General features: G+C 57.0%; 50 protein-coding genes and 1 pseudogene (1 of these 51 cut by a window edge). 33 read left to right on the top strand and 18 right to left on the bottom strand.

The window, feature by feature from the left end; translation table 11 throughout:
- Positions 1–489 precede the first annotated feature (489 nt).
- Positions 490–678: pseudogene (locus tag GJA_RS04320) on the bottom strand (IS3 family transposase); the annotation flags it as partial.
- Positions 679–893: 215 nt separating this feature from the next.
- Here GJA_RS04320 and GJA_RS04325 point away from each other — a divergent pair.
- Together GJA_RS04325 and GJA_RS04330 are read left to right on the top strand one after the other, a co-directional pair.
- A complete protein-coding gene (locus tag GJA_RS04325) occupies positions 894–1295 on the top strand; it encodes a cupin domain-containing protein (RefSeq protein WP_038489139.1) in 402 nt (133 codons plus the stop codon).
- A 134-nt stretch (positions 1296–1429) separates the two neighbouring features.
- The gene (locus GJA_RS04330; protein ID WP_038489141.1) at positions 1430–2782 is read left to right on the top strand and encodes an epoxide hydrolase family protein; all 1353 of its coding nucleotides are present in this window, start codon (positions 1430–1432) and stop codon (positions 2780–2782) included.
- 65 nt (positions 2783–2847) lie between these two features.
- On the opposite strand, the gene GJA_RS27105 is transcribed toward GJA_RS04330, so the two are convergent.
- The 8 genes from GJA_RS27105 to GJA_RS04365 all read right to left on the bottom strand — a co-directional run bounded on the left by GJA_RS27105 (position 2848) and on the right by GJA_RS04365 (position 8867).
- Positions 2848–3465 carry a hypothetical protein gene (locus GJA_RS27105; protein WP_144241420.1) on the bottom strand — a complete coding sequence of 206 codons (618 nt, stop codon included), beginning with the start codon at positions 3463–3465 and terminating at the stop codon, positions 2848–2850.
- 141 nt (positions 3466–3606) lie between these two features.
- Positions 3607–3933 (bottom strand): hypothetical protein, encoded by a 327-nt coding sequence (locus GJA_RS04340; protein ID WP_038489145.1) that lies wholly within the window; start codon positions 3931–3933, stop codon positions 3607–3609.
- 162 nt (positions 3934–4095) lie between these two features.
- A complete protein-coding gene (locus GJA_RS27710; RefSeq protein ID WP_156484116.1) occupies positions 4096–4233 on the bottom strand; it encodes a hypothetical protein in 138 nt (45 codons plus the stop codon).
- Between the two features lie 55 nt (positions 4234–4288).
- Positions 4289–5830, bottom strand: coding sequence for a hybrid sensor histidine kinase/response regulator (locus tag GJA_RS04345; RefSeq protein ID WP_242404448.1), 1542 nt, complete (start codon positions 5828–5830; stop codon positions 4289–4291).
- A gap of 51 nt (positions 5831–5881) precedes the next feature.
- Positions 5882–6685: an alpha/beta fold hydrolase gene (locus tag GJA_RS04350; RefSeq protein WP_038489148.1), complete on the bottom strand. Its 804-nt coding sequence runs from the start codon at positions 6683–6685 to the stop codon at positions 5882–5884.
- 145 nt (positions 6686–6830) lie between these two features.
- On the bottom strand, positions 6831–7328 hold the full coding sequence (locus GJA_RS04355; RefSeq protein WP_038489150.1) for a Dps family protein: 498 nt from the start codon (positions 7326–7328) through the stop codon (positions 6831–6833).
- A gap of 102 nt (positions 7329–7430) precedes the next feature.
- A complete protein-coding gene (locus tag GJA_RS04360) occupies positions 7431–7979 on the bottom strand; it encodes a GNAT family N-acetyltransferase (protein WP_038498684.1) in 549 nt (182 codons plus the stop codon).
- A gap of 90 nt (positions 7980–8069) precedes the next feature.
- Positions 8070–8867 carry a Crp/Fnr family transcriptional regulator gene (locus tag GJA_RS04365; protein WP_081905247.1) on the bottom strand — a complete coding sequence of 266 codons (798 nt, stop codon included), beginning with the start codon at positions 8865–8867 and terminating at the stop codon, positions 8070–8072.
- Between the two features lie 569 nt (positions 8868–9436).
- Here GJA_RS04365 and GJA_RS04370 point away from each other — a divergent pair.
- Positions 9437–11155 (top strand): methyl-accepting chemotaxis protein, encoded by a 1719-nt coding sequence (locus GJA_RS04370; RefSeq protein WP_038489152.1) that lies wholly within the window; start codon positions 9437–9439, stop codon positions 11153–11155.
- A gap of 211 nt (positions 11156–11366) precedes the next feature.
- On the opposite strand, the gene GJA_RS26530 is transcribed toward GJA_RS04370, so the two are convergent.
- Positions 11367–11594: an oxidoreductase-like domain-containing protein gene (locus tag GJA_RS26530; RefSeq protein ID WP_081905248.1), complete on the bottom strand. Its 228-nt coding sequence runs from the start codon at positions 11592–11594 to the stop codon at positions 11367–11369.
- Positions 11595–12006: 412 nt separating this feature from the next.
- Here GJA_RS26530 and GJA_RS04375 point away from each other — a divergent pair, with 412 nt between their 5' ends.
- A complete protein-coding gene (locus tag GJA_RS04375; protein WP_038489155.1) occupies positions 12007–13539 on the top strand; it encodes a DEAD/DEAH box helicase in 1533 nt (510 codons plus the stop codon).
- 166 nt (positions 13540–13705) lie between these two features.
- Here the strand turns inward: GJA_RS04375 and GJA_RS04380 are convergent, their stop codons facing one another.
- Entirely contained in the window at positions 13706–14944 is a 1239-nt protein-coding gene (locus GJA_RS04380) for a GumC domain-containing protein (RefSeq protein ID WP_051780274.1), read from the bottom strand.
- A 966-nt stretch (positions 14945–15910) separates the two neighbouring features.
- Between GJA_RS04380 and rfbB the strand changes: the two genes are divergently transcribed.
- The 22 genes from rfbB (at position 15911) to GJA_RS04490 (ending at position 40414) form a co-directional block, all read left to right on the top strand.
- Positions 15911–16990: a dTDP-glucose 4,6-dehydratase gene (gene rfbB, locus GJA_RS04385; RefSeq protein WP_038489157.1), complete on the top strand. Its 1080-nt coding sequence runs from the start codon at positions 15911–15913 to the stop codon at positions 16988–16990.
- Positions 16990–17877 carry a glucose-1-phosphate thymidylyltransferase RfbA gene (rfbA, locus tag GJA_RS04390; RefSeq protein ID WP_038489159.1) on the top strand — a complete coding sequence of 296 codons (888 nt, stop codon included), beginning with the start codon at positions 16990–16992 and terminating at the stop codon, positions 17875–17877. Before rfbB ends, rfbA begins: the two co-directional genes overlap by 1 nt.
- A 5-nt stretch (positions 17878–17882) precedes the next feature.
- Positions 17883–18428 (top strand): dTDP-4-dehydrorhamnose 3,5-epimerase, encoded by a 546-nt coding sequence (rfbC, locus tag GJA_RS04395; protein WP_038489161.1) that lies wholly within the window; start codon positions 17883–17885, stop codon positions 18426–18428.
- A complete protein-coding gene (rfbD, locus tag GJA_RS04400; protein ID WP_038489162.1) occupies positions 18425–19297 on the top strand; it encodes a dTDP-4-dehydrorhamnose reductase in 873 nt (290 codons plus the stop codon). The genes rfbC and rfbD overlap by 4 nt, the downstream gene beginning before the upstream one ends.
- A 355-nt stretch (positions 19298–19652) precedes the next feature.
- A complete protein-coding gene (gene pseB, locus GJA_RS04405) occupies positions 19653–20663 on the top strand; it encodes a UDP-N-acetylglucosamine 4,6-dehydratase (inverting) (RefSeq protein WP_038489164.1) in 1011 nt (336 codons plus the stop codon).
- 3 nt (positions 20664–20666) lie between these two features.
- Positions 20667–21830: a UDP-4-amino-4,6-dideoxy-N-acetyl-beta-L-altrosamine transaminase gene (gene pseC, locus GJA_RS04410; protein ID WP_197539778.1), complete on the top strand. Its 1164-nt coding sequence runs from the start codon at positions 20667–20669 to the stop codon at positions 21828–21830.
- Positions 21827–22729, top strand: a complete 903-nt coding sequence (locus GJA_RS04415) for an aldo/keto reductase (protein WP_038489166.1) — start codon at positions 21827–21829, stop codon at positions 22727–22729. Before pseC ends, GJA_RS04415 begins: the two co-directional genes overlap by 4 nt.
- Positions 22726–23508, top strand: coding sequence for a cytidylyltransferase domain-containing protein (locus GJA_RS04420; protein ID WP_038489168.1), 783 nt, complete (start codon positions 22726–22728; stop codon positions 23506–23508). The genes GJA_RS04415 and GJA_RS04420 overlap by 4 nt, the downstream gene beginning before the upstream one ends.
- Before the next feature lies 1 nt (position 23509).
- Positions 23510–24799 (top strand): aminotransferase class III-fold pyridoxal phosphate-dependent enzyme, encoded by a 1290-nt coding sequence (locus GJA_RS04425; protein ID WP_038489170.1) that lies wholly within the window; start codon positions 23510–23512, stop codon positions 24797–24799.
- Entirely contained in the window at positions 24796–26334 is a 1539-nt protein-coding gene (pseG, locus tag GJA_RS04430; RefSeq protein ID WP_038489173.1) for a UDP-2,4-diacetamido-2,4,6-trideoxy-beta-L-altropyranose hydrolase, read from the top strand. The genes GJA_RS04425 and pseG overlap by 4 nt, the downstream gene beginning before the upstream one ends.
- A 2-nt stretch (positions 26335–26336) precedes the next feature.
- Positions 26337–27395 carry a pseudaminic acid synthase gene (pseI, locus tag GJA_RS04435; protein WP_038489175.1) on the top strand — a complete coding sequence of 353 codons (1059 nt, stop codon included), beginning with the start codon at positions 26337–26339 and terminating at the stop codon, positions 27393–27395.
- A 289-nt stretch (positions 27396–27684) separates the two neighbouring features.
- Positions 27685–29037 (top strand): hypothetical protein, encoded by a 1353-nt coding sequence (locus tag GJA_RS04440; protein ID WP_038489177.1) that lies wholly within the window; start codon positions 27685–27687, stop codon positions 29035–29037.
- Positions 29038–29070: 33 nt separating this feature from the next.
- The gene (locus GJA_RS04445) at positions 29071–30330 is read left to right on the top strand and encodes an oligosaccharide flippase family protein (protein WP_038489179.1); all 1260 of its coding nucleotides are present in this window, start codon (positions 29071–29073) and stop codon (positions 30328–30330) included.
- The gene (locus GJA_RS04450; RefSeq protein WP_038489181.1) at positions 30327–30848 is read left to right on the top strand and encodes an acyltransferase; all 522 of its coding nucleotides are present in this window, start codon (positions 30327–30329) and stop codon (positions 30846–30848) included. Before GJA_RS04445 ends, GJA_RS04450 begins: the two co-directional genes overlap by 4 nt.
- Positions 30849–30865: 17 nt before the next feature.
- Entirely contained in the window at positions 30866–32089 is a 1224-nt protein-coding gene (locus tag GJA_RS04455; RefSeq protein ID WP_144241421.1) for a hypothetical protein, read from the top strand.
- A gap of 19 nt (positions 32090–32108) precedes the next feature.
- Positions 32109–32831: an acyltransferase gene (locus GJA_RS04460; protein WP_206778341.1), complete on the top strand. Its 723-nt coding sequence runs from the start codon at positions 32109–32111 to the stop codon at positions 32829–32831.
- A gap of 142 nt (positions 32832–32973) precedes the next feature.
- Positions 32974–34074, top strand: a complete 1101-nt coding sequence (locus GJA_RS04465) for a glycosyltransferase family 4 protein (RefSeq protein WP_081905250.1) — start codon at positions 32974–32976, stop codon at positions 34072–34074.
- A 346-nt stretch (positions 34075–34420) separates the two neighbouring features.
- Complete coding sequence (locus GJA_RS04470) at positions 34421–35497, top strand: DUF1972 domain-containing protein (RefSeq protein ID WP_038489187.1); 1077 nt, start codon at positions 34421–34423, stop codon at positions 35495–35497.
- Positions 35497–36465: a UDP-glucose 4-epimerase family protein gene (locus GJA_RS04475; protein ID WP_038489190.1), complete on the top strand. Its 969-nt coding sequence runs from the start codon at positions 35497–35499 to the stop codon at positions 36463–36465. The genes GJA_RS04470 and GJA_RS04475 overlap by 1 nt, the downstream gene beginning before the upstream one ends.
- An 8-nt stretch (positions 36466–36473) precedes the next feature.
- On the top strand, positions 36474–37034 hold the full coding sequence (locus GJA_RS04480) for a sugar transferase (protein WP_038498699.1): 561 nt from the start codon (positions 36474–36476) through the stop codon (positions 37032–37034).
- A gap of 116 nt (positions 37035–37150) precedes the next feature.
- The gene (locus GJA_RS04485; protein WP_038489192.1) at positions 37151–39088 is read left to right on the top strand and encodes a polysaccharide biosynthesis protein; all 1938 of its coding nucleotides are present in this window, start codon (positions 37151–37153) and stop codon (positions 39086–39088) included.
- Positions 39089–39187: 99 nt separating this feature from the next.
- Positions 39188–40414, top strand: a complete 1227-nt coding sequence (locus GJA_RS04490) for a GumC domain-containing protein (protein WP_051780278.1) — start codon at positions 39188–39190, stop codon at positions 40412–40414.
- A gap of 137 nt (positions 40415–40551) precedes the next feature.
- Here GJA_RS04490 and GJA_RS04495 read toward each other — a convergent pair whose 3' ends face one another.
- The gene (locus tag GJA_RS04495; RefSeq protein ID WP_038489194.1) at positions 40552–41436 is read right to left on the bottom strand and encodes a sulfurtransferase; all 885 of its coding nucleotides are present in this window, start codon (positions 41434–41436) and stop codon (positions 40552–40554) included.
- Positions 41437–41628: 192 nt separating this feature from the next.
- Here GJA_RS04495 and dnaE point away from each other — a divergent pair, with 192 nt between their 5' ends.
- A complete protein-coding gene (dnaE, locus tag GJA_RS04500; RefSeq protein WP_038489196.1) occupies positions 41629–45177 on the top strand; it encodes a DNA polymerase III subunit alpha in 3549 nt (1182 codons plus the stop codon).
- 46 nt (positions 45178–45223) lie between these two features.
- Here the strand turns inward: dnaE and GJA_RS04505 are convergent, their stop codons facing one another.
- The 5 genes from GJA_RS04505 to GJA_RS04525 form a co-directional block, all read right to left on the bottom strand.
- Positions 45224–46318 (bottom strand): glycosyltransferase family 2 protein, encoded by a 1095-nt coding sequence (locus tag GJA_RS04505; RefSeq protein ID WP_038489198.1) that lies wholly within the window; start codon positions 46316–46318, stop codon positions 45224–45226.
- Positions 46319–46406: 88 nt separating this feature from the next.
- Positions 46407–46643, bottom strand: a complete 237-nt coding sequence (locus GJA_RS04510) for a DUF6139 family protein (RefSeq protein ID WP_038489201.1) — start codon at positions 46641–46643, stop codon at positions 46407–46409.
- A 193-nt stretch (positions 46644–46836) separates the two neighbouring features.
- Positions 46837–47832 carry a VirK/YbjX family protein gene (locus GJA_RS04515; protein ID WP_051780280.1) on the bottom strand — a complete coding sequence of 332 codons (996 nt, stop codon included), beginning with the start codon at positions 47830–47832 and terminating at the stop codon, positions 46837–46839.
- A 51-nt stretch (positions 47833–47883) separates the two neighbouring features.
- Positions 47884–48426, bottom strand: coding sequence for a universal stress protein (locus tag GJA_RS04520; RefSeq protein ID WP_038489204.1), 543 nt, complete (start codon positions 48424–48426; stop codon positions 47884–47886).
- 221 nt (positions 48427–48647) lie between these two features.
- Entirely contained in the window at positions 48648–49454 is an 807-nt protein-coding gene (locus tag GJA_RS04525; protein WP_167541083.1) for a MipA/OmpV family protein, read from the bottom strand.
- Between the two features lie 167 nt (positions 49455–49621).
- Here GJA_RS04525 and GJA_RS04530 point away from each other — a divergent pair, with 167 nt between their 5' ends.
- The 4 genes from GJA_RS04530 to GJA_RS04545 all read left to right on the top strand — a co-directional run bounded on the left by GJA_RS04530 (position 49622) and on the right by GJA_RS04545 (position 54023).
- Positions 49622–50302 carry a response regulator gene (locus GJA_RS04530; protein WP_038489209.1) on the top strand — a complete coding sequence of 227 codons (681 nt, stop codon included), beginning with the start codon at positions 49622–49624 and terminating at the stop codon, positions 50300–50302.
- Positions 50299–51720 carry a sensor histidine kinase gene (locus GJA_RS04535; protein ID WP_051780282.1) on the top strand — a complete coding sequence of 474 codons (1422 nt, stop codon included), beginning with the start codon at positions 50299–50301 and terminating at the stop codon, positions 51718–51720. The genes GJA_RS04530 and GJA_RS04535 overlap by 4 nt, the downstream gene beginning before the upstream one ends.
- Before the next feature lie 109 nt (positions 51721–51829).
- Positions 51830–53422: a sensor histidine kinase gene (locus GJA_RS04540; RefSeq protein WP_081905252.1), complete on the top strand. Its 1593-nt coding sequence runs from the start codon at positions 51830–51832 to the stop codon at positions 53420–53422.
- Positions 53412–54023: a response regulator transcription factor gene (locus GJA_RS04545; RefSeq protein WP_038489212.1), complete on the top strand. Its 612-nt coding sequence runs from the start codon at positions 53412–53414 to the stop codon at positions 54021–54023. The genes GJA_RS04540 and GJA_RS04545 overlap by 11 nt, the downstream gene beginning before the upstream one ends.
- A gap of 65 nt (positions 54024–54088) precedes the next feature.
- Here GJA_RS04545 and GJA_RS04550 read toward each other — a convergent pair whose 3' ends face one another.
- Positions 54089–55045: a glycosyltransferase family 2 protein gene (locus tag GJA_RS04550; protein ID WP_242404449.1), complete on the bottom strand. Its 957-nt coding sequence runs from the start codon at positions 55043–55045 to the stop codon at positions 54089–54091.
- Positions 55046–55240: 195 nt separating this feature from the next.
- Between GJA_RS04550 and msbA the strand changes: the two genes are divergently transcribed.
- Together msbA and waaF are read left to right on the top strand one after the other, a co-directional pair.
- Positions 55241–56968 (top strand): lipid A export permease/ATP-binding protein MsbA, encoded by a 1728-nt coding sequence (gene msbA / locus GJA_RS04555; RefSeq protein ID WP_038489215.1) that lies wholly within the window; start codon positions 55241–55243, stop codon positions 56966–56968.
- On the top strand, positions 56965–57671 hold the 5' portion of the coding sequence (gene waaF, locus GJA_RS04560; RefSeq protein ID WP_038489217.1) for a lipopolysaccharide heptosyltransferase II. 352 nt of this gene lie beyond the right edge of the window; the window shows 707 of its 1059 coding nt (coding positions 1–707); its start codon is at positions 56965–56967; its stop codon lies beyond the right edge, outside the window. The genes msbA and waaF overlap by 4 nt, the downstream gene beginning before the upstream one ends.

Consider the following 57671-nt stretch of genomic DNA (forward strand, 5'->3'; position numbering starts at 1 on the left):
AAGCCTGGTGAATTGGGGAGGTATTCAGCTGCACGCGGCTTGCGTGCAGCCGCTGGCGCACAGCAGAAAAATCTGCGGGTGGCGGGTAATCGCGGAGAGTGAGTTGGCGGTCAGCGCCGTTTTCGATAATAGGACGCATACAATAATTTAATAATTATGCTGATAATGACGCCTGCCGCTCCGAGTACTATTAGAAGGAAATCCTGCATGATTGATATCTCGTTAATTAAGTGTCACTATAATAACGAAATAAAAAATAATAAAAAAATGAAAAAAACAGAACGAATAAATCTGATTTAATGAATGGACGCGGGCGGAAGGATTATCTGCTTTTAGGGAGTGTTGTTCGTGTGAAGGGAATTTTCACGGCGCTGATGTATTGCGGGCCGTTATCGCAGCGGATGACTCGGGTTTTGCCACGCTATTCGATGGGCCGGTCAAGGGAAGGGATAACGCTTTTCGGAAGGCAATCAGCAATCGCCCCCGATACGAGCCCGTCACGGTTGCCGTCGTCGATCACATTGAACCAGCGGATGTTTCCGCCATCGAGCAACTGCTCATGCATGAAATCCATCGACCACGTGTCGTTGATCAAGTCTCGTTGATCTGCGCGGACACCGCCAGCGGCAGCGGTTTCTCCCGCACCAGACGATGGCGCGGCTTGATCCGCAGGTTTAAAAGCGCTGCGCCGCCACCTCCGCCATGCTGAGCAGCCATGACTGAAGAGAACCATGAAGCGGGCGCCGCATGCGTGGGCCATGCCAGTTTTGTATCGGTTTGTGTATGGATCACTTCCAGACAAGATTTGACATTTTACTCACACGGTTGCCCGGTATAACGCTCACTAGCGGAAAACCGCATCATTTAAAACAGACTACGAAGGAAAGATTGACATGAAAACGATGCGTCTCGCGGCCCTTGCCGCACTCGTCTTTGGCAGTGTGCTGGCGCACGCCGAAACGCAGAATGTGATGACTGGCCTGACACGCACCCAGTTGCTGCGCCATGACGTCAGTGTCGCCGGCCGCGAAGTGATACAAGTGCGCGTGGATTTCGAGCGCGGTACTTTTGCCGATTTCCATTCGCACCCGGGAGAGGAAATTGCCTTTGTTGTCGAGGGCACCATGGAATACCAGTTTCAAGGCCAGCCAGCAGTCATCCTGAACAAGGGCGATTCGCTATTCATTCCGGCCGGTACCAATCATTCGGCCAAGAACATTGGCGAGGGCAAGGCGTCCGAACTGGCGACCTATTTCGTCGACAAGAGCAAGCCCCTGGTGGTGCCGGCGCATTAAGAATCTGTCCCGGTAGAAAATATATTGCCTGCCGAAATAGATTCCAAACCGTCGCCAGAGTGGCGCCGCGGCGAGCAGCCGCCAACCTTGCGGTATTTATTGTAAATGCCGCTTTATTTTTGATTGGAGTTCCTATGCCTGACCATACCCCAGACTCGCTCTCGCGCCGCCGTTTTGTCGGCGTAGCGGCAGCGACCGCCGCCGCCGGTACGTTCGTCCAGTTCGCCTCGGCGGCAGGCCTGCCGGCCCTCACCGTGGTCGCGTCGGCGGCGGGCGGCGACCCGGCCGCGATTCGTCCGCTGCGCGTGCATGTGCCGGATGCGGAATTGGTCGAGTTAAGGCGGCGCATCAAGGCAAGCCGCTGGCCGGAGCGGGAAACGGTGGCCGATGGCACGCAGGGCGTGCCGCTGGCGACCATGCAGACGCTGGCGCGCCATTGGGCCGGCGCTTATGATTGGCGCAAGTGCGAGGCCAGGCTGAATGCATTGCCTCAGTTCCTGACTGAAATCGACGGTCTCGATATTCATTTCATGCATATCCGTTCGCAGCATGAAAATGCCTTGCCGCTCATCATCACGCACGGCTGGCCGGGTTCCTTCATCGAGCTGTTGAAGATTATCGATCCGCTGGTCAATCCGACTGCCCACGGGGGCAGCGCGGCGGACGCGTTTCACCTGGTGATTCCATCGTTGCCGGGTTACGGATTTTCAGGCAAGCCTGGTACAAGCGGATGGGGCCCGGAACGCACGGCAAGCGCCTGGCTGATATTGATGAAGCGGCTGGGATACGCGCAATTCGTGGCACAGGGCGGCGACCTGGGCGCGGTTGTCTGCAATGTGATGGCCAGGCAGGCGCCACCGGAGCTGCTGGGCATTCATGTCAACTTCCCCGGCACGGTTCCGCTGGATATCATCAAGGCGATTCAGGCTGGCCAGCCCGCGCCGGCCAGTCTTTCTGCAGAGGAAAGGCGCGCGTATCAGCAACTGACCCTGTCATTCACGAAGCGGCGCGCCTACGCGCTGGAGCAGGGCACGCGGCCGCAAACCTTGTACGGCCTGGCCGATTCCCCGATCGCCCTGGCCTCGTGGATGATCGATCACGGCGATGGTTTCGACCAGCCGGCGGCGGCACTGACGTCGGCCGTCTACGGGCGGCCGATCAACGGTCATTCCGCCGGCGACCTGACGCTCGACGATCTGCTCGACGATATCACGCTGTATTGGCTGACCAATACCGGGGTGTCGGCGGCACGCTTCTATTGGGAGTCGCACTTCAATTTCTACGGCGCCGCCGACGTTGCGGTGCCTGCCGCAGTGAGCGTATTTCCCGGCGAGATTTATCAGGCGCCGCGCAGCTGGGCGCAAAGCGCCTATCGCAACCTGGTCTATTACAACCAGGTCGACAAGGGCGGCCATTTTGCCGCGTGGGAGCAGGCCGCGTTATTTTCGGAGGAGGTGCGCGCCGGCTTCCGGCCAATGCGCAAATAAATCATCGACAAGGTCCGGCGGCGATCGCCGGACTTTTTCAACGCTTGCCTGCCTGCGCGGGCAGGCTAAAACGTGACGATACAAGTCGAGACCCCCAGCGGCAGCCTGCTGCGGCCATTCAAGTTCATGACCCCAGTAGAATAAAAGCCGAACTTGCCATCTTTCTTGACCGCGACGACAAAGTGGCCGTAGTCGACCGCACCCTCGTCCATTTTTCTGGCTTTACTCAAGGCGTTTATAAACTGCATGTGTCCCCATCCCAGCGGATCGTAATCATTGGGCTTGACCCTGGCGACTTCTTTGCCGTCGATCATGCTTCGGTCCAGGTGTTTGCTGTCGCCATCGTGGTAAAAATTGTAGTGGCCCGCCGATTCGCTGACCACGATGCTGCAGCCATTGACGCCGCCGGTCATGACGATGGTACCATCGGGAACATTTTTAGGAACGGGCACCCAGCCTACGCCACGCTGCAGCCAAGGATAAAAAAAGTCTTTATTGTTGTAGTTTCGTTCGACTGCCAGCAGGCTGACAAAACCGGCCTCGAGTTGAGAAGCTTCGATGAAGCAGGGGCCACCCCTGACAAAGTCACCGCTATTGCGGAACGAACCGGGTTTCGGCCCCGTGATGTAGGCATTGCGTTCGCAAGCGTTTCTGGGGTCGCTTCGTAGTGCATTTAATGACATGGCATGATCTTTCCGGGAAGGTGAGTACGGTTCGTCGCCGAAGTAATGCTGAAGCTCCGTCACATCGGCAGCGCAGCAGCTTTCTTCGAACTTGCTGTAAATTACGCTTCCCGCAACCAATCGGATGCAGGCCGGCCCGCTTCAGCGCGCGTCGTCCGCTACGCCTTTGGCCGCGCTCCTTCTTGCCAGCCATTCGCGGCCGCCGCCATGCAGCGCCTTGGCGATGACCGGCGCGGGCAGGCTGTAGACGGTGGCCCAGCTGGCGCGGCCATCGGCGGTATTGGCCGGAAAACTGTCGGCTTCGATCGGCCAGTGATATTTGCGTTTCAAGGTCTTGACGATGGCCGCGAGCGTCACGCGGCCTTGCAGCGGTTCGGCGCCGGTCTGGTCGCCATCCGACAGCAGTACGGCCAGCACGGCGCCCCTGGCGGTCAGCGGGCCGGGGAATGTGGGGGATTTGTTTGTCATCGGCGCATTTTAGCCGCGTTTGCCGGGAAGGCCGTACTTTGCCGTGCGCGGCTACCGGCGGGGCATCACCGCATATAGCTGGCCATTGCAGAAAATATCATGTATTGCAAAAAAATAAAAGCTCGCCGCAGTGCGCTTTTATTGTGATGCATCCGAAATAAGCTAGTCGATGCGATCGGGATCCGTATCGATGAAAAATTTAAACCGGTCGAGGCGCAGTCGCGCAGCATTACGCAGGTGGCCGTGCTGGTCGATGCGCCAGGAAGTCGACAGCCTGGCGCAATTGATGTCGACGCTCAAGGTCGATAATACGGTCGCAGCGCGGCTCCGGATTCGCGCCTGATCTCTTCGCCGGTCAGCAACCCTGGCTGCCCAGCAGCGTTTGCAACTGGTCGAAGTCGATCGGCTTGGTCAGGTGATGGTCGAAGCCCGCTTCCAGCGCCAGTTGCTTGTCGCTATCCTGGCCCCAGCCGGTCGCGGCGATCAGCGTCATGCCGGCGCCCCAGCTGGTCTGGCGCAGGCGGCGCGCCAGTTCATAGCCGTTCATGTCGGGCAAGCCGATGTCGAGCAGCGCGATGTGCGGCGTGAATTCCTGCGCCAGCGCCAGGCCGTGCGCGGCGTTGCCGGTGTTGCGGGCCTGGTAGCCCAGCAAGTCGAGCGCCATGGTCAGCGTTTCGGCGGCGTCGATATTGTCGTCCACCACCATCACGCGCAGCGCCTGCTTTTCATGTACCGGCGCGGCGGCGGCATCGGTGTCGACGGCCGCGTCGGTCAACGGCAGCCGCACGGTAAAAGTGCTGCCCAGTCCGGCGCCCTGGCTATCGGCGCTGATAGTGCCGCCGTGTAGCGCGACCAGGCCACGCACCAGCGCCAGGCCGATGCCGAGTCCGCCTTTCGAACGTTCCAGCGCCGGCTCCAGCTGGGAAAACATTTCAAAGATATTCGACAGCGATTCTGGCGGAATGCCGATGCCGCTGTCGGCCACGCTGATGACGGCGTAGCCATCCCGGCGTTGCGCCGCGAGCCGGATCTGGCCGCCCGCCGGCGTGTATTTGCAGGCATTGGTCAGCAAGTTGACGATCACCTGGGTCAGCCGGGTGGCGTCGGCGTCGATCGCGATATTTTCCTCGGGCAAGCTGATGGTCAGTGTGTGCCGGGCCGCTTCGATCATGTCGTGCACGTCGGCCGCGGCGGCCCGCATGACGCTGGCCAGGTCGATGATGCTGCGCCGCAGGGCCATGCGGCCCTGGGTGATGCGTGACACTTCCATCAAGTCGTCGATCAAATGGGTCATGTGCTGCATCTGGCGCTCGAATACGCCGAGCACCCGGTTATGGGTGGGTTCGCCTTGCGATTGCAATTTCAGGATTTCCAGCGCGCTGCGCATCGGCGCCAGCGGGTTGCGCAATTCGTGCGCCAGCGTGGCCAGGAATTCATCCTTGCGCCGGTCGGCCGCCGACAGTTGCTGGTTGATCGCCTTTAATTGCGCCTCGGCGCCCAGCTTGGCTTCCAGCGACGCTTCGGCCGCCTTGCGCGCGGCCAGCAATTCACGTTCGTACGAGCGGCGGTCGGTGGCGATGAACAGCGCGAATTCGTCGAAGATCGCGCCGCCATGGTTGCGCCGCACGATGTTGATCAGCATCGGTATGCGCGACTGGTTGCGATGCCGCAAGTCGAACTGGACTTCCGCCACCGAACCTTGCACTTGCAGCATCGGCGCGCAATGGGTCTGATGGAATACCCGGCCACCGATGGTCAGTAAATCCTGTATCCGCATCGCGCCGCCGGTCAGTTCGGCGCTGAGGTAGCCGAGCCAGTGGCACAAGGTGCTGTTGGCGCGCAAGATGTTGCCGTTGGCATCGGCCAGCAGCAAGCCGCAGGCGGCGTGTTCAAACAAGGCGTCGCCGCCGGGTGCGTGTAAAGGTGGAGGAATGCCTGGCTCCACGGGTTAGTTCAGGGTGTGCGCCAGGAAGGCGTGGATCGCGTCCGCGCTGGCGCCGGGCGCGCTCATGTGCGGGCAATGGCCGACGTTGTCGATCACGTGCAAGGTGCTGTTCGGCAAATGTTTATGCATATAGTGTCCGACCGCGATCGGCGCGATCAAGTCGTCGCTGCATTGCAGGATCAGCGCCGGTACGGTCGACTTCGGCAAGTCGGTCCGATGGTCGGACAAGAAGGTGGTGCGCGCAAAGTGCTTGGCGATGTCGGGATCGTTACGGCAAAAACTGTGGGTCAGTTCCTGGCCCAGTTCCGGCCGCTCGGGCACGCCCATGATGGCCGGCGCCATGCTGCTGGACCAGCCCAGGTAGTTGCTGTCCATGGTGTCGAGCAAGTCGTCGATATCTGCGCGGCTGAAGCCGCCGACGTAGTCGTGCTCGTTGATGTAATACGGCGACGGACCGACCATGACTTGCGCCTGGAAGCAGGCCGGCGCCTTGATCGAGGCCAGCAAGCCGATGATGGCGCTGACGGAATGCCCGATAAAGATGACCGGACCGCGGGAATATTCTTCGATGATTTCCAGTACGTCATCGGCGTAGCCGTGCAGGCTGCCGTATTTGTCGGGCTGGTACTGGCTGCAGTCGGAACCGCCGCTGCCGACCAGGTCGAAGGTGATGACTTTGTAACGGTCTTGAAAGGCCGGCGCGATATAGCGCCACATGGTCTGGTCGCAGCCAAAGCCGTGCGCAAACACGATGGTTGCGGGGCCGTTGCCATGCACTTGCACGTTGTTGCGGTACTGTACTGTCATACGGGTCCTGAATGCGGTGGGTCGAAGATATAAACCAGGCAATTAGCAATTCTACATGGTAACATCGACCGAGATGATCGGGTATCCCGCTGCGCAGTACGGTACGCAGAATGAAGGCGGCGGCCGCATGGCCGCCGCGCTGACTTTATTCTTCCAGCAAACTGCGCAGCATCCACGCGGTTTTTTCATGCAAATCGAGGCGCTGCGTGACCAGGTCGGCGGTCGGCTGGTCGTTGGCCTTGTCGAGCAGCGGGAACAGCGCGCGGGCGGTGCGGGCGGTCGCTTCCTGCGCCGCGACCAGGTGGCGCACCATGTCCAGCGCGACTGGCACGCCTTCGATTTCCTTGATGCTGGCCAGCTTGCTAAATTCCTTGTAGGTCCCCGGCGCCGGGTAGCCCAGCGCGCGGATGCGTTCGGCGATCAGATCGAGCGCGCCCCATTGTTCGGTGTATTGCGCCATGAACATGGCGTGCAGGCTGTTGAACATCGGACCTTTGACGTTCCAGTGGAAATTGTGCGTCATCAGGTACAAGGTGTAACTATCGGCAAGCAAGCCGGACAATCCCTGCGCAATCTTGGCGCGGTCATTCTCGGAAATGCCGATATCGATTTTTGCGACGTTATTCTGCTTTTTGGTTACCATGTTGATCCTTTGAAAAAATCGTTCATAAGCTGATTCGGGTGCCTGTGAACTGTACCATGGCGGGCAAAACGACGTACGGACGGCAGGCGCCGCTAACCCCGGCTACAGGTCTTTATGCATGCGCACCAGCGGCACTTGTACATCGCCCGGCAAGGTCAGTTCGATGCGTTCCAGTGCGCTGAAACCGCAGGCCAGGTAGAGCGGCACGCCAGGCAGCGTGGCGGCCAGTTGCAATGCGCGGAAACCGGCCGCCGTCGCTTGCTCGCTGCAATGCCGCAGCAGTTGCCGGCCCAGGCCGCGCCGTTCCATGCCGGGCGCGACAAAGAAAGCGCGGATGCGCGCCGCGTCGACGGCCGGATCGAGCAGCGGATCGGCGCCGGCCTTGGTGCGGTCGGCGCCGAACAGCGTGTGGCGCCGGCTCCAGCCGCCGCAGGCGACAATCGCGCCCTCGTGTTCGATCAGGAAATAGGTTTCATCGGCGACCAGTTGCGTATCGACGCCGAATACATGGCGCGTCACGGCTTGCGCCTGTTGCGGCGTATAAAAGCCGGCGCTCAGCTCGACGCCCGAGGCGGCGATCAATCGTTCCATGGCGGGAATGTCGGCGTCGTGTGCCGGCCGTAGTTGTGGACCAGGCTTACTTTGATGCATCTGATTTTCCATTTTGTTGGCAGAAAGAATGTCCGCCAACTTAATCGAAAACCGTGTTGAAGTCCATCCGCACTCGTGAATAATGGGAAATCAGTTATGTGCGGCGCATTCTTGCTGCAATTGGTCGAAGCCGGCCTTGGCGGCTTTGTAGCAGGTGCCGGCCGATTGCTCCAGGCCGTCGCGGTCGAGCACCACCACGGTGCCGCGGCGGTATTGGATCAAGCCCTCGTCCTGCAGCTTGCGGGCGGTGACGGTAATGCTTTCGCGGCGCACGCCCAGCATATTGGCCATGGTGTCCTGGGTTACTTTCAATTCATTCGACAGCGAGCGGTCGAGCCGGTCGAGCAGCCAGCGGCACAGTTTTTGTTCGATGCTGCAATGGCGGCCACCGACCACGTTTTGCGCCATCTGGGCAAACAGCGCGCTGGTATAGCGCATCAGCAACTGGGCCAGCGCGCCGCCTTCCTGGAACACTTCGCGCAGGAATTCGGTTTTCAAACGGTAGCCGTACCCGGCGCTTTGCACCACGGCGCTGCAGGTGGCGCGCTCGGCGTCGTACAGCGCCACGCCGGCCACGCCTTCGCGGCCGATCACGGCGATTTCGGTGGTGGCGCCGTCTTCCATCACATACATCAGCGAGACGATGGCATTGGTCGGGAAATAGGTGTAGTCGATGCGGTCGCCGAAATCGAACAGGTGTTTGCCGACTGGCAAGCTGACCAGTTCCAGGTGGGCGAACAGGCGTTCCAGATCGCTGCGCGACAAGGCCTTGAGCAATTCGTTTTGCTGCGTGCCTGCCAGGCTGATCACGGGCGCCTTGGGATAGTGGTCGTGTGCGCTGAGTTTGGCGGAGTGCAGGTCGGAAATCGTGCTGTATGCCTTGTACATGATGAGCCCCTTTATTTGTAGGTGTTGCCTCTTGCTTCCAGGTGGCAGCCTGATGCATGGCTGCCGCATGCATCAAACTATAGGCCGATGCCGGGCAGCCGGGCATCGGATCATCCGACGCTCTTATGTAGGCTAGGAACATTGCCAGTTGTCATCCAATTCCTACGTGGCCGGCATGCGCCATGTTTCTTTAGGGCAATCTAAAGCGTTGTTTTATAGGTGAAAATGCCAAATTTTTGTTTCATTAGGACCGGATCTAGCTGTTAGAATATTTGCGTACGGAAATGCAATTCGCCGGGAATTTGCAGGGAAATATCATGCATATTGATCGTCCCCCCAGTTCGGCCAGTATCAGGCCCAGGCGTATTTTCCATGCTTGCAATACCGATATTTCTGCACCCCGATCACATGGCCCTCCACCCCCGCGCCATGCGGAAAGTGCGCACTGACCAGCAGGGCAGGCTGGTTGCCATCCGATAAAAATACCTTGACACAATTTGAGCGTGACTGCATGAGCGTGACAGCGTGTTGCTTAGTCACATCTTTCATGTCATCTGAGGAAAAATACAATGAAATGGTTTCTTGACTTGAAAATCGCCACCAAGCTGATCCTGTCATTCAGTGCCGTGCTGGTATTGACTGTGATCCTCGGGGTATCCGGCATCATGTCGATGGCGCGCATCAATTCCGCGTCCACCGAATTGTCGAGCGACTGGATGCCGAGCGTGCTGACGGCGATGTCGCTGCGTACCGACGTGGCCGAATTGCGGCGCTGGGAATTGGCGCACCTGCTGGCGCCGGGCGACGCCGGCATGGCCAAGTATGAACAGCGCATGCTCGTCACGATCGCCAAGGTCAAGGACGACAACGATAAGTATGCCAAGCTGGTGTCGAGCCCGGAAGAAAAGGCGGTATTCGAGGAGTTCACCAAGACTTATGCCGGCTTCCTGGTGGAGCACGCCAAACTGGTCGAGCTGTCGCACCAGATGAAAAAAGAAGAGGCCCGCGCGGTCTCGATGAATACTTCGCTGCAATTGATGGAGCACACCACGGAATTGCTGAACAAGCTGGTGGCTATCAATACCGAAGGCGGCGACAATTCCAGCAAGAGCGCCAACCGGGTGTACGCCGAGGCGCGGCTGCTGTCGATTGGCTTGTTGATCGGCAATGTCGTGATCGGCTTGGCGCTGGCCTTCTGGGTGGCGCGGATTGTTTCGCGGCCATTGAACCAGGCGGTCAGCCTGGCCCAGCAAGTGGCCGGCGGCGATTTGACGGCCGATATCCAGGTCGGCTCGAAAGATGAAACCGGTGCATTGATGGCGGCGCTCAAGCATATGAATGGCAGCCTGCAAAACCTGGTCGGCCAGGTGCGCAGCGGCACCGACACCATCGCCACCGCATCGAGCCAGATCGCGGCCGGCAACCTGGATTTGTCGTCGCGCACCGAAGAACAGGCCAGTTCACTGGAAGAAACCGCTTCCTCGATGGAAGAATTGACCTCCACCGTGCGCCAGAATGCCGACAATGCGCGCCAGGCCAATACGCTGGCCCGTTCCGCGTCCAGCATCGCGGTGCGCGGCGGCGAAGTGGTCAGCCAGGTGGTCGGCACGATGGCGTCGATCAATGAATCATCGGGCAAGATCGTCGAGATCATTGCGGTGATCGACGGAATTGCCTTCCAGACCAATATTCTGGCGCTCAACGCGGCGGTCGAAGCGGCGCGGGCAGGCGAGCAGGGCCGTGGTTTCGCGGTGGTCGCCACCGAGGTGCGCAACCTGGCCCAGCGTTCGGCCGCGGCCGCCAAGGATATCAAGACGCTGATCGGCGATTCGGTCGAGAAAGTCGGCGCCGGCTCCCGGCTGGTCGACGAGGCGGGCAGCACGATGGATGAAATCGTCGCCAGCATCACCCGCGTGACCGACATCATGAGCGAAATCACCGCCGCCAGCCAGGAGCAAAGCGCCGGCATCGAGCAAGTCAACCAGGCGATTGCGCAAATGGACCAGGTCACCCAGCAAAATGCGGCGCTGGTCGAAGAGGCCGCCGCCGCGGCCGAATCGATGCAGGACCAGGCACTCAGGTTGACCGAAGTGGTCAGCGTATTCAAGCTGCATCCGGGTCAGTCCGGCAGCATGACGCCATCCGCGGCCGCGGCGCCGGCCGCGCGCCATACTGCCAGCCGGCCGCCGGCGGCGCCGGCCCGGCCGGTATCGCGCATCGCGGCCAGCGTGCCGAAGCAGGCCAGGTCGGCACAGGCCCGGGCCGAGGATGAATGGGAAAGCTTTTGATGCTTGTCTATTAAGAGCCTATCCCAGTAGATATGAACAGCGCATGCTCGTCACGAGAATACGCCCTCTTCTGACGCCCCTCAGTAGCGGGGACTGCGTTGCTCGTCGTCGCGTGGCTCGCCACGCTTCCTCCTCACGCCTGCTCCGCGCTGCTGATGCGCGGCCAGCAGAAGACGCTCACTACTGGGATAGGCTCTAACTAAAAATCCGCTCAAGGCTGGCGTCTTGCGCGGATTTTTTTTGGCGCGGCGCGCGTGGGCGCTGGGGGCTGGCGCGCCTGCCATGCCGCCAGGTCTTGCTGATATTGTTCCAGGTCTTCCTGGTACATTTCCAGCACGCAAAAAGTACAACCGCTGTGGCAGCATTCGTCGTTATCCGGCTTGCGCGGCGGCTGCGGTGGTGGGGCGCCCGGCGCGGGCGGCTTGGGGGAGGTGCTCATCGGAACCGGTCTATCGAACCATCGCTAAAACCATATGGTAGCGCGGCTGGCCGCCGAGCCGCCGCGGGCAGGTATTTTATTTCGTAATTGCAATGGTTTTGCTGGAAAAATACGGTTTCCGTGTACAGCTGCGGCGATTTAGGGTATCGTTTAGGGCACTGGTATTGTATCTTCGTCTGCGCGCCCGTTGAATTCACGTTTGAATCCGATGGCGAATTGGCCGCTTCCGTGTCACCCCGCACAGCCACCGCTCCCGCACTCGTCAAACGGACTGCCCTGGAGCAAACAGGTGCGGCAAGCGATAGCGTGGCCGGCTGCTCAACGAAGTACAAAACGCGGTCTGCGCCCGGAAAAATGTTGTTTATTGAAGAAAGTACGGCTTCCTGCAGTACGGGAGCACACCAAAAAATCTATGTCTGAAACTGAGTTCACCCCTTTACCTGCCGCCACCGCGTCCGGCGCCACTCCTGAAGCCGCTGCCGTCACCGCTGTCGCCGATGCGCCAGCCGCCGCTGAAGTCATGTTTGCCGATTTCGGCCTGGCGCCGGAAATACTCCGCGCACTGACCGATCAGGGCTATACCCATCCGACGCCGATCCAGGCGCAAGCGATCCCGATCGTGTTGCAAGGCCGCGACGTGATGGGCGCCGCGCAAACCGGCACCGGCAAGACCGCCGGTTTTTCCTTGCCCATCATCCAGTTGCTGCTGGCCCACGCCAGCAGCAGCATGTCGCCGGCGCGCCACCCGGTGCGCGCGCTGATCCTGACCCCGACCCGCGAACTGGCGGTGCAGGTGGCGGAAAACGTCAAGGCGTACGCCCAGCACACGCCGCTGCGCTCGACCGTGGTATTCGGCGGCATGGACATGAAGCCGCAAACCGTGATCCTGCGCAACGGCGTCGAAATCGTCATCGCGACCCCGGGCCGTCTGCTTGACCACGTCGAGCAAAAGAATATCAGCCTGGGCCAGGTGCAAATGCTGGTGATGGATGAAGCCGACCGCATGCTGGACATGGGTTTCTTGCCGGACTTGCAGCGCATCATCAACATGTTGCCGAAACAACGGCAAAACCTGATGTTTTCGGCGACCTTCTCGCCGGAAATCAAAAAACTGGCCAGCACCTTCCTGAATAACCCGCAATTGATCGAAGTAGCGCGCAGCAACCAGACCGCCGACAAGGTGACCCAGGTAGTCTACAAGGTCGCGGAAGACCAGAAAGTCGCCGTGGTTGCGCATTTGTTGCGCCAGCGCGACTTGAAGCAAGTCATCGTGTTTTCCAATACCAAGATCGGCGCCTCGCGCCTGACCCGCGTGCTGGAGCAGGAAGGCATGCGCGCCACCGCGATCCATGGCGACAAGACCCAGCAAGAACGCATGGCGGCGCTGGAAGCGTTTAAAAATGGCGAGATCGACGTGCTGGTGGCGACCGACGTCGCGGCGCGCGGCCTCGATATTTCCGATTTGCCTTGCGTGATCAACTTCGACTTGCCGTACAACGCCGAGGATTATGTGCACCGCATTGGCCGTACCGGCCGCGCCGGCGCGTCGGGCGATGCGATTTCGATCTTTTCGGACAAGGATGAGCGCTTGCTGACCGATATCGAAAAATTGATCAAGCAAACCATCAAGCGCGGCGAACTGCTTGGTTTCGTGCCATCGTCGGGCGTCCGCGACGCGGCCGAGCGCCGTCCGCGCCGTACTGAAGGCGAGTCCCGCCCGCCACGCTCAGGCGCCGATGCCGAGGTACGGCCAGCCGGCAGCCGTGCGCCGGAGCGCGGCAGCCGCCCATTCGCCGCCGGCCCGCGCCGCGACAAGGTCGATCCATGGTTCCTGAAGCCGTACGAGCCAGCCAAGACGGTGGCGCCGGTGGCTGTTAATAATTTGCCGCCGGCCAAGCCGAAACAGAAGGTGGCGGCATTGCTGGGTGGTTTATTGAAGTCGTAAAGGGTTTCGAGTTGTTATTCCAGCTATGAGGTCCGGCAGTTCGAGGTGCATGGAACCCACCAAAAGATAGCGCAATGAGCGTCAATCAATGGTGACTCTATTGTCCAGATACAAAAAAAGGAAAGAAGGCGTCAGCTTTATTTCCTTTTTATATTGAAATCTATTCCTAATTGCTTGTTTTGACGTTGTTGCCTTTCCACCAGCTGCGTAAGATCGCAAAGAAAGAAGAAGACAGTAAACCAAATAACAGACTTAGCATCAATGTCAGCACCGGGCGTCCTGAGCGATGTTCCGGAAGACTGGGGCCGGCGATGAAGCGACTTTTTTCCAAATACAGATTTTGTGCGTTTTGGTTATCAATGGTAATGGTGTTGTAAACTTCCTTGATGACTTCATCGCTCATGTCTTTATTTTTAAAGACTTCTGCTTTGATGCCTTCCATGCCACGTAAAATGGTTTCACCTGACTTAGTGCCATCTAATAATGTTTTTACTTGGTCATAGTATTCACGAAGTAATAAATATTGTTTCTGTTCGCGTTTGCTCTTGTAGATATCTTCGTTGGTTTCGGCAGTTTGCACTTCGCTCGTCATCAACTGTACGCTTGGCGACAAATAACGCGCATTTTCTTCGGTGACACTGATGACTTGACGTGCCGCTTGGCTGGACGAATCCGGGTAACGCGAGACGATATTTTTCAAGCTCTGCCCTTGGCGCTGATATAACAGCAATTTTTCTTTGCTTTCGATGATGTCATTATCGAGTTTGGTTATTTTTGCCGTCATTTCGCTATGCTTGAAGCGCAGCGCATCCGAATAGGTCACATAAAGAATAGTATCCATGGTGTACTGCCCCAGCAGACGTACCATTTGCTGGGCATCTTCTGGTTTTCCTGCCGCATAGCTGATGCGCAAGCCAATCACATTATTGTTGCCATCTTTCGGATCTTCGAGTAACTCTTTGGCGTCAAGTTTGGTGAACGGATAAATGGGTTCAATCAGCCTTCCCCCGCCTTCCCTTGAGGAGAATACCGAGCGCAAACCATTAATGCCGACCATACTTTCAAGCTTCTTTTGTTGCACGAATTCCGAAAGTCGGCCACTGGAATTGAATGCGGCAGCATAACGTTTATAGTCGGATAGTGAAATCCCATTGCTTCGTTCAGGCTCCGGTTTTTTTTGATCTGTTTCATTTTTTATAGGAATCGGACCGCCAAACTGTAAAAAACCTTCACTTTTGTATTGCGAAAGAAGTAAGGCCGCACTTGCTCCCACGACGCCAGCAATGATGGTGGACGTCAGTACCATGCGGCGTGAATGCCATAAGATTGGTAATAAATCAGCGATCGAAATGATATCTTCTTCAAAATCTGATTTCTTTTGATTTGATCTTTGATGATTTTCCATGTTTCTACTTTTTAATTGTGAACGGTGAACGTTTCTAATAATTTTAGTCAGACAGCTATGCATGAATTCTGGGGCGATGGCAGGCTCGGAAGGAGCGGGTGAGGCTGTCACATTTGATGCGGAGTGATGTGGTATTAGTCTTTCTTTTATAGTTATACGGCTGCGCACCCGCCATGCCACCATTTGAATGCAAGTTGTCTGATAGAGGTGCAATAAATATGTGCGGAAGGGAATTGATAATTTGTTGACTGTTGATGCGCAGCAACCATGCTGCATTACTCGATTCGAAATGAAATGTTATTTCAAAAAAATACTATTAAAAATAAAATTTTCATGTAATTTTTTGATTTAATGTTTATTTATTCAATGAAAATATGCAATTAAAAAAATGATATAATTAAATTTTTACATGCAATATGAAATTTCTCGACTATATTATAGTCAGAAAAGTGCTTGAATATTTACATAATTGTGACAGTTTGTAAGGCGTTTGCTGGATTTAAAAAGTTTCCTTGGTGTATTATTTGTTGTTTTGTTGGCATTTAATTTCTTCATGCACTGTAGGTTGCATGGGGGCGATGCGCGAGTTGACCTGTGTCCCGCTTGCTTGGGGCTGGGTTGGAGTGGTCTGTAACAATTTTGTCTAATTGTAAGAAATTCTTTTTGGCGCAAGTAAAATGTCTATGCTTGATCTTCGCTGCCATTGATACCTGTAAGAAATTGTAAGCGTAGCGCGGGCGGGGAATTGATGAGTGTGCCAAGCCTCGTTGGAAGTTGCTCAGGCATATAGATGAGCAGTTTTGATGGTGCTAAAAATGCATTTTGTATAATTTTTCGAAATTGTGGATGTGATGGTGATGTGTCGGGTTGAATTTTTCTTGCCTGTGTTGAGTGTTCGTTATAGCAGTAAAGTAACTTTCCGCTTAAAATAAATAACTACAGTATTATGGTGCGTGAGGCGTTAAAATGATTTTAGTGAGCGGTGGCGCCGGGTTTATCGGTTCGAATTTTGTGATTGACTGGTTGGCGCAGTGCGACGAGCCGGTGATTAATCTCGACAAGCTGACGTATGCCGGCAATCTGCAAAATCTGCAGTCGTTGGAGCAAGATCCGAGGCATGTTTTTGTCAGGGGCGATATCTGCGATAGCGCTTTGCTCGCTAGCTTGCTGGCCGAATACCGGCCGCGTGCGGTGCTTCATTTTGCTGCGGAAAGCCATGTTGACCGCTCGATTCTTGGTCCGTCGGCCTTCGTTTCCACCAACGTTAATGGCACGTTCAATTTGCTGGAAGCGGTGCGTGGCCACTGGCTGGCCTTGCCGGAAGACGAACGGGCCGGTTTTCGCTTTCTGCACGTATCTACCGATGAAGTGTATGGAACGCTGGGACCGGACGATGCGCCATTTTCAGAAACCACGCCATATGCGCCGAACAGCCCGTATTCTGCGACCAAGGCCGCTTCCGATCATTTGGTAAGGGCCTATCACCATACCTATGGTTTGCCTACGCTGACCACCAATTGTTCCAATAACTACGGCGCCTTCCATTTTCCGGAAAAACTGATTCCGCTCGTGATCGCCAATGCCCGTGCGGGCAAGCCGCTGCCTATCTATGGCGATGGGCAGCAAGTCCGTGACTGGCTGTATGTCAACGATCATTGTGCCGCAATCCGCCGCGTGCTGGCGGCAGGCGTTTCTGGCGAAACTTATAATATTGGCGGTTGGAATGAAAAGACCAATCTGGAGGTGGTGCATACGCTATGCGACATGCTGGATCGTCTCGATCCGAAGTCCGATGGCACGTCTTACCGCACACAAATCACGTATGTTGCCGACCGTCCTGGTCATGACCGCCGTTATGCTATCGATGCCGGCAAGATCGAGCGCCAGCTGGGATGGAAGCCCGAGCAAACTTTTGAGAGCGGTATCGCCAGGACCGTGCAGTGGTATCTGGATCACTCCGACTGGGTCGCCAACGTCCAGTCTGGCGCTTACTTGAATTGGGTCGAGCAGAATTATGCGCAGCGCAGCGCGCCGGAGGTGATTTGATGGGGATGCGGCGTAAAGGGATTATTCTGGCTGGCGGCTCCGGCACACGCCTGTATCCGGTAACCATGGCGGTTTCCAAGCAATTGTTACCCGTATATGACAAGCCGATGATTTATTATCCGCTGACCACGCTGATGTTGGCTGGTATACGGGAAATTCTGATTATCTCCACTCCGCAAGACACCCCCCGCTTCCGTGAATTGTTAGGCGATGGCAGTCAATGGGGAGTGCAACTTAGTTATGCTGTCCAGGAGTCCCCTGATGGTTTAGCGCAAGCCTTTATTATTGGCCGGGATTTTATCGGCGACGCCCCATCGGCGCTCATCTTGGGCGATAACATTTATTACGGCCATGATTTTGAGTCGCAATTAACTGCAGCATCCAACCGTTCCGATGGCGCGACTGTATTTGCCTATCACGTGCAGGATCCTGAACGTTATGGCGTGGTGGAGTTCGATGCCCAGCGCCGCGCCGTCAGTATTGAGGAAAAACCGGTCACGCCCAAATCTTCGTATGCGGTGACGGGCTTATATTTTTATGATAACCAGATCGGCGATATCGCTGCCGGCATCAAGCCATCCGCGCGTGGAGAGCTGGAGATTACCGACGTCAACCGTATTTACCTGGAGCGGGGGCAACTGAACGTCGAGCGTATGGGGCGCGGCATGGCCTGGCTCGATACCGGTACCCATGACTCCTTACTGGAAGCGGGACAATTCATCGCCACGATAGAAAAGCGCCAGGGCTTGAAGGTCGCTTGTCCAGAGGAAATTGCGTACCGAAAAGGCTATATTGATGCGGAGCAATTGAACGTGCTGGCGCAGGCGCTGAAAAAAAATGGATACGGGCAATATCTGCTACGTCTGTTGAACGAAAAAATATTCTGATCATTATGCACATCGTAGCCACTGCTATTCCCGACGTATTGTTGATTGAACCCAAGGTTTTCGGGGATGATCGCGGTTTTTTTTATGAAAGCTTCAACCAGCGCCGTTTTCAGGAGCTGACCGGAGTTTCCACTGAGTTCGTGCAAGATAACCATTCCAAGTCCGCCAAAAACGTCTTGCGTGGCTTGCATTACCAGATTCAGCAAGCCCAGGGCAAGCTGGTCCGGGTAGTGGCGGGCGCAGTGTTTGATGTCGCGGTGGACTTGCGAAAGAGTTCAGCAACGTTCGGACACTGGGTTGGCGTGGTGCTGTCGGCCGAAAATAAGCGCCAGTTATGGGTGCCTCCCGGATTTGCCCATGGTTTTGTGGTAACCAGCGAGTCGGCCGAATTCCTCTATAAAACCACGGATTACTGGGCACCGGAATTTGAGCGCTCCATTTTGTGGAATGATCCCGCACTGGGTATCGATTGGCCGCTGGACGGCTTGCCATTGCTTTCAGGTAAGGACCAGGCGGGAAGCCTGCTGGCCGATGCAGAGGTATTTCCGTGAAGATTCTATTAACTGGAAGTAGTGGCCAGGTCGGTTATGAATTGGCGCGCAGCCTGCAAGGGTTGGGGGAAGTCGTGGCGCCGGGGCGCTCGGGCATGGATCTGGCCAACCTGGATCAAGTGCGTGACGTGATCCGCACAGTCAAGCCTGGACTGATTGTCAATCCAGCCGCCTACACCGCGGTCGATCAGGCTGAACGCGAGCCGGAGCTGGCTTTGCTGATCAATGCCCGGGCACCGGAAGTGATGGCCGAGGAGGCCCGCAAGCTGGGCGCGGCGATGATTCATTATTCCACCGATTATGTCTTCGATGGCAGCAAGAGCGGACCCTATGTCGAGGATGATCCAACTTGCCCGGTGAATGTGTATGGCCGCAGCAAACTGGCCGGCGAGCAGGCGATCCAGGCCTGCGGTATCGATCACCTGATTTTGCGCACCAGTTGGGTCTATGGCATGCGCGGCAAGAACTTCCTGCTGACGGTACTGCGCCTGGCGCAGGAGCGCCCTGAATTGCGCATCGTTGGAGATCAGTATGGCGCGCCGACCTGGTGCCGCACCATCGCCGACACGACGGCACACATTCTGGCGCGGATGCAGGCCGATGCCGATCCGGCTGCGTGGTGGCGTCAGCATGGTGGAATATATCACCTGACTGCCCAAGGTCGCACCAGCTGGGCTGGATTTACTCAGGAAATTCTGAACAATGCACCTTTGGTCACGCCGCCGCGCGTAAGCGAGATTACGACGGCGGAGTATCCCCTGCCAGCCAGGCGGCCGGCTTCCTCGGTGTTGTCGAGTGAACGTTTGATGCAAGCTTTTTGCGGTTTGCCAGCATGGGAAGATGCCTTGCAATTATGTATGGCGGCATGACGTAATGTCGTTTTTTGGAGAGAAATCCGCTTTTCGGACAACACTATAATGTTAAAATGCAGGGTTATTTTTGCAAAAATACCAACTCCATTGCTTTGTTAAATATTAACTTTATTGTTTTTTGATACCTTAAGTCATTGTCAATATTTAAGCGTGTACTACCTTGCAGCCTGATGCTGTGCCATCAAGCGACCATGCCATTCGGATTTTTCTCTGTGCGCATCTTGCTTTGAGCAATTGATCAGGTGCTTAACGCCGCCATGGGGTGATATTTTTTTGTAATATCAGGACGAGCTTGCTCTATAAACAGCATTAGATGTAATCCCATCATTTTAATTTAATTTCTAAGATAAAAATGTTATCAGATAAGTCCATACTCATTACCGGCGGAACAGGTTCGTTCGGCAAAGCATTCGTTAAAACCGTGTTGGAACGTTATCCAACGATCAAGCGCTTGGTGGTGTTTTCCCGCGACGAATTGAAACAATTTGAAATGGCGCATGAATTTTCGGATGAGAAATATGCCGGGATTCGTTATTTTATCGGTGATATCCGCGATGAAGCCCGCCTGCGCCGTGCTTTGGAAGGCATCGATATCGTGATTCATGCGGCGGCGCTGAAACAAGTGCCGGCGGCGGAATATAATCCGTTTGAATGCATCAAGACGAACGTGCTGGGTGCGCAAAATCTGATTGAGGCTTGCCTGGACAGCAAGGTGCAGCGCGTGGTTGCTTTGTCGACCGACAAGGCTGCCGCACCGATCAATTTGTACGGCGCCACCAAACTGTGCTCCGATAAATTGTTTGTCGCCGCCAACAATATCATTGGCCATCGCGACCTGCGTTTCAGCGTGGTTCGTTACGGTAATGTGATGGGTAGCCGCGGTTCGGTGATTCCATTCTTCCTCGAGCGTCGCGCCACTGGCGTATTGCCGATTACGGATACCGCGATGACGCGCTTCAACATCAGCCTGCAAGAAGGCGTCGACATGGTGTTGTGGTCGCTGGAAAATGCCTGGGGCGGCGAAGTGCTGGTGCCGAAGATCCCGTCGTACCGCATCACCGATGTTGCCAGGGCCATTGGTCCCGAGTGCGAATATCCGGTGGTTGGCGTGCGTCCGGGCGAAAAAATTCATGAAGAAATGATTACCTCCAGCGATAGTTTCAATACCGTCGACATGGGCAAGTATTACGCCATCTTGCCGATGGGCGCCAAGTATTCGATGCAGGATTATTGCGACAAGCTGGGCGCCAAGCCTGTGCCAGCCGGTTTTTGCTATGACAGCGGCAGCAATACCGATTTCCTGACCGAAGAACAATTGCGCGAGTTGATCCAGGCTCACGTCGATCCTAGCCACAGCGTGTAAAACATGACATTGATTCCTTACGGACGGCAAGACATTTCCGATGCCGACATCGAGGCGGTGGCGGCTGTCCTGCGTTCGGATTTTCTGACCCAGGGGCCGGCCGTGCCGGCTTTTGAACGGGCTTTGGCCGAGTATTGCGGCGTCCGTCACGCGGTCGCGGCCAACAGTGCGACCAGTGCCTTGCATATCGCTTGCATGGCGTTGGGTGTCGGGCCGGGGGATCTGGTCTGGACCACGCCGAATACCTTTGTGGCAAGCGCTAATTGCGCGCTGTATTGCGGCGCCGAAATCGATTTTGTCGATATCGACGCCCGCACATACAACTTGAGCGCCGATGCCTTGAAACATAAGCTGGATCAGGCGCGGCAGGCTGGGCGCTTGCCGAAGGTAGTGATTCCGGTGCACCTGACCGGGCAGCCATGCGATATGGCGGCGATTCATGCACTGGGTCAGGAATATGGCTTCAAGATTATCGAAGATGCTTCGCATGCGATTGGCGGCAAGTATCGCGGTCAGCCGATCGGCAATTGCCAGTTCAGCGACATCACGGTTTTCAGCTTCCATCCGGTAAAGATCATCACCAGCGCCGAAGGCGGCCTGGCGACCACCAATGACCCGCAGCTTGCGTTGGGCATGGAGCAAGCGCGCAGCCATGGCATCACCCGCGATCCACAGCAGATGACGCATGAGCCGGATGGCGCCTGGTATTACCAGCAAGTCACGCTGGGCTACAATTACCGCATGACGGACATGCAGGCGGCGCTGGGCTTGAGCCAGATGAGCCGTCTCGACCAATTCGTCGCGCAGCGCCATGTCATCGCACGCCGCTACGATGCCTTGCTGGCCGATCTGCCGCTGCTTACGCCATGGCAGCATGAAGATGGTTATTCGGGTTTGCACCTGTATGTGATTCGCCTGAAGCTGGACCGTTTGACGCGCTCCCATCGCGCCATCTTCGATGCGCTGCGCGCGCAATCGATCGGCGTGAATCTGCATTACATTCCGGTCCATACCCAGCCTTACTATCAGGCCATGGGTTTCAGGCACGGCGATTTTCCGGAAGCGGAAAGTTATTATGGAGAGGCGATCAGCCTGCCGATGTACGCCACCTTGACCGAGCAGCAGCAAGACCGCGTGATCGAAGTGCTGCGGGATGTGTTGCAATGAAAATAGGCTTGGGCGCGGTACAGTTCGGGCTTGACTATGGCATTGCGAATACTGCCGGCAAGGTAAGCGAAGCGGAAGTTGCGGCGATTCTGGCCGCGGCCGATGCGCTGCAAGTGGGCGTGATCGATACCGCCGCGTTGTATGGCGACAGTGAAGCGGTGCTGGGGCGTGCCATGGCGCCGGATGCGCGCTTCGATATCGTCACCAAGACGCCGCAGTTCGCCGGTCCTGTGCTGGATGCCTCCGCTGCACAGCAGCTGGAAGACAGTGTACTTGCCTCGCTCTCGAAGTTGCGGCGTGCTGCGGTGTACGGCGTGCTGATCCACCGGGTCGATGATCTGTTCCTGCCTGGCGGGGAAGTCTTGATGGAACGGCTGGTACTGTTGAAAGCGCGCGGCCTGGTCGGCAAGATCGGTGTGTCGGTCTATACCGGGGAGCAAATTGACCAGGTACTGGCGCGTTTCCCTATCGACTTGATCCAGTTGCCGATCAATGTGCTGGACCAGCGCCTGTTGCAGAGCGGCCATTTGCGCAAACTGAAACTGGCCGGCGTGGAAATACATGCCCGCTCGGTTTTCCTGCAAGGCTTGCTGCTGATGCCGCCGCAAGAAATTCCAGACTATTTTAACGGCGTGCGCGAACGGTTGTACGCCTATCATCGTTTTATCGCGACGCAGGGCCTGACACCGCTACAGGCGGCGCTGGGCTTCGTCGCCGGCCTGACCCAGATCGACCGCCTGATTTGCGGCGTGAATTCCAGTCAGCAGTTGCAAGAAATCTGCGCCGCGGCCATAGCGGGCGCCAGCGATGGCGACAGTGCCGATTATGCCGCTTTCGCGATCGACGATGAAACCATCGTCAACCCTGCCTTATGGCATAGTGCAAAAGGGAAAAAATGATATTGGCAATATTGCAGGCCCGCGTCTCGTCTTCGCGGCTGCCCGGGAAAGTGCTCAAGCCGCTGCTGGGTGTGCCCATGCTGATACGCCAGATAGAGCGCTTGCGTGGCGTCAGCCGTATCGATCAATTGCTGGTCGCAACCAGTAATGAAAGCTCGGATGACGCGATTGAAGAGCTGTGCCGCGCGCATGGGGTCGCCTGCTTCAGGGGCGACTTGAATGATGTGCTGGAACGCTTCCATCAGGCCGCGCAAACGGCGGCGCCCGAGCATATCGTGCGCCTGACCGCCGACTGTCCGCTGACCGATGCCGCGCTGATCGACCAGGTCATCGAGTTTTACCTGGACGGCGATTACGACTATGCCAGCAATTCGCTCGAAGCCACCTACCCGGATGGACTGGACGTCGAGATTTTCCGTGCTTCCTGCCTGGAGCAGGCCTGGCAGGAAGCACGGCTGCCATCCCAGCGCGAACACGTCACGCCATTCATCAACCAGCAGCCGCAGCGTTACAAAATCGGTCTGTACCGAGGCGCGACGGATTTGTCGCACCTGCGCTGGACGGTGGACGAGCCTAAGGATTTTGAACTGGTGACGATGATTTATGAAGCTTTATACCCGGACAATAGCCGTTTTTCCATGCAGGATGTGTTATCACTGCTGGAGCGGCGCCCGGAATTAGCCGATTGGAATACCATGCATGAACGCAACGAGGGATATCAAAAATCGCTCGACGCGGATGCGGCACCGACTACCATCCCCCACACCAAAGAGAACTAATATGTCTACACGCTATCAACGCTCTGAAGAGTTATTGGAACGCGCCCTGAAAACGATTCCGCTGGGCTCGCAAACTTTCAGCAAAAGTAAAACCCAGTACCCTTTGGGCGTCTCGCCTTATTTCATTCAGCGTGGCAAGGGCAGCCATGTATGGGATGTGGATGGCAATGAATACGTCGATTTCATCAGCAGCCTGGCATCGATCACCCTGGGTTACAACGACCCGGACGTGACCGATGCGGTGAAGGCGCAATTGGACGAGGGCGTGATTTTCAGCCTGCCGCACCAGCTCGAAATGCAAGTAGCCGAAAAAATTTGCGAAATCGTGCCCTGCGCTGAAATGGTACGCTTCGGCAAGAACGGTTCCGACGCCACCTCCGGCGCGATACGCCTGGCGCGCGCCTATACCGATCGCGAGCACGTCGCGGTGTGCGGCTACCATGGCTGGCAAGACTGGTACATCGGTTCGACCGCACGCAACCGCGGCGTGCCTGCCGCTACCCGCGAGTTGACCCATACCTTCGCCTACAACGACCTGGCCTCGCTCGAAAAGCTGTTTGCCGAGTTTCCGGAACAAATCTCTGCGGTCATCCTCGAACCGATGAACGTGGTTGCGCCTGTCGAAGGTTTCCTGGAAGGCGTCAAGGCGCTGGCGCACAAACATGGCGCCTTGCTGATTTTTGACGAAACCATCACCGGTTTCCGCTATGCCAATGGCGGTGCGCAGGAATATTTTGGCGTCACGCCGGATCTGGCCACCTTCGGCAAAGGTCTGGCCAATGGCTACCCGGTGTCGGCTGTCGCCGGCCGGGCCGACGTGATGAAGTTGATGGAAGAAATTTTCTTTTCCTTCACTTTCGGCGGAGAAACACTGTCGCTTGCCGCCGCCCTGGCAACCATGGAAAAGCTGCAACGCGAACCGGTGGTGGCGACGCTGCATCAGCAAGGCACGAAAATCATCGAGCGCCTGAATGCCATCATCGAACGCAACCAGGCACAGGCTATACTGAGCGTCGCCGGCCATCCGAGCTGGAGCTTCCTGCTGATCAAGGATGCCGCGCCGTATAGCCAATGGCAAATCAAAACCCTGTTCATGCAGGAAATGTTGGCACGTGGAATTTTGACTTTTGGCACGCATAACTTGAATTACAGCCATACCGATAGCGATCTGGAGCAATTGTTTGCCGCTTATGAAGAGGTGGTGCCGATGCTGGTGAACGCCGTCAAGGACGGCACACTGGAAAAATTGCTGCGTTGCCAGCCGCTGGTGCCCCTGTTTAAGGTGCGATGAACAATTCGATTGTCATTCGCGTAGACGCTTCCGTGCAAATGGGAAGCGGGCATGTGATGCGTTGCGCAACCTTGGCCGATGCGCTCAGGTCGCGCGGCGCAACCGTGACGTTCGTTTGCCGCGACTTGCCGGGAAATTATATCGCATGGCTTGAAGCCAGAAACTTTGAAGTGGTCAAGCTTGCCGCCCCGTTGCCGCTGGCCAGCGCGGTGCACGGCGCTTATTTGCCGGTGCACCTGCCTTGGCTGGGAGTGTCTCTTGATCAGGAAATCGCCGAAGTACGTCGGGCGCTCGCCGATCTCCCATTGCAGGACTGGATCATCGTCGATCATTACGCGCTGGATCAGCAGTGGGAACGCCAGGTCCAGCCTTTTACCCGGAGCATCATGGTCATCGACGACCTTGCCGATCGCCGGCATGACTGCAATGTCTTGCTAGACCAAAATTATTATCGCGATATGCAACAGCGCTATGACAATCTGCTGCCGCCATCCTGCAAGAAGTTACTGGGCCCCGCCTATGCCTTGCTGCGTGACGAGTTCGCCTCGCGGCGCGCCGGGCTCAAGCCGCGCAGTGGCGCCGTGGAGCGGGTACTGGTCTTCTTTGGCGGCGTCGATGCCGATAATTACACCGGCGCCACGATCGCCGCGCTGGCAGGCGCCGACAGGCCGCAGGTGCAAGTCGACGTCGTCATTGGCGCCGGACATCCGGCCCGCGCGGCAATCGAGGCGGCCTGCGAGCGGTACGGCTATTCCTGCCACGTGCAAACGCCGCGCATGGCCGAACTGATGGCCGGCGCCGATCTGGCGATTGGCGCCGGCGGTACGGCGACCTGGGAGCGCTGCTGCCTGGGATTGCCGGCACTGACCTTGTGTATCGCAGACAACCAGCGGCAATTGGTCGACGATGCCGCGCTGGCGGGCTTGATCTATGCGCCGCAAATCGACCAGCGGCATAGCATGGAACAGGGTTTGCGGCAGCATTATCTGGCTTTGCTGGATAACCAGGGCTTGCGCGGCTTCCTGTCGCAGCAGAGCCACGATGTCGTCGATGGCCGTGGCGCGGCCCGGGTGGCGCGCGCGATGGGCAGCCATGGCATCGTACTGCGCCAGGCGCAAGTCGCCGACTCCGCCGATTTGATGGCGTGGCGTAACCACCCGTCGATACGCGCCGTATCGCGCAATAGTGCACCCATCATGGCCGATCAGCATCAAGCGTGGTTTGATGCGGTGCTGCGGGATGAGCAAAGGATTTTATTGATAGGCCAGCATGCGGATGGCCAGGCAGTCGGCGTGGTGCGGTTCGATCTGCACGAAGACAGCGCGGAAGTGTCGATTTATCTGGTGCCTGGAGCAAGCGGGCGCGGCCTTGGAGCGGAACTGCTGGCCAGCGCCGAACAGTGGCTGAGCAAGAACCGTTCCGATATAACCATCATACGGGCCGAGGTACTGGGAGATAACCAGCCCTCGCACCGTTTGTTCCTGACTGGCTCGTATGTCAGGGACTCCACACGCTATTTTAAGAAGGTGAATTAAACATGACTGATTCGATTAAGATTGGCAATCGCCTGATCGGCAAAAACCATGCTCCTTTTGTGATTGCCGAAATGTCGGGCAACCACAATCAATCGCTGGAGCGTGCGCTGGAAATCGTTGAGGCGGCGGCCAAGACCGGCGCGCATGCGCTGAAAATCCAGACCTATACGCCAGACACCATGACGCTGGATCTGGATGAACGTGAATTCCATATCAGCGATCCGAACAGCTTGTGGTCGGGCACTTCGTTGTACAAGCTGTACGGCGAAGCTTATACGCCATGGGAATGGCACAAGCCGATTTTCGAGCGCGCCCGGGAACTCGGCATGATCCCGTTCAGCACGCCATTCGACGATAGCGCGGTCGATTTCCTGGAAACCCTGGACATGGACTGCTACAAGATCGCTTCGTTTGAAAACACCGACTTGCCGCTGATACGCCGGGTTGCCAGGACTGGCAAACCGATGATCATTTCGACTGGCATGGCCAGTATCGCCGAGCTTGACGAGACTGTGCGCGCCGCGCGTGAAGCTGGTTGCAAGGATTTGATTTTGCTCAAGTGCACCAGCACTTATCCGGCCACGCCGGAAAACACCAACATCCTGACGATTCCGCATTTGCGCGGTTTGTTTGACTGCGAAGTGGGCCTGTCAGATCATACGATGGGTGTCGGCGTATCGGTTGCCAGCGTGGCGCTGGGCGCCAGCGTCATCGAAAAACATTTCACCCTGAGCCGCGCCGATGGCGGCGTCGACTCGTCGTTTTCGATGGAGCCGGACGAAATGCGCTCGCTGGTGATCGAAAGCGAACGGGCCTGGCAGGCGCTAGGGAAAATTAGTTATGGCGCGACCGAGAAAGAACAGAAATCGCTGGTGTTCCGCCGCTCGCTGTACATCGCCCAGGACATGAAGGCGGGCGATGTGCTGAACCCGCAAAATTTGCGCGCCATCCGCCCAGGTTTGGGTTTGCCGCCGAAACACTACGAACTGGTGCTGGGACAGACTGTCAAGCAAGACGTCAAGGCGGGAACCGCGCTGAGCTGGAATTTGATTCTGGGATAAGCATGACGCATTGTGAGTCGGCGCCATCGAAGGTGGATGTCGGACTGGCCGCAGTCGATCAAGGCGCCGCAGTCCGGGCGCCTTTGATTGTTGTGATATCCATGCGGTCCGGTAATCGACGCTGTTTCGGCCTCAGCTTCGCCTTGCCGATTGAAACTTGCAATCGCCCGGCGCATGCATCATTGCTGATGTGATTCCAGGCTGAACATAAAAAAATAAAGGCTCTGCTTCCTTGGTGAAACAGGCAAGCGCGAGGTGCTCCTGTTTCCAGCCTGCTGAATGAAATTTAATGATGAGTATACTTTCCGGATTTTTCAAAAAACTTGCGCCGCCGGATATCTATGATGCCGTGTATTCATTTGCGACAGAGGAGATGAATACGCTGAATCTGCCAGCCGCCGTGCTGCAGAAAAAAGGCATGTCGATCAGGCTGGCCTCGTATTTCTTCTGGTTGTTAAAGGATTTGCGACGGCCGCGTGGCGCCCCGGCCAGGCTTGTCAACGCTGAACTGAAAAACAAAGTCGTGTTTTTTTATTCATCGATCAATGAAAAAAGAGCCCTGGAAGATCTCGGCCGCTGCGTGACGAACGGCATCACCATATCGGGGCAAATTGCTGAACCGAACAAGATCAATTTTTTGATCCCGAACCTGCTGGGTCTGATGTATGCGCCGTGGATATTTTTTCAATATCTGACGGCGTCGGGACATCGGAAAAAATCGTTCAGTTTTGCATTAGACCAATATATGTTTTCTTGCGGATATATTGTCTATTTACGCTTCGTGCTGGCGAGGAACCGTCCAGCCTTGGTCGTGGTCTCGAACGACCATTCGATGCTGAGCCGAGCCTTCGCGCTTGCCTGCCGCGAACTACAGGTGCCCGTCGCTTATGTGCAGCATGCTTCGGTCAGTGACAAGTTTCCTAAACTGATGTTTGACTATGCATTTCTCGATGGTGTCGATGCGCTTGAAAAGTACCAGAAAAAGGGGCTTGGCGACTGCGTGATATTTTTGGCAGGCATATCCAAACTGGACCAGACATTGCGTCAATTGAGTCATCCGGCGCTGCTGCGCAATTGCATTGCAATTTGCCCAAACGATTTGGATGAAGTCGACCCGGTGATGGCCGCGGCGCAATATATCCTGGGAAAAGTCGGTAGCGCTTACACGGTCTGTGTCCGGCCGCACCCCGGCGACACGCGGCGTTTCGAGGAATGGCGTCAAAAATCGATGCAGATCGGCGTCAGCTACAGCGCTCCCGAAATCGAACGCTCGACCGATTTGATCATCAAGTCCGCCATCGTCGTCGCCGCCGATTCGAATATATTGCTGGAAGCGGCACTGCTCAAGGCCACGCCGATCTGTATGCCGTTTAAAGGGAAAATACTGGATCACTACGGCTTTATCCGCCGAGGCGTGGTGTTTTATGCCGACAATCCGGTCGACCTGGTCAATGCACTTGACGGCGCCATGCAACGTACCGACTTTTATACCGCATCGAAGTATTTTTCGCACAGCGTGGGGACCGGTAGCGAGGGGCGTTCGGCGGAGCTGATGGGCGCGGCATTGACCGCGCTGGCGGAAAAAAGACCTGTTTCCAGCACATGGCATACCTACGCTAAAAACGTATTTGAAGTTACATAACACACCATTCAGAGAGCTTCACCAAGTTATTGCATGAGACTTTCCAGTCAAATATTTGCCTACTCTGCATTCAATATCGCGAATGCGGCGGTGCCATTTTTATTGTTGCCGGTGTTGACAGCCTATCTGTTGCCTAAGGAATTCGGTATTCTTTCTTTGGTCACGATGCTGCAAGCTTTGCTCCTTCCTATTGTCCTGGTCAGTTTCCAGGGCCTGGTGACCATTGAGTATACGAGACTGACAAAGGAGCAATTCTCCAAATTCATCACAACGATACTCTGGCTTCCAGTGCTGGGTTTTATCGTCGTTCTGCCATTATTGTTTATTTTTCGACAGCAGGTTGCCGGGTTGTTCAATATTCCGGAGTTCTGGGTTACGGCCAGCACCGTCTTTGTCTTGCTGCAGGCGCTGCCAACCCTGATGCCGACAATGTTTCAGGCCCGGCAGCAATTGATTGCGTATGGCGTCTTTAAAATTGGCCTCACTTTGTTGAATATACTGTTCTCCCTGTATTTCGTGATTTGCCTGAAAAATGGCTGGGAAGGCCGGATGTGGGGGATGCTGGCCTCGTTCGTCGTATTTAACGTGATCTCGTTGTTCATGTTGTTTCGTGAAGGACTCTTGAATATCAGCTTTGATAAATATTATTTTAACGAAGCAATGAAATTCGGCTTGCCGCTCGTGCCGCACTCATTGGCGGGAATTATGCTGGCAATGGCTGACCGTTTGTTCTTGGTCAACCTGGCTTCGGCCGATGCCGTGGGTATTTATAACGTGGCCTATCAGATTGCCAGTGCCGTGATGATCGTGATGTCTTCAATTAATCAGGCCTGGGTGCCCAATTTATATGCACAGCTGAATAGTTCTCCGTCTTTCGAGCAAAAGAAGAAACTGGTTGTGCAAACCTATAAAATTATTGCCCTGATGTGTGCGGGATCGCTGGTTTTTGTCGCTGCCCTGCCACTGGTTTATCATTTCTTTATTTCGGCCAATTACCACGCGGGACAAGGTGTGGCGATGCTGATTTCGGCGGCCTTTTTGCTGCAAGGATTTTATTTCATGGCAACCAATTATATTTTTTATGTCAAGAAAACTTACTTGCTATCGATAATGACCCTGATTTCCGCCGCAATAGTCATGTTATTAAATTATTTGCTTATTCCAGTTTTCGGAATTGCCGGATCCGCATATTCGATGGTGGCAAGCTGGCTGATTTTATTCGCACTGACCTGGGTACTGGCGCACCGCGTCTATCCGATGCCATGGCGTTTGGGGAAACAGAAAGTCATATGATTAAGAAAATACTGAGATCGATCTGGTTATTCAAGCAATCGCTGGATCGAAAAATTTATACAAGAATAGTCAGGATGCAATGCCAAAGTTGTCATCCGCGTTTGACGGTTAACAGCAAGAGCTGGGTCAGTAAAACCACTACGCTAGGCGAGAATGTCAATTTTAATGGCATGGAAATACTGGGTGGCGGGACGGTGGTGATTGGCGCTAATTTCCATAGTGGACGAAATTGCCTGATGATTACGCAAGAGCATAATTATGACCATGGTCAGGCGATTCCTTATGATGACAGTTACCTTTTCAAGGATATCGCGATCGGCGACAATGTCTGGCTGGGCGATCGCGTGATTGTGCTGGGTGGCGTCTCTATCGGCGAAGGAGCGATTATTCAGGCAGGTAGCGTGGTGGTGAAGAGTATTCCGGCATTTGCCATTGCTGGCGGACACCCCGCCAAACCATTCAAGAGCCGTGATGTCGAGCATTACAATCGCCTCAAAGCCGAGGGGAAATTTAATTAAGAATGATTGTGAGAAATATGAAAGTGAAACCGATTGCAGTCTTGTATGCGGTTTATTTGGCGTTTTTTTTCTCCATTTTCTTTAGAAGTAATGAATCAGCAATAAGCGAATATGTTTCCACGATGTTTGGCCTGATGTGCATTTTTTTGCTGATTTTACAGAATGGCATAAAAACCTTGCAAGCTGAATGGCAGCGCCGCTTATTCATATTCTTTGCGCTTGTTTTTGGCATCTTCTGCTGCATGCAGCTGCATGACAACAATAGCTATACAGTTGCGTTGTACTTGAAGGTGATGCTGTTCATCTGGTTCTTTTCGGTATTTGAGGTGGACCGCCAGGACTTCATCCTGTTCATTAACCGCACCTATCTGCTGTATCTGCTTGTTGCCACCCTGCTATGGAGCGGATTGGTGCCGAACACGCTATTTGAATATGTGGACACTGAAGAATTTCGCGTGAATTTGGGGTTCTTACATTATGGAATTTTATATGGCGTCGAGGGGAGCCCCGCCACGATCGACAGTTATAGTTCGCTGGTATTACTGATTAATCTTTTCATGTACAGCGGCAGTCATCGTAAATTCTATTTGGCGGCGTCTTTATTCGGGGTGCTGGCGTCGTTTCGCCTGACGCCGCTGGTTGCCGTGTTTGCGGTATTCGCCTTGTATCCGTTCTATAAAAACCGGCGTTATCTTTCTTCGCTGATACTGGTTTCAATTTCAGCGCTGTTTGTCGCTGTGCTGCTGGCCGTGGGAATGGACGGGAACATGAGCATATTTGGCAGTGACGTCGATATGCGTATGCTGGCATACAGCCTGACGCATGCAAGGTCGATGATATGGGAGCAGCAGCTGAGTCACGTGATGCAGAACTTCACCTGGGTTGATTACATTTTTGGCCATTTTTCGGTGGCGGAATTTTCGGTGCCGACTTTCCAGCTGGATGGCAGCGACTCGGGCGCATTTGAGTCGAATCCACATAATAATTATTTGTTGTTGTTTTACCGTTCACCATTTCTATTCATCGCATTTTACTTTGTTTTTATTTTTTGTCAGCACAGAAATTTTTCTAAGGAGAATTTCCCTATTCTGTTTTTTATATTCTTGGCGGGATTTATGAATTCCTCACTGATCAGTCTGGGAAATCCGATTTTCCTCATGTTCATTACATATGTGTTGGTGAAAAGAAATTTTCCTGAGCGAATTTCCATGAGGCATGTTGCTGGAACCGATATTAAATAATTAAAAAGGAGAAATGGACTTGTTTTCAAGACTAGCACGGCATATGATTTCGGCCTGCGCCACCATGATCAAAGGAAAGGCGTACAGCCTTGATCCGGATATCCCTCTGGGCACCCTGTTCGGCGTTGCCTTTCGCCGGGCCGTGTGCCTGTTGCGCTGCATACTGCGCGGAATTGCCTTCAGCCCTAAAAAGTGGGTGTTTGTTAATGCCGGGGTAGAGCTGCGTAATCGCGGCCTGATCAAGCTTGGCAGCGGTGTAACGCTGGGCAAGGGCGTGCTGATCGATGGCTTGTCGCGCCAGGGTGTGGTGATTGGCAATGGCGTGAATATCGGCCCGTATACAGTCATCGAGGCGTCCGGCATCATCACCAACATGGGCAAAGGCATACGGATCGGCGATCAGTCGGGCATCGGCGGATTTTCATTCATCGGCGGCGCGGGAGGCGTGGATATCGGCGCCAATGTAATCATGGGGCAATGGACTAGTTTCCATCCGGAAAACCATGTATTCGACAGTACCGATATTCCGATCCGATTACAGGGCGTGACGCGGCAGGGGATTGTGGTCGGCGATGATTGCTGGGTTGGCGCCAAAGTGACTTTTCTGGATGGCGCCCGGGTCGGCGATGGTTGTGTGATCGCGGCGGGTGCGGTGGTGCGTGGTGAAATTCCAGCCTATTCGATCGTTGCCGGCGTACCGGCCAAAGTGATCCGGTCACGCCTGGACAAGCCTGCTGCCTGACCATGCCGGGCAGGCCTGCCTTGGCAGCTGGCTGTGTTGTCAAATGCAACAGGTACGCTTTTCATGGAAAGACATTCGGTCTAAAGAATTGTTAAACGAAAATATTTTTGACTGCTGAATTCTCAAAATTGAATGTAAATCTATGAATCAAATTATATTTTGTCATCTGCTAAATGATTTTTCGGGCAGTCCCAAGGTATTGGCAGAAACGGTTTCCGCATTAAAAAAGCAGTCCAGCGGCGCAAAAATATTTGTCGGCAGCGGTAGCGAGGGGTTTTTATCCGATTGCGGTGTACCGGTTTCGCGCTATTGGTATGTCCGCTCGAAGTATCGCCTGGTAACGCTATTCACTTATTTTTTCAGCCAGATATGCTTGTTTTTTGCTTTGCTGCTGGACCGGAGCATTGAAAAAAATGCGCTCATTTACGTCAACACGCTGCTGCCTTTTGGCGCTGCCTTGTATGGAAAACTGACCGGGCGCCGTGTGTTGTACCATATTCATGAAGTGTCGATCAGCCCGGCGCCGTTGCGGCTGTATTTGACCAGTGTGGTGAAATGCACTTCTTCCCTGAATATCTATGTTTCCAGGGCCCATATGGAAATGCTGCCGATTGCTGGAGTGGCGGCGCGCTGTATTCACAATACGCTGGAGCAGGCCTTCCAGCATGCCGCTATGGCGTCGCCCTACACACCGCGCCACGACGGTATTTTCAAGGTCTTGATGGTGGCCTCGCTGCGCGACTATAAGGGCATACCCGAGCTGCTTGCGCTGGTTGATGCGCTGGCGGAACGGGACGACATCCGTTTTGATCTGGTGGTCAATGGTGAGCTGGCGGATATCGATGCATATTTTTCAGACAAAAAATGCCCACCACACCTGACGGTGCATCCGAGAACCATGGACACTCCCGCATTTTATGCGGCTGCCAGCCTGGTCTTGAACCTGTCGCGCGTCGATACATGTCAGGAAACCTTTGGCCTTACCATCCTTGAGGCGATTGCGTTTGGCGTGCCGGTGATTGTTCCCCCCGTTGGTGGCCCGGCTGAATTGATCGCGGACGCGGTGCAGGGCTTCTTGATCGATTCGCGCGATACCCGACGGCTGTGCGCAGGCGTACTGGCGCTTGCCGATGATGCATCGCTGTGCGGGGCAATGTCGCAGGCGGCTCGCTTGCGTGCGCAGGATTTTGCGCATGATAAATTTGCCACTGCGCTTGGCACGGCGATAGCGGAAGTTCAATAGTGCCGGGCTTGTGTGGCAGACGCTTCCGTTAGAATAGCTATCTTGCTGAACGGATGCCGGCTGTAATAAGAGCCTATCCCAGTAGTGAGCGTCTTCTGCTGGCAGCGCATCAGCAGCGCGGAGCAGGCGTGAGGAGGAAGCGTGGCGAGCCACGCGACGACGATCAACGCAGTCCCCGCTACTGAGGGGCGCCAGAAGAGGGCGTATTCATCTACTGGGATAGGCTCTAAGTGTTGAGCGGTCATCATGTCGTATTGGCAATCATCGATGGCGCTGTACCCGTTGTATCTACTTTTGATTTCATATTTCTGAAATTATTTATAATAAAAAATCTGAGTGTCTTGCCATGTTGAAAAAAATCGCAATTGTTGGCTCTGTTGGACTTCCTGCCCGTTACGGCGGCTGGGAAACGCTGGTGGATCATTTGACGAAGTGCCTGGAAGGGAAATTTGAGTTCACGGTTTTTTGCAGCGCCAAAAAATACGACGAAAAATTGACCAGCTACAACGGCGCGGCGCTTGAATACATCAATCTGGACGCCAATGGCGCCCAGAGCATTGTCTATGATCTGGTGTCGATGCTGAAGGCGATCAGGTTTGCCGATGTGATTGTGGTGCTTGGCGTGTCGGGATGCATTTTCCTGCCCCTTATTAAATTGATCAGTAATAAAAAAATCATCGTCAACATTGACGGACTGGAGTGGCGCCGCGCCAAATGGGGCGGGTTTGCCAAATGGTTCCTGAAAAAATCCGAGGCGGTCGCGGTGCGTTCGGCGGATGTGGTGGTGGTGGATAACCAGGCTATCCAGTTGTATGTGGAAACCCAGTATGGTCGCAGCGGGGCATTGATCGCCTATGGCGCAGACCATGCGGTGGCGCGCGGCATGAGCGCGGCGGCACGCGACAAATACAGTTTTTCCGATAAGCGCTACGCCTTCAAGGTGTGTCGGATCGAGCCGGAAAATAATCTCGACATTATTCTCAATTGTTTCGAGACGTATTCGGACATGGACCTGGTTATTATCGGGAACTGGAATAATAGTATCTATGGGGAAAATTTACGGAAGAAATTTGGCCACTTGGCGCATGTCCATCTGCTCGATCCTATCTATGACCCGGAGACATTGAATGAAATCCGCAGCAACTGCCACGTCTACCTGCATGGTCATAGCGCGGGCGGCACCAATCCCTCGCTGGTTGAAGCCATGTATCTGGGTTTGCCGATCGCTTATTTTGATTGTGATTTCAATCGCTACACTACGCATGGCGCCGGCCTCTCTTTCAGCAATCCGGAGCAGTTGAGAGATCTGCTGGCCGCCACCGACGATGCCGCGTTCACGGCGATCGGCTTGAAAATGAAAGCACTCGCGGATGAATTTTATACCTGGGACCGGATTGCCAGCCAATATGCGGAACTGTTTTGATGGATTCAGTGGAGCGGTGCGGCGTGCCGGATAAAATATTGGTGACCGGTGCGTCCGGATTTGTCGGCTCGGCATTGTGCGATCGCCTGGATGTTCTGGGCGTGCCGTTTGCCGGTGCGATGCGGCAAAGAAGTGCGTTGCCATCGCGCGTGCAGATTGGCGACATGAACGCACAAACCGATTGGAGCACCGCCTTGCAGGATTGCGATGTGGTGGTGCACCTGGCTGCGCGCGTGCATGTGATGGAAGACAAGTCCAGCGATCCGCTGGCAGCTTTCCGCGCCGTCAATGTCGATGCGACGTTAAATCTGGCCAGGCAGGCGGTGCGCAGCGGTATCCGGCGCTTTGTGTATGTCAGCAGCATCAAGGTGAATGGCGAACAGACCCATGCCAAGGCATTCACCAGTGTGGATATGCCGGCGCCGTCGGATCCGTACGGTATTTCCAAGCTGGAAGCGGAACAGGCCTTGTCGATGTTGGCGCAGCAGACTGGCTTGCAATTGGTAATTGTGCGTCCGCCGCTGGTGTATGGGCCGGGCGTGCGCGCCAATTTTTTAAAACTGATGCAGTTGCTGAAACGCGGCATTCCGCTGCCTCTGGGCGCGATCCACAATCGCCGAAGCATGGTTGCGCTGGATAACCTGATTGATTTGCTCATCGCGTGTTGCCGTCATCCGCGCGCCGCCGGGCAGACCTTCCTGGTATCGGATGATCGCGACCTGAGCATGACAGACTTGTTGCGCATGTTATCGGGTGCCATGGGCAAGTCGGCCTTATTGTTTGCGCTGCCGGCGGGCTTGCTGTCCGGCTGTGCCGCGCTGCTCGGCAAATCAGCGGCGGCCAGCCGCTTGCTGGGATCCCTGCAAGTGGATCTCGAGCATACCAAATCGACGCTGGACTGGAAGCCGCCTGTCAGTGTCGAGAACGCGATTCAGAAGACGGTGGATTATTTTTTATCTCATAGTTGATCGGTTATATGAAAAGGTTATTTGATCTGGTGTTTGTTGTATTTTCTTTGTGTGTATTTTGCATTCCGCTGCTGGTCGTCGGATTGCTTGTCCGATTGACGTCGCCAGGACCGGTGTTGTACTGGTCGGACCGGGTCGGCAAACGCAATAAAATTTTCAGGATGCCGAAATTCCGCACCATGCGCGTCGACACGCCCGCGGTGGCGACACATTTGCTGACCGATCCGGCACTGTTCTTGACGCCACCTGGTCCGTTCTTGCGCAAATCCAGTTTGGATGAGTTGCCGCAATTGTGGAGTATCTTTAAGGGCGACATGAGTGTGGTCGGGCCACGGCCGGCGTTGTTTAATCAGGACGACTTGATTACCTTGCGCACGCAGCATGGGGTGGACGCCGTGCTGCCAGGCCTGACTGGCTGGGCGCAGGTGAATGGACGTGACGAGTTGCCGATCCCTGACAAGGTCAAACTGGATCTCGACTACGTACATCGGCAATCATTTTTCTTCGACTTGCGGATCGTATTGATGACTTTGGTCAAAGTGTTGCGACGGGATGGAATCAAACATTGAATGGCAGGATTTTTCCAGCCACAGGACATGCATTGCACAGGCGTCGATAAAGGTGTCCAAATGCACTACTACCCCGGGCTGTTTCCTAACGATCTCTCTTTTATTGGTTATCATTGATGAAGCTGCTATTGAATTCTCCTCGTCTGCATAAGCAGGCCGTCGCAGCTACGGCGGATCTGTTTTTTTTGCCATTAACTTTCCTTGTGGCAATTTTTTTGCGTTTTGATGGTTTCAGTATTGCGGTCGTTCGCCCGTACATCTGGTTCATCGCGATGGCCCCGTTGATCTCGATTCCGATTTTTATCAAATTGGGCTTGTATCGGGCGGTGATCCGTTTTATCGACTATAAAATTGTCTACGTGGTGCTGTTCGGCGTCACTTTTTCTGTTGCCGTGCTGTTAGCGCTGGCAGTCTTCACCACCGGCATGATCGGGCTGTCGCGTGGCGTCTTCGGCATTTACTGGGTCAGTGCGATCATGTATGTGGCCGCCAGCCGCTTTGTCGCACGCGGTTATTTTGCGCATGCCAGCAAGGTTGCCGATAGCGTCCGTGTCGCGATATATGGCGCTGGTGTTTCTGGAAATCAACTTGCGCAAGCCTTGAGCCACGCCGGCGAATATCGTCCGGTCATGTTCATCGACGATAAAAAAGAGTTGCAAGGAGCAACTATTGCAGGCATCAGGGTCTACGCGCCCGACGCCTTACCGGAATTGGTGGCCAGCAAGGCAATTACCAAGATATTGGTGGCAATGCCGTCCTTGTCCAAGGCGCAACAGCGCCGTATTCTCGACAAGCTTGAACCGCTCAAGATCAAAACCCTGGTGGCGCCGCCGATCAAGAACCTGATTAGCGGTTCGGCGAGTTTGCAAGATATGCGTGAAATCGAGATTGAGGATTTGCTCGGCCGCGATGCGGTTGAGCCCAACCATGATTTGATGGCGATGTATCTCACGGGAAAATCTGTCATGGTGACCGGCGCGGGCGGGTCGATCGGCTCGGAGCTGTGCCGCCAGATCTTGCGCCAGCGGCCGGCCCAGATGATCTTGCTGGAAATGTCGGAGTTCGCTTTATATTCGATCGAACAAGAGTTGCAGGGCTTGCGCACCGCGCTGAATATCGATGTCGACCTGAAACCCTTTCTCGGCTCGGTGCTGGAGACGCAAAAGTGCGAAAAAATCTTGCGTACATTCCGTGTTGAAACGGTCTATCACGCTGCGGCTTACAAGCATGTGCCGCTGGTGGAGCATAACCCGATCGAGGGAATACGCAATAATGCTCTTGGCACTTTGAGCATGGCGCGGGCGGCGATCGCGGCGAATGTCAAACGTTTCGTTTTGATTTCCACCGATAAAGCGGTGCGTCCGACCAATGTGATGGGGGCGACCAAGCGGCTCGCCGAGCTGATTTTGCAAGCCTTCGCGCGCAAGCAGGATCAGACCCGTTTTTGCATGGTTCGTTTCGGAAACGTGCTGGGCTCTTCCGGTTCGGTAGTTCCACTGTTCCGCAAGCAAATCATGGCAGGCGGGCCGATCACTGTCACCCATCCTGAAATCACGCGTTATTTCATGACCATTCCAGAGGCGGCACAACTGGTATTGCAGGCTGGTGCGATGGGTTCCGGCGGTGATGTATTCGTACTCGACATGGGTGTCCCGGTGAAAATTGTCGATCTGGCCAAACGCATGGTGCATTTGAGCGGACTGGAGATTCGGAGCGAGTTGACGCCGGAAGGGACGATAGAGATTCAGCACATAGGCTTGCGGCCCGGGGAAAAACTGTATGAAGAGTTGTTGATCGGCGAAAATGTCGAAGGTACCGAACATCCATTGATCATGCGTGCGCAAGAGGCGGAAATACCGTGGAGCCAATTGGAAGGCTTGCTGACGGAATTAACCCATGCATGTGAGCAATTCGATCATGTGGCTGTACGGGCCTTGTTATTGCGTGTGGTAATGGAGTACGCACCGCAATGCGATATTGAGGATTTAATTTGGTGTGCGCACGGAAACGTGGGTATGCCACATTCCATAGCGGCAGTACCTGCCATACACTGAAAAAATAACAGTTGCCTTCCCCTGAGATAGCGCACTGCAGCGAACCATGAGATACAATGCGCAGCGCCGTATATTATCGAATAATTATTGAAGGAGCGTATGGGAAATTTGGATGAATTAAAGCGCGATAGTGCCGGCGATAACACTCATTGGATTTTCTTGAGCGAGCTGTTGGGAGTATTGTGGCGTGCGCGCAAGCCGATTGTGGGTGGCGCAATTTTGGCTGTCATGTTGGGCGGTGCGCTGGCATGGTCGGCCGCGCAGTATAAAAGTGAAGGCTTTTTGCAGTTTGGCGGCGTCATTCCGATGTCCAGGGAAAAGAGTGACCAGGATACCAGTCAAGGTATTTTGCTCGCCGATTACAAGCGTTATGCCGCATTATTTAACACCAGTGGACGTTTTGACGAATTTGTGCAGCAGAATAAGATGGCCGGCGTGGCTGCGGTTGGTCAGCTGCGTAGAGTATTCGTTTCCAACGAGCTTATTTCGTCGATACTTGATCCTGTTTATTCCTATACCAAAGTCGATGCCAAAGAATTGATGGCCCAGCCCAAAGATGGCGGCAACAATGTGATTGGTTTGCGGATTAAATACGAGACTGGCAACCCGCAAGATGCACAGAGCATGGTTGGTTTGCTCGGCCGCTATGCAATGGATAGCATTATTTATTTGATCTATTCGGATGCCTTGCGTTTCAAGCACGCTGAAATTACGGCTAAAATTTCCAAGCTGGACAATGACATTATTGAATTGAAAGAAAATCTCGAAAAATATCGGCGTAAAGGCGTAACCTTAAAACAGATCGTTGCGCAATATCCCGAATCGAGCAAGCAGGCAGTGAGTCAGGTACTGTCTGTCACCGAGGAGAATTCCCGTTATCTGTCGCCGGTGACTCACCTGATGTCAAACGAGGTCGATACTTTGAACGCCAGTGAGGGTATTGTGCGACTCAAGCGGGAGCAACAACAAAACTTGTTGTTGCTTGAATATTTTGATCGTGCTAAAGCATTGCTGGATGCCAATAAATCTGGCGAGTCGATTTTACGTGAACTGGATAAAATCAAGGAAAGTGTCTTCAAGGACAAAGACTTGACGAATGAGGTAGTGAAAGAGGTGTATAACCAGATCAGTATCGAGAATCAAACTGCGGTGAATGTGTATCTGGAAAAGACCCGTTTTATTGCCGGGCCTAGTTTTCCCGAGCGCCGCTCAAGCAGGCTGGGACCTGCGCTGATATTGAGTATGATGATCGGCTTGCTGATTTCGTCGATCTTGGTATTGGCTTATCACTGGCGGCAGAATGTCATCCGGAAAAAGAGCGCCTGACGCGAACACCGCCTGATTTTTTGCTTCTCGTGTAGCCCCAGTCGTAACAGACGACTGGGGCTTTATCTTTAAAGTGCCGAAAAAAAACGTTGACGACCACGCAATACTGTGTTCCATCGACGTTTTGTCAGGCGTATTTAACCTTTATTGTTGCCGTAGCAATGCGGGCACGACACTTCATACACATATTCCGGCGCCAACTGCTGGCGCGGCGTAACCACCGCGCGGCACACGAAACATTGCACCGTCTCGGTCGGTTCCAGTTTCGGATTGAGCGCGGTGCGGTAGTCGAACACGAAGCAGTCGCCGGTGTAGTGATCGCCGCCGATTTCCTCGAAATACTTCAAGATGCCGCCGTCGAGCTGGTACACGCTGTCGTAGCCGATTTCCTTCATGTGGATCGCGGCTTTTTCGCAACGGATGCCGCCGGTGCAGAACGTCACCACGGTCTTGCCTTCCAATTCATCCTTGTGCGCGGCGGCGACCGCCGGGAATTCGGTGAATTTCTCGATGCGGTAATCGAGCGTGTTGTTGAAGGTGCCGACGTCGACTTCGAACGCATTGCGGGTTTCCATCATCACCACCGGCTTGCCGGCGTCGTCGACGCCATTGTCGAGCCAGCGTTTCAGCGTATGCGCATCGACCGACGGGGCGCGGCCCAGTTCCGGTTTGATCAGCGGCATGCGCATGGTAATGATTTCTTTTTTCAGCTTGACCAGCATGCGCTTGTGCGATTGCTCGCTCGATAAGCTTTCCTTGGTTTCCAGGTCGTCCAGGCGGGCATCGGTACGTACCCATGTCAAAAAGGTATCGATATTCTCGCGTGTGCCGGAAAGAAACATATTGATGCCTTCCGGCGTCAATAAAATCGTCCCTTTCAAGCTCAGCTCGCGGCACTGCTCCTGGTACAGCGGGCGCATGGCTTCGGTATCGTCGAGCGTGATGAATTTATATGCTGCAATATTGACAAACACCGCAGGCGCTGGAGCGGCGGTGGCGGCGGTACTGGTGGTGGCTAACATGATGGCAATCGGAAATAGACTAAACAAGCGGTATTATAAACTTGCCGGCTAAGCAGCTGAAATCCGCGATTGCATGCGGCGCGGCGATTGTGCGTCGCCGGGCCTGTTCGCGGCACGGCAGCAACCCTAGGTCGGCGACGGCCGGGGGAGTAAAATAGACCCAATTGATTTTGCAAAAGATTGGCACACAGCATGGAAATGGTTATGCAAGACAGCGGCGCGCCGCTCGCCGCCGGGCAAGCTCCACAGGGGCCGGCATTCGTGCACCTGCGGGTGCACTCGGAATACTCGATCGTCGATGGGCTGGTGCGCATCGACGATATGGTTGCTGCGGCGGCCAAGGACAAGCAAGCCGCGCTGGCGGTGACCGATTTGTCGAATTTGTTCGGCATGGTCAAGTTTTACAAGGCCGCGCGCGGCAAGGGCATCAAGCCGGTAGTCGGCGTCGATGTGTGGATCAGCAACGACGATAACCGCGACAAGCCGTCGCGCCTGCTGTTGCTGGCGAAGAACCGCATGGGTTATCTGCAATTGTGCGAATTGCTGTCGCAAGCGTGGCTGACCAACCAGTACAAGGGCCGCGCTGAAATCCGCATCGAGTGGCTGGAGCAACTGGCCAGCACGCCGTCGAAGTTGCTGGCTGGCGTCAGCCCGGCGAATGGCTTGATCGCCTTGTCCGGCGCGCATTTCGGCGATGTCGGCATTGCCATCGAGAATGGCAACCTGGCGCTGGCCGAACGCCATGCGCAGCGCTGGGCGGCGATTTTCCCCGGCCATTATTACATCGAGATCCAGCGCGGCGGCCAGCCCAGCCAGGAACGGCAGGTGCGCCATTCGGTGGCGCTGGCGTCCAAGCTGGGCTTGCCGGTGGTGGCCACTCATCCGGTGCAATTCATCGACCAGGACGAATTCATTGCGCACGAGGCGCGCACCTGTATCGCCGAAGGCGAAATGCTGGCCAACGCCAAGCGCGTCAAGCGCTTTAACGGCCAGCAATGCTTCAAGAGCCAGGCCGAGATGGCGGAATTGTTCGCCGATTTGCCTGCCGCGCTGGCCAATTCGGTCGAAATCGCCAAGCGCTGCAATTTGACGCTGGTGCTGGGCAAGCCGCAATTGCCGGATTTCCCGACCCCGCCCGGCGTGAGCATCGATGAATTCCTGGTCTCCGAATCGAAGGCCGGCCTGGAGCAGCGCCTGCTCCAGCTGTTCCCCGATCCGGCCAGGCGCGAAGCGCAGCGCGCGCGCTACGAGGAGCGCCTGAAATTCGAGACCGACACCATCATCAAGATGGGTTTCCCCGGCTACTTCCTGATCGTGGCGGAGTTTATCCGCTGGGCCAAAGAAAACGGCGTGCCGGTCGGACCGGGCCGCGGTTCCGGCGCCGGCTCGCTGGTGGCGTATTCGCTGCTGATCACCGACCTCGACCCGCTGCAGTACAACTTGCTGTTCGAGCGGTTCCTGAACCCGGAACGGGTCTCGATGCCCGACTTCGATATCGACTTTTGCCAGGAAGGGCGCGACCGCGTGATCCAGCACGTCAAGGATTTGTACGGCAAGGAGGCGGTCTCGCAGATCGCCACCTTCGGTACCATGGCGGCCAAGGGCGCGATCCGCGACGTCGGCCGGGTGATGGATTTCGGCTATAACTTTTGCGACGGCATTTCCAAGCTGATCCCGTTCAAGCCGGGCAAGCCGGTGTCGATCGCCGACGCCATCGAGGAAGAACCGCTGCTCAAGGAGCGCCTGGAAAACGAGGAAGAGGTCAAGCAGCTGCTGGACCTGGCGCAGCAGGTCGAAGGCATCACGCGCAATATCGGCATGCACGCGGGCGGCGTGCTGATCGCACCCGGGAAATTGACGGATTTCTGCCCGCTGTACACCCAGGGCGGCGATTCGGGCGTGGTGTCGCAATACGACAAGGACGACGTGGAAGCCGTCGGCCTGGTGAAGTTCGACTTCCTGGGCCTGACCACGCTGACCATCCTCGACCGCGCGGTGCGCTACATCAAGCAGCTCGATCCGGCGCACGCCAATTTCGACCTGGCCGCCTTGCCGCTGAATGACAAGCCGTCCTACGACTTGCTGACCAAGGCAAAGACCGTGGCCGTGTTCCAGCTGGAGTCGCGCGGCATGCAGGGCATGCTGAAAGACGCGCGGCCCGACCGTTTCGAGGACATTATCGCGCTGGTCGCCTTGTACCGCCCGGGTCCGATGGACCTGATCCCGGATTTCTGCAAGCGCAAGCACGGCGAACGTTTTGATTATCCCGATCCGCGCACCGAATCGATTTTGTCCGAAACCTACGGCATCATGGTCTACCAGGAGCAGGTGATGCAGATGGCGCAGATCGTCGGCGGCTACTCGCTGGGCGGCGCCGACATGCTGCGCCGCGCGATGGGCAAGAAGAAGGCCGAGGAGATGGCCGAGCACCGCGAGATTTTCCGCGCCGGCGCCGCGAAAGACGGCTTGACGGCGGAAAAGGCCGACGAGATCTTCGACTTGATGGAAAAGTTCGCCGGCTACGGTTTTAACAAATCGCACGCCGCCGCCTATGCCTTGCTGTCCTACCATACCGCCTACCTGAAGGCGCACCACACCGCCGCGTTCATGGCGGCCAACTTGTCGCTGGCGATGGACGACACCGACAAGATCAAGATCCTGGTCGAGGATGCGCTCGACGTCTGCAAGCTGACGTTATTGCCGCCGGACATCAATCTGTCCGACTACCGCTTCACGCCGGACGGCCCGCCGCCGTCGGTCAGCGGCAAGAAAGTCAGCAACATCCGCTACGGCCTGGGCGCCGTCAAGGGGTCGGGCCAGAATGCGATCGAGGCGATCATCGCGGCGCGCACCAGCGGCGGGCCGTTCACCAGCCTGTTCGATTTCTGCAAGCGGGTCGACAAGCGCCAGATCAACCGGCGCACCATCGAATCGCTGATACGCAGCGGCGCCTTCGATTGTTTCAAGGTCGACCGCGCGGTATTGCTGGCGTCGGTGGCGTTCGCGATGGAATGCGCCGACCAGGACGCCAAGGCGGCCAACCAGGTCAGCCTGTTCGGCGGCGACGACAGCGACATGGTGGCGCCGCCCGAATACGTCAAGGTGGCGCCGTGGAGCGACAAGCAACGGCTGACCGAGGAAAAGATCGCGCTCGGCTTTTACCTGTCGGGCCACCTGTTCGACACCTATGCGCCGGAAGCGCGCCGTTTCGCGCGCACCAAGCTGTCGGAACTGGATCCGTCGCGCGAACCGCGCATGATGGCCGGCGTGATCACCGGTTTGCGGACCCAGATGACGCAGCGCGGCAAGATCATCATCGTCACGCTGGACGACAAGAGCGGTACGGTGGAAGTGACGGTGTATAACGAATTGTTCGAGCAAAACAAGCGCATCTTCAAGGAAGACGAATTCCTGGCGGTGGTCGGCAAGGTGTCGGAAGACCGCTTCACCGGCGGTTTGCGGATCACCGCCGAAAAGGCGTTCGACATTGTCGCGGCGCGCATCCAGTACGGCCGCCAGCTGGGGCTGGTACTGCCGGCCACGCTGGAAAGCAAGAGCATCCGCGAGGTGCTGGCGCCGTTCCGTTCGGACAGCGGCTTGCCGATCGCGGCGCGGGTCAGCCCGCAAGGCGTCAGTTGCACGCTGCAATTCGGCGACGACTGGCGGGTGGCGCCATCGGACGATTTGCAGTTGGCGCTGCAACAGGTGCTGGGTGCGACCGAGGTCGAGATCGAGTATTGAGTATTGAGTAGGCGGTATCGAGGATCAAGCGGCGCGCCGGCGCCGTTTAACTTTGCTGCTCCCGGGCCTGCACCCGGATCTGGCGCAGGCGGCGCCAGTACTTGAGCTTGCGGTTGATGCTTTGCGCCAGGTGGAAGCCCAGGCTGCCGCTCAGGGCGGCGTTGAGCTGTTTGGCCAGTCGCCGGTCGGCCTGCACATTCTTCGACATCGGCATGCCTTGTCGCAGCGCTGCCATGACCTGCGGGGCCTCGTGGAACAAGCTATCCAGCAGGCAAGCCTTGACTGCCTTGCGTACGCGCGAGCCGGTGCTGAGCGGTAGTTGGTAGGAATTTTTAACGACGCCGATATAAAAATCGCAGGCCGCCACGTCGAATTGCAGTCGCACTGACGCCGCCGGCAACTGCGGTGTCAACCTGCGTTTCACGGCATGCAGCGCGGCCGCAAAATCCAGGCACCATTTCTCCGACACCGCAGCGGTAATGCTGACCGGATGCTGGCGGTAATCGATGATCGCTTGCGGCAGGTACACCAGGCTGGCGCAACTGGCCAGCAATTGCGGCACCACCGTCACATCTTCGAATACCCGGCCGACGGGGAAGAGCGGCATGTCGTGCCGCATATAAATGTGCCGTTTAAAAATCTTGCTCCATACGTACATGTCGCTGTCGGCAAAAAAGACTTGCAGGATCAGGTCGCGGTCGGTGATCGTCACGCCAGGCTGGTAGCCGCAGCGCACGGTGTAACTCTTGGCCGGGCTGTCCGGATGCCACATGCGGAAATCGCAGGCGATCACGTCCGGCTGGCCGGCGATTTCCCGGTCGATCGCCGCCAGCGCGCCGGGCAGCAGCACATCGTCGCTATCGACAAAGGCGATATAGTCGCCGCGCGCCGCCGCCACGCCATGGTTGCGGGTGGCTGAAATACCCTGGTTGGGCTGGTGCGTGACGCTGAAGTTGGCGCCGTCATGGCTGGCGCGCAACGCTGCCAGGCGCACTCCCGTGGCATCGCTGGAACCATCGTCGATGACGATCAATTCATGGTGCGGTTGCAACTGTGCCAAGATCGATGCGATGCACGCATCGATATAGTTCTGCACGTTATATGCCGGAACGATGATGCTGAGGGAGGGAGTGCTGTTCATGCATGGGCCTGATGTTAGGTGCCCAATTATAACAAGCGCCGCCCTCTCATGACGATGTCCCGGCAACGTTCTCAAGCGGCACAGATTCTTATCCGGCCATGTCTTTCAGGCTGGTGATGGCGTAGCCCTTGGCGGCGATTTGCCTGGCCGGTTGCTCGATGTGATAGTCGGGCAGGACTGGCGCCGCCTCGTCGATTTCCAGCGCCCGCACCGTGTCTTGCCAATCGGTATTGGTGACTTCTTGCGGAATCGGCTTGCCTTCCGGTACGGCCAGATATGAATAAGTCCCGTGGTGTTCGGGGCGGCGGTAAATGTCGACGCGCATGGTGTTGCCTCCTGGTTGGGTGCATGGAATGCGCGCAAGCGGATGGCGGAGATCAGGGCGTTGCCGGCCTGGCGCATGGCGCTAGCTTAGCAGCATGTCGCGGGCAGGGTTGTACGGCAGGTTGATGCGTGGCAGGCGGGGAGCGGCGCTGCGGTCCGTTGCGGGGGCGTGGCACGGGCGCGCAGTGCGGATGTCAGGCGACGGCGGTGTCGTAGGGGTTATCGCTGTTGTGCAGGTGAACCTGGGGGCTCGGGCGCGACGGCACCAGCGTCAGCACCGGCACGGCCGGCTTCAGCGGCCCGTGCGGGGCGTTCAGGCCGCTGCGCACATGGTCGATGATGGCGCACAGGGTTTCATGGCGCTTGCGTGCTTCGGAACGTTTTTTCGAGGCGATTTCTTCCATCACCGGCGGCGCCAGATTGTCGCAATCGAGTTCGAAGTCGCCGTCGGCGCGCAGATGGGCGCCCATCTCTTGCCACAATTCATTGTAATCCGCATGCACCAGGCCTTTCTTGGTGGCCCCGTGCACCGTGCGGTTCTGGTTGCTGACCAGGATCAGGCGCTGGCAGCCATAGTCGTGGCCGAGCTGGCGCACCAGCCGCACCATCAGGCTTTTCGGCCGCATGCCATGCAGGTCGCGGGTCGCTTCGCGCACCAGCCCCATGGTGTCGCCCTGGTTCGGTCCCTGCAGGCAGCCGATGCCGACGTCGGTGCCCGAGCCGTTGCCGATGAAGGAAAATGCCACCGAATAAATCACCGATACGCCATGGGTCAGTTGCAAGATCAATTCGCCTTCCCGTTCCATCGCATTGATGGTGCGCAACTGAATGCCGTACAGGGCGCCGGATTTGCCTGCCACGCTGCCCAGTTGTAACGGCGCGCGCGCCGCCTGGCGTACGATATTGCCCAGGCCATGGTCGGCAACGAAGCGGTAATGCGCCATGAGCAGACCCAGCCGTTGAGCGCAACTCATGCTGTTGCTGAAGTAAGGCCGGTAGATCTTGTACATCAGGCGCGGGCACGCTTTCAGCAGGTCGGACAGCAGCGGTTGCGAATTGAGCAAAGCCAGCCAGTCTCGGGTCTGGCGGCGGTGCAATTGTGCGCGTACGCTCAGCTTGATCAATTCGCGCAGATAAGTGAAGCCATTGGTATTGGCCAGGCCGGATCGGATAGTGATTGACTGCGTCATCTTGCGTGTTCTCAGGTGAGGGAAGAGGGAAACCTGCTCAGTGGTGCCGGTTTACGACACTTGTGCCGGGCAGCTCATGCCGTCCGGATCGGCCAGCAGCACGGTGGCGCTGCGGCTGGCGCGGGCCAGCTTGCGCGCAAGGTCGCCGGAAAACAGGCGCGGCCAGACGCCGTTCCTGGCTGCCGGTAAGACAATTTCTTGGCAAGCCAGTAATTCGGCGGTATCGAGTATCGAAAACACGACTTCGCCGGAAAAAATAAAGGTAGCAAACTCGATGTGCGAGCGGCTCAGGTACAAGCCGGCCTCGCGCATCATTTCCTCGGCCTGGGCTTCCAGCGCGTTGTCGTGGCGCCGTGGCTGGTCGATCGGCGCGTTTTGCGGCGCTTGTGTCACGTGCAGCAGATTGACCTTGACCTTGATGCCCCATTCCAGCAGGCGCTTGGCGTAGCGCGCGCCGTAAATCACGTCGCCGGCACGCTTCACCGGCACCAGCAGCATCAACTGCTGGGGCGCGATATCGCCGCAACCCGGCCCGGCGCCATCCTGTGCGGACTGGCGGCTGGCGTGGGTGAAACGCGAAGGTTGCGTCATCATGGCAAAACATGCGCCTGAATAATGGAAGATGGGCCATGGTAGCCAGCGGGCAGATCAGTGTAAATTCGAGAAAGGCGTAGGGGAAACCCTTACGGCGCCTGTCAGAATTACTGTGCCGCCCAGCTATTGCATGGCTGGGCAGCTGCCGATGCGTACCGCGCCGCACCATGGCTGCATCGTTGCTTGTGTACATTTTGTAACAAAATAGCGCTTAACCGTTGTTAATAGTTATAGCTGGCGTACACGGCGGCGGTCGGCGCGGTCTTGCGCTCGGCCAGCGGGCTCTTGGCCGCGTCCTTGACCAGCCGGTTGGCGGCGACGATGGTGGTGACGCTCCAGCGGGCATCGATCTGGTGGGCCCAGGTCAGCATGGCGTTGACTTCATACAGCCCGGAACCGGCCTGGTAAGCCTTGAATCTGGAGTTGGCCGCCTGCCGCGCCGTCACGCCGTAATAGGTCTGGCCGTATTTGCTGTCGCCGAAACCGGCCGACAGGCCCAGCGAAATATTCTCCTTGCCTTCCGCATACAATTGTCCGGAGATGCCCGCTTGCAGGGTCTTGCCGTTGTCCCGTTGCGACAATGGCAGGTCGGTACTCAGGCTTACGTTGAGTCCCGGCACGATCGCATAGCCGATGCCGAGCAGCGCGCTGGCGTTGCCCTTGATATCGCCCATGCCTTTTAATTGCGAGCTGCCGCTATTGCCGAACAAGCCCTTTTCATTTTTTTCCTTGCGTTCGCCGCGGTAGCCCAGCGCCGCGCTATAACTGAACGGGCCGGCCTGGCTGCCATACCCGAGACCGCGCAGGGTGCTGGCAAAGAAGCCGCCGGGGGTGCTGTAGTCGAGCACGATCACTGGCGCCACCATGTTCTGGTCGGAGCCGGAATAACGCGCGCCGGTGGCGAGGCCGCCGCCGACGATGAAGGTATTGCCGGTGGCCGGGGCGGCTTGCTCGGCGGCGCCGGCGGCACTGGCCAGCAGCGACAGCAGGACCGGGAGGCGGGAGCGCAGGCGGGTGGTGATGGTCATGATCATTCCATTCAAAAGGAGAACCGGCGCCGGGTTGGCCGGTTGACACGATGCAGTATGGTTTATGGTCATGAAGGCAATCTGAGCCTTTGATGAAGAAACCATGAAGAATCTTGGCGCCGGCGATCTTTAGTTCTTCTTCACGATACGGTGGTTTAATATTGCTTATGAAAATTTTATTGATTGAAGACGATCTCGACTTGGGCAATGGCGTGCGGATCGCCTTGTCGGACCAGGGCATGGACGTGGTCTGGGTGCGCACGCTGGAAGACGCCGGGCGCAGCGTGGAACAGGACAGTTGCGACCTGGTCTTGCTGGACCTGGGGCTGCCCGATGGCGACGGCTTGCAATTGCTGAGCCGGCTGCGCCGCGACAAGCGCGGCTTGCCGGTGCTGATCCTGAGCGCCCGCGATGCGCTGGGCGACCGGCTGCGCGGCCTGGACGGCGGCGCCGACGATTACCTGGTCAAACCGTTCATGCTGGCTGAATTGCTGTCGCGGGTGCGCGCGCTGGCGCGGCGCAGTTATGGTTTCGACGGCGAAACCATCGAAGTGCGCGGCTTGCTGCTGCACGCGCCGACGCGCCGGGTCAGCGTGGCCGGGCGCGCGGTGGAGTTGACGGCCAGCGAATACGGATTGCTGAAAACGCTGTTGATGCGCACCGACCGTGTCATGACGCGGCGCATGCTGGAAGAACAGACCTTGCCGGGCAGTCAGACCAACGCCAGCAATACGCTGGATGTGCACATGGCCAATTTACGGCGCAAGATCGGCGAAGGGTATATCCGTACCGTGCGCGGGGTCGGTTATGTGATCGATCAGCAAGGTCCGGCCGGCGGCGCCGCATGAGCTGGTCGGGTTTCAAGTCGGGTTGCGCGTGGGGCTGGCGCCAGGTGGCCCGGCCCAGCCTGGTACGCCGCCTGATGGTGGCGCAAATGCTGCTGCTGACTCTGCTGTGGAGCCTCGGCACCGCGTTTGTCATGTTCGACGGCGGCGATAACGCGGCGGCGCTGAACGCGTTCAGGATTTATGACGCGGTGCTCAGCGTGGCGCAAAACCTGGCCGACCAGCCGGCCCGGCAGCAGCAGAGCCTGAAAGCGATCGACCAGGCGCTGCGCGAAGATTATGAAAAAGGCGGCGTGCAGGCGCTGGCGCCGCATTTGCTGGTATGGCAGCGCGGCCGGCTGGTGTACCAGAGCGACGGCACGCCGGCCGGCGTGCGCAGCGCCGGGCCGGACGGCATCGAGACGCTGTACATCAAGGGCCAGCGCTGGCGCGTGCGCAGCCGCCAGTCGGCCGATGCGACGATACGGGTAGCGATGCTGGCGCAGGCCGATGCGTGGAATTTTTTCGTGACCATCAATTCGCGCGGGTATTTCCTGCTGCCTTTGCTGATCAGCCTGCCTTTCCTGCTGTTGCCGGCCTGGCTGTCGATCCGCCAGGCGCTGCGGCCGTGGAGCCGGGTGGCGCAGGAAGTGGCGGCGCGCGGCCCGCAAGACTTGACTCCGCTGACCTTCAAGCCGGTGCACCGCGAACTGGTGCCGATGGTCGACAGCATCAATGCATTGTTGTTGCGGGTCGACCAGAGCGCCGCCCGCGAGCGCAGTTTCATCGCCGACGCGGCGCATGAGTTGCGCACCCCGCTGGCGGCGATGCGGGTCAATGTGGAAGCGTTGCAGGGCCAGGCCAGCGAACCGCGCCAGCGTGAATTGCTGGGCGGTATCTTGAGCAGTGGCAACCGCGCGGCGCGGCTGGTCAGCCAGTTGCTGTTGCTGATGCGCAGCGACGCCACCGATCATGGCCCGCAAGCGCCGCTGGCGCTCGATTTGCTGTTGCAAGACCGGCTTGCCGCGCTGTCCGGCCTGGCCGGCCGCGACGATGTCGAGCTGGAACTGGAGGCGCAGCATCAGATGGCCGTGCTGGGCCAGCGCGAAAGCCTGGTCTCGCTGATCGACAACCTGGTCGAAAACGCCATCAAATACAGTCCGCCGCGCGGCGTGGTGACGGTCAGCCTGCGCCGCGAAGGGGACTGGGCAGTGTTGGGCGTGGCCGACCAGGGACCGGGCATCGCGCCGGCGCTGCGCCAGCGCGTGTTCGACCGCTTTTTCCGCGCCCCCCAGCAAAGCCAGAGCGGCAGCGGACTGGGCCTGGCGATCGCGGCGTCGGTGGCGCGCCAGCATGGCGGCGCCATCGAGTTGCTGGCCGCGCCGGGCGCCAGCGGCTTGCTGGCGCGGGTCCGGTTGCCGCTGGCCAAGGCCGGCGCATGACGACTGATGGCGGATAAATAGGGCAGCGCAAGGCGCGACATTGCCGGTATGCTTGGCGCTACGTGAAACTGCGTTGCATAATGCTACACGATTCGAATTTCCGAAAGCCATGCGCTCGCTCCTGCACCATTATCTTCCGCGTTTCTTGCCCTATCCAGCCTTTATCGGGCTGTATGTGCTGTTCGACTGGGCCACCTATATCGATCCGCTGTACGGCTTGAACATCACGCCCTGGAATCCCGATCCGTCGCTGGGCCTGGTGTTTTGGCTGCTGTACGGACGCAAGGCCGCGTTGCCGCTGTTTTGCGCGCTGCTCAGCGGCGAACTGCTGGTGCGCGGCTTGCCGGCCGGACTGGGGCTGACGCTGGTGGCGTCACTGTGGCTGACCTTCGGTTATGGCTTGATCGGCGAGGCGCTGCGGCGCAGTTTCAGCAGCGGCGATATTTTCGACAACCGCGGCCGGCTGTTTACGTGGGTGGCGATCGTGGTGGCCGGCACCCTGATCAACGACCTCGGCTATATCACGCTGCTGTGGCATGCCGACCTGATCCCGCATGGCGAATGGAGCTTGGCGGTGTTGCGTTTCGGCATAGGCGACACGGTCGGCATCGTGGTCTCGATGCCGCTGCTGTGGATGCTGGCCAGCCAGCGCGGCCGCGAGCGCCTGTACGCGATTGTCTGGCGCTGGGAAACCGTGGCGTACCTGGCGCTGTCGATCTTTGTGCTGTGGAGCGTGTTCGGTTCGATCGCCAGTTCCGAATTCAAGCATTTTTATTTCCTGTTCCTGCCGGTGGTCTGGGCTGCGTCGCGCCAGGGCTTGTACGGCACGGCGCTGATGGTGTTCGTGCTGCAACTCGGTATCATCACGCTGGTCAAATGGGCCCATGTGGTCGATCTGGAAGTCTATGAATTGCAAATGCTGGACGCGGTGCTGGCGCTGGTCGGCTTCTTTATCGGTATCGTCGTCGATGAAATGCGCCAGGTGGCCGATGGCTTGAAACATACGATGCGGCTGGCGGCGGCCGGCGAGATGGCCGCCGCGCTGGCGCATGAGTTGAACCAGCCGCTGACGGCCTTGTCGACCTATGGCAAGGCGTGCGAATATCTGCTGGAGCGCGGCGAGGGCGGCGAACGCCTGAAAAGCGCGATCCATCACATGATCATCGAATCGGGCCGCGCCGCCGAAGTGGTGCGCCGCCTGCGCGACTTTTTCCGCACCGGCTCGATGCAACTGGAAGCGGTCGAGGCGAGCGTGCTGATCCGTTCGATCAGCGCCCAGTTCGCCGCGTCCTTTCTCGAACACGAGGTCGAGTTGACGGTGGGGGAATTGCCGCGTCTGTCGGTCAACGCCGACCGCCTGCAAATCGAGCTGGTGCTGCGCAACTTGCTGGCCAATGCGCTTGACTCGGTGCTGACCCAGCCGCGCGGCCAGCGCCGCATCAGCCTGTCGGCCGATAAATTGAGCGGCGCCCGCTTGCGGTTGTCGGTCGAAGATAGCGGCAACGGCATTTCCAGCAGCCTGGCGGCGCGCCTGTTCGAGCCCTTCGTCTCGTCCAAGGCGAGCGGCCTCGGTCTCGGCCTGGTGCTCAGTCGTGCGATCGTCGAAGCCCATGGCGGAAGCCTGTGGGCCGAAGTGGGCGCTCACGGTATATTCAGATTCATCCTGCCTTTGGCGGATTCGGGAGGACAGATTGACGACTAACCTGACAGTATTCATCGTTGATGACGATCCGGCGGTGCGCGATGCGCTGGGGCTGCTGCTGGGCGTGCGCGGCTACCGCACGGCGGTATTCGCCAGCGGCGAGGCGTTCCTTGCCAGTTGGCGCAAGGAATGGTCCGGTTGCCTGCTGATCGATATCCGCATGTCCGGCATGGATGGCCTGAGCCTGCAGCGCCGCCTGGCCGAACTGGACTGTGTAATTCCGGTGATCATCATCACCGGCCATGGCGACGTCGGCCTGGCAAGGGAAGCGTTCAAGGCCAACGCCATCGATTTCCTGGAAAAGCCGTTCGACCATGACAAGCTGATGACGGCGATCGACGAAGCGTTCTTGCAAGAACAGAAAATTCGCCAGCATTTGCAGCACCGCGAGCGCAGCCTGGATTTGCTGCGCGTGCTGACGCCGCGCGAGCGGGAAGTGATGGAGCTGGTGGTGATCGGCCAGCACAACCGCGATATCGGGCCGGCGCTGGGCATCAGCGTGCGCACGGTGGAAGTGCACAAGGCGCGCCTGATGAGCAAGCTGGGGGTCGATAATGTGGCCGACCTGGTGCGCATCAGCATGTTCGATAATGCCGAATAACAAGGCTTGAGCAACTGTACCGGGAAGGGGACTCTGGTGCGGCCCGGCTATGCCGGGACAGGTTTTTAGCCGGCGTGGGCGGCTTCCGGCTCGATCGCCGTTTCGGTCAGCAAGCCGCGCGTCGCGCGGATGGTTTTATCGGCGGCGCGCTGCAATACCACTTTGCGGTTGCTGGTTTCGTGATCGCGCTGGTTTTCCTTGTGCCAAAGATGAAATACTTCAGTGGCGAAAGCGCCATCCTTGCGCATCACGCCCGCATTGTACAGACGCACCACCAGGTCGGAATCTTCATGGCCCCAGCCGAGGAAGCTTTCATCGAAGCCATTGACCAAGTCCAGGTCGCTACGCCAGATCGCTAAATTGCAACTTTTAATGCGTCGCCAGGAAAAATTCCTGCTGCGGCGTCCCATGTCGGGCCAGGTGAACAGCAATTGCAGGATCTTGTTCATATCGCCCTGCAGGCGGTATTTGATTTTTTCTAATAAACCCAGCGTGTGCAAGTCGACCTGATGCGCAAGGGTGCGCGCTGTCAATGTGGGACTCAGCAAAATACGGCTGCCCGACACCAGGTAACCTGGCGTCGCCAGACGCCTGTGTTGTGCGACAAAATCTTTTTGCGGAATGCAGTCACCATCCAGAAACACAATATACTCGCCGCTCGCCGCCAGCGTACCCTTGTTGCGCGCCATCGCGGCACGGAAACCCAGATCGGCTTGCCAGATATGGCGCAGCGGCACAGGCGAGCGTTGTTTCAACTGCTCGATACAAGCTCGTGTGTTGTGGGTCGAGCCGTCATCGGCGATAATGATTTCGAAATTCTGGTCACTTTGCAAAAAACACGCTTCCACTACCGCCGCTAATGCGTCGGGACGGTTGTAAGTGGTGATGACGAGCGATATGGTGATTGCTTGCTGCATGGTGTTGTTACTGAACAAGTGGGTGACCTTGGCAAAAATGCTTACAAGAAGCAATGAATCATAACTCAATACTATCAATCGCCGTGAAAGTTCTTCGTGGTGCAAGGCTATTTTTCGGTCTGCGGGATACGCCCCAAAAAGTACATGCTACATACTAATGCATTTCCGACTCCCTTTTAACGATAGATGATAGCGGCCAGCGTGCCGCGCCAGGTTCGCACCTGGCGTGGGTGTGTGGTGTGCAATGTGCCAGGGACTTCCCGATAAAACCGGCTGCGGCCTGATTGTGAAAGAAATTGAATGGAAAATAGTGCTGTCATTGGCCGCTTGCTACGAATCGTCAAGCCATATCAGGCGCGCGCCTATTGGTCCTTGTTGGCCATGGTCGGCGCCGCAGTTACCCAGCCGATGCTGTCCGATGCGTTGAAATACCTGATCGACAATGGTTTTGGCGACCATAAAGTACCGTTCAACGCCTGGTGGGTGCCGCTGATCCTGATTTCCGTGTTTGGCATGCGCGGCATTTTTACGTTTTCCATCGCCTACCTGAATAACTGGGTTACCAGCCGGGTCTTGAACGATTTACGGCGCGCCATGTTCGAACGCCTGTTGCGTTTGCCGGTATCGAACTTCCAGGATAAATCGACCGGCACCATGATCAATACTGTCATCGGCGACGTGCGCCAGGTGGTCGACATGATCAATTCGGTATTCCTGTCTTTTTTGCGCGACGGCTTGACCGTGGTGGCCTTGCTCGGCTACCTGGTTTACCTGAACTGGAAGCTGACGCTGGTGGCGCTGGTGATCGTGCCGCTGACCACGGTGATCGTGCGCACCACCACCGGACGTCTGCGCAACCTGAACCGTGAAAATCAACGCGTTACCGGTGAAATGACGCAAGTGGTGGAAGAGGCTGCGCGCGGTCACCAGGTGATACGGGTGTTTTCCGGCGAGCGCTATGAACGCGAGCGTTTCGAGAAGCGCAGCGAATCCTTGCGCGGTTTTTCGCAGCGCATGACGGTGGCCTTCGCGGCAACGGCACCGGTGACCCAGATCGCCACATCGCTGGCGGTGTCGGTGGTGGTGGTGATGGCGATGTCGCAAAACATCACGTCGGGTGAGTTCACCTCGTTTGTCACCGCGATGCTGATGTTGCTGGCGCCGCTGAAAAGCCTGGTCGAAGTCAATGGACCGTTGCAGCGTGGCATGGCGGCGGCCGAGACCGTCTTCGAGATGATCGATGCGCCGGTTGAAGCCGATCCCGGCACCCAGGTAATACAGCGCGCGCGCGGCCATCTCAAGTTTGAACATGTCAACTTCAGTTATGCCGGCCAGGGCAAACCCGCGCTGAGCGATGTGTCGCTGGAAATCGCTCCCGGCGAAACGCTGGCGCTGGTCGGCATTTCGGGCGGCGGCAAGTCGACCATGGTCAACCTGGTCACGCGTTTTTATGCGCCCGATTCGGGCCGCATATCGCTCGACGGAATTGCCTATGACGAACTGACCATGACCAGCCTGCGCGAACAATTGGCGATGGTCAGCCAGAATGTGGTGCTGTTCGACGACACGCTGGGTGCGAATATTGCCTATGGCGTCGAAAGTGTCGATCCGCAACGTCTGGCGGCGGCGGTCAAGGCGGCTCATCTGGACGAGGTGGTAGCGGCATTGCCGAACGGCCTGGACACCATGATCGGCGAAAACGGCGGCCGGCTGTCGGGCGGCCAGCGCCAGCGCGTGGCGATCGCCCGCGCGATCTACAAGGATGCGCCTATCCTGATCCTGGATGAAGCCACCTCGGCGCTCGACAATGAATCCGAGCGCGCAGTGCAATCGGCGCTGGAAACCCTGATGGCTGGCCGCAGCACCCTGGTCATCGCGCATCGCCTGTCGACCATCGAAGGCGCCGACCGCATCGCGGTGATGGACCGGGGCCGCGTGATTGAAATCGGGCGCCATGAGGAATTGCTGGCTAATAATGGCATGTACGCCAATCTGTATCGCTTGCAGTTCAGCAAGGACGGCGCATGACAGGGGCGCGCACGCTGGTGATTTCGCCGAACTGGATCGGCGACGCCGTCATGGCCCAGCCGCTGCTGCAATTGCTGCGCGCGCAGCAGCCGGGACGGCCGATCGATGTGCTGGCGCCGCCCGGCGTGGCGCCGGTGTGGCGCCAGATGGCGGAAGTGGACCAGGTGCTGGAAACGCCGTTCCGGCATGGCGCGCTGCAACTCCGGGAGCGCTGGAAATTCGCCCGCCTGCTGCGCCTGCGCGCTTACGCCGACGCGTATATCTTACCCAATACATTGAAATATGCGCTGATCCCGTGGTTGGCCGGCATTCGGCGCCGGGTCGGTTACAAGGGGGAGAGCCGCTATGGCTTGATCAATGTGATGCATCACGACGAGCAGAACAGCCCGCGGCCGATGGTGGCGTTTTACGCCGCGCTGGCTGGTGTTCCCGGGCCGCTGCCGCCGTCTGGCGTGCCGCGCCCGAAGCTGCTGGTAGAGCCGGCGCAGAAAGCCGCGGCCTGCGCCCGGCTGGGGCTGGACTTGACGCGGCCATTGCTGGTGTTTGCGCCCGGCGCCGAATTCGGTCCGGCGAAACGCTGGCCAGCCGCGCATTTTGCCGAACTGGCCGGTCTGGCGCTGCAAGCCGACAGCGCCACCCAGATCGTTTTGCTGGGTTCGCCAAAAGACCGGGAAGTATGTGAGCAGATTTGTGCGATGATGCG

Origin of the sequence: Janthinobacterium agaricidamnosum NBRC 102515 = DSM 9628, from assembly GCF_000723165.1 — a bacterium.
Classification (GTDB): domain Bacteria; phylum Pseudomonadota; class Gammaproteobacteria; order Burkholderiales; family Burkholderiaceae_D; genus Janthinobacterium; species Janthinobacterium agaricidamnosum.

Bases quoted from the DNA above. Each gene is read 5' to 3' on its own strand.
- GJA_RS04325 (WP_038489139.1), top strand. From the start codon at position 894: ATGAAAACGATGCGTCTCGCGGCCCTTGCCGCACTCGTCTTTGGCAGT.
- GJA_RS04330 (WP_038489141.1), top strand. From the start codon at position 1,430: ATGCCTGACCATACCCCAGACTCGCTCTCGCGCCGCCGTTTTGTCGGC.
- GJA_RS27105 (WP_144241420.1), bottom strand. From the start codon at position 3,465: ATGTCATTAAATGCACTACGAAGCGACCCCAGAAACGCTTGCGAACGC.
- GJA_RS04340 (WP_038489145.1), bottom strand. From the start codon at position 3,933: ATGACAAACAAATCCCCCACATTCCCCGGCCCGCTGACCGCCAGGGGC.
- GJA_RS04350 (WP_038489148.1), bottom strand. From the start codon at position 6,685: ATGACAGTACAGTACCGCAACAACGTGCAAGTGCATGGCAACGGCCCC.
- GJA_RS04355 (WP_038489150.1), bottom strand. From the start codon at position 7,328: ATGGTAACCAAAAAGCAGAATAACGTCGCAAAAATCGATATCGGCATT.
- GJA_RS04360 (WP_038498684.1), bottom strand. From the start codon at position 7,979: ATGCATCAAAGTAAGCCTGGTCCACAACTACGGCCGGCACACGACGCC.
- GJA_RS04365 (WP_081905247.1), bottom strand. From the start codon at position 8,867: ATGTACAAGGCATACAGCACGATTTCCGACCTGCACTCCGCCAAACTC.
- GJA_RS04370 (WP_038489152.1), top strand. From the start codon at position 9,437: ATGAAATGGTTTCTTGACTTGAAAATCGCCACCAAGCTGATCCTGTCA.
- GJA_RS26530 (WP_081905248.1), bottom strand. From the start codon at position 11,594: ATGAGCACCTCCCCCAAGCCGCCCGCGCCGGGCGCCCCACCACCGCAG.
- GJA_RS04375 (WP_038489155.1), top strand. From the start codon at position 12,007: ATGTCTGAAACTGAGTTCACCCCTTTACCTGCCGCCACCGCGTCCGGC.
- GJA_RS04380 (WP_051780274.1), bottom strand. From the start codon at position 14,944: ATGGAAAATCATCAAAGATCAAATCAAAAGAAATCAGATTTTGAAGAA.
- rfbB (WP_038489157.1), top strand. From the start codon at position 15,911: ATGATTTTAGTGAGCGGTGGCGCCGGGTTTATCGGTTCGAATTTTGTG.
- rfbA (WP_038489159.1), top strand. From the start codon at position 16,990: ATGGGGATGCGGCGTAAAGGGATTATTCTGGCTGGCGGCTCCGGCACA.
- rfbC (WP_038489161.1), top strand. From the start codon at position 17,883: ATGCACATCGTAGCCACTGCTATTCCCGACGTATTGTTGATTGAACCC.
- pseB (WP_038489164.1), top strand. From the start codon at position 19,653: ATGTTATCAGATAAGTCCATACTCATTACCGGCGGAACAGGTTCGTTC.
- pseC (WP_197539778.1), top strand. From the start codon at position 20,667: ATGACATTGATTCCTTACGGACGGCAAGACATTTCCGATGCCGACATC.
- GJA_RS04415 (WP_038489166.1), top strand. From the start codon at position 21,827: ATGAAAATAGGCTTGGGCGCGGTACAGTTCGGGCTTGACTATGGCATT.
- GJA_RS04420 (WP_038489168.1), top strand. From the start codon at position 22,726: ATGATATTGGCAATATTGCAGGCCCGCGTCTCGTCTTCGCGGCTGCCC.
- GJA_RS04425 (WP_038489170.1), top strand. From the start codon at position 23,510: ATGTCTACACGCTATCAACGCTCTGAAGAGTTATTGGAACGCGCCCTG.
- pseG (WP_038489173.1), top strand. From the start codon at position 24,796: ATGAACAATTCGATTGTCATTCGCGTAGACGCTTCCGTGCAAATGGGA.
- pseI (WP_038489175.1), top strand. From the start codon at position 26,337: ATGACTGATTCGATTAAGATTGGCAATCGCCTGATCGGCAAAAACCAT.
- GJA_RS04440 (WP_038489177.1), top strand. From the start codon at position 27,685: ATGATGAGTATACTTTCCGGATTTTTCAAAAAACTTGCGCCGCCGGAT.
- GJA_RS04445 (WP_038489179.1), top strand. From the start codon at position 29,071: ATGAGACTTTCCAGTCAAATATTTGCCTACTCTGCATTCAATATCGCG.
- GJA_RS04450 (WP_038489181.1), top strand. From the start codon at position 30,327: ATGATTAAGAAAATACTGAGATCGATCTGGTTATTCAAGCAATCGCTG.
- GJA_RS04455 (WP_144241421.1), top strand. From the start codon at position 30,866: ATGAAAGTGAAACCGATTGCAGTCTTGTATGCGGTTTATTTGGCGTTT.
- GJA_RS04465 (WP_081905250.1), top strand. From the start codon at position 32,974: ATGAATCAAATTATATTTTGTCATCTGCTAAATGATTTTTCGGGCAGT.
- GJA_RS04470 (WP_038489187.1), top strand. From the start codon at position 34,421: ATGTTGAAAAAAATCGCAATTGTTGGCTCTGTTGGACTTCCTGCCCGT.
- GJA_RS04475 (WP_038489190.1), top strand. From the start codon at position 35,497: ATGGATTCAGTGGAGCGGTGCGGCGTGCCGGATAAAATATTGGTGACC.
- GJA_RS04480 (WP_038498699.1), top strand. From the start codon at position 36,474: ATGAAAAGGTTATTTGATCTGGTGTTTGTTGTATTTTCTTTGTGTGTA.
- GJA_RS04485 (WP_038489192.1), top strand. From the start codon at position 37,151: ATGAAGCTGCTATTGAATTCTCCTCGTCTGCATAAGCAGGCCGTCGCA.
- GJA_RS04490 (WP_051780278.1), top strand. From the start codon at position 39,188: ATGGGAAATTTGGATGAATTAAAGCGCGATAGTGCCGGCGATAACACT.
- GJA_RS04495 (WP_038489194.1), bottom strand. From the start codon at position 41,436: ATGTTAGCCACCACCAGTACCGCCGCCACCGCCGCTCCAGCGCCTGCG.
- dnaE (WP_038489196.1), top strand. From the start codon at position 41,629: ATGGAAATGGTTATGCAAGACAGCGGCGCGCCGCTCGCCGCCGGGCAA.
- GJA_RS04505 (WP_038489198.1), bottom strand. From the start codon at position 46,318: ATGAACAGCACTCCCTCCCTCAGCATCATCGTTCCGGCATATAACGTG.
- GJA_RS04510 (WP_038489201.1), bottom strand. From the start codon at position 46,643: ATGCGCGTCGACATTTACCGCCGCCCCGAACACCACGGGACTTATTCA.
- GJA_RS04515 (WP_051780280.1), bottom strand. From the start codon at position 47,832: ATGACGCAGTCAATCACTATCCGATCCGGCCTGGCCAATACCAATGGC.
- GJA_RS04520 (WP_038489204.1), bottom strand. From the start codon at position 48,426: ATGATGACGCAACCTTCGCGTTTCACCCACGCCAGCCGCCAGTCCGCA.
- GJA_RS04525 (WP_167541083.1), bottom strand. From the start codon at position 49,454: ATGACCATCACCACCCGCCTGCGCTCCCGCCTCCCGGTCCTGCTGTCG.
- GJA_RS04530 (WP_038489209.1), top strand. From the start codon at position 49,622: ATGAAAATTTTATTGATTGAAGACGATCTCGACTTGGGCAATGGCGTG.
- GJA_RS04535 (WP_051780282.1), top strand. From the start codon at position 50,299: ATGAGCTGGTCGGGTTTCAAGTCGGGTTGCGCGTGGGGCTGGCGCCAG.
- GJA_RS04540 (WP_081905252.1), top strand. From the start codon at position 51,830: ATGCGCTCGCTCCTGCACCATTATCTTCCGCGTTTCTTGCCCTATCCA.
- msbA (WP_038489215.1), top strand. From the start codon at position 55,241: ATGGAAAATAGTGCTGTCATTGGCCGCTTGCTACGAATCGTCAAGCCA.